This window comes from Tabrizicola sp., from assembly GCF_030373185.1.
Taxonomy (GTDB): Bacteria; Pseudomonadota; Alphaproteobacteria; order Rhodobacterales; family Rhodobacteraceae; genus Tabrizicola.
Genome location: NZ_JAUCZH010000006.1, coordinates 1 through 57,671, shown reverse-complemented (window position 1 = coordinate 57,671; position 57,671 = coordinate 1). Strand labels below are relative to the sequence as shown.

51 protein-coding genes and 1 tRNA gene (1 of these 52 running past the window's edge) are annotated in these 57,671 nt (G+C 63.4%); 29 read left to right on the top strand and 23 right to left on the bottom strand.

Annotated elements, in window-relative coordinates:
* The 4 genes from QUV21_RS12625 to QUV21_RS12610 all read right to left on the bottom strand — a co-directional run.
* Positions 1–513 carry the 5' end (the start) of a lipopolysaccharide biosynthesis protein gene (locus QUV21_RS12625; RefSeq protein WP_300855374.1) on the bottom strand. 999 nt of this gene lie to the left of the window's left edge, so only the first 513 of its 1,512 coding nucleotides appear in the window; it begins with the start codon at positions 511–513; the stop codon falls past the left edge of the window.
* Complete coding sequence (locus QUV21_RS12620; protein WP_300855372.1) at positions 510–1,772, bottom strand: polysaccharide biosynthesis/export family protein; 1,263 nt, start codon at positions 1,770–1,772, stop codon at positions 510–512. Before QUV21_RS12620 ends, QUV21_RS12625 begins: the two co-directional genes overlap by 4 nt.
* Positions 1,773–1,813: 41 nt before the next feature.
* Complete coding sequence (locus QUV21_RS12615) at positions 1,814–2,527, bottom strand: sugar transferase (RefSeq protein ID WP_300855369.1); 714 nt, start codon at positions 2,525–2,527, stop codon at positions 1,814–1,816.
* Positions 2,528–3,131: 604 nt separating this feature from the next.
* On the bottom strand, positions 3,132–4,274 hold the full coding sequence (locus tag QUV21_RS12610) for a GNAT family N-acetyltransferase (RefSeq protein WP_300855367.1): 1,143 nt from the start codon (positions 4,272–4,274) through the stop codon (positions 3,132–3,134).
* 372 nt (positions 4,275–4,646) lie between these two features.
* Between QUV21_RS12610 and QUV21_RS12605 the strand changes: the two genes are divergently transcribed.
* Entirely contained in the window at positions 4,647–5,330 is a 684-nt protein-coding gene (locus QUV21_RS12605; protein WP_300855365.1) for a GNAT family N-acetyltransferase, read from the top strand.
* A gap of 143 nt (positions 5,331–5,473) precedes the next feature.
* Here the strand turns inward: QUV21_RS12605 and QUV21_RS12600 are convergent, their stop codons facing one another.
* The 5 genes from QUV21_RS12600 to QUV21_RS12580 all read right to left on the bottom strand — a co-directional run bounded on the left by QUV21_RS12600 (position 5,474) and on the right by QUV21_RS12580 (position 10,227).
* Positions 5,474–7,108 (bottom strand): acyl-CoA synthetase, encoded by a 1,635-nt coding sequence (locus tag QUV21_RS12600; RefSeq protein WP_300855630.1) that lies wholly within the window; start codon positions 7,106–7,108, stop codon positions 5,474–5,476.
* Between the two features lie 5 nt (positions 7,109–7,113).
* A complete protein-coding gene (locus tag QUV21_RS12595) occupies positions 7,114–7,914 on the bottom strand; it encodes an enoyl-CoA hydratase (protein ID WP_300855363.1) in 801 nt (266 codons plus the stop codon).
* 19 nt (positions 7,915–7,933) lie between these two features.
* On the bottom strand, positions 7,934–8,383 hold the full coding sequence (locus tag QUV21_RS12590) for an OsmC family protein (protein WP_300855361.1): 450 nt from the start codon (positions 8,381–8,383) through the stop codon (positions 7,934–7,936).
* Between the two features lie 30 nt (positions 8,384–8,413).
* Positions 8,414–9,556, bottom strand: a complete 1,143-nt coding sequence (locus QUV21_RS12585; protein WP_300855359.1) for a glycine cleavage T C-terminal barrel domain-containing protein — start codon at positions 9,554–9,556, stop codon at positions 8,414–8,416.
* A gap of 164 nt (positions 9,557–9,720) precedes the next feature.
* Positions 9,721–10,227 (bottom strand): Lrp/AsnC family transcriptional regulator, encoded by a 507-nt coding sequence (locus QUV21_RS12580; RefSeq protein ID WP_300855357.1) that lies wholly within the window; start codon positions 10,225–10,227, stop codon positions 9,721–9,723.
* 552 nt (positions 10,228–10,779) lie between these two features.
* Between QUV21_RS12580 and QUV21_RS12575 the strand changes: the two genes are divergently transcribed.
* Together QUV21_RS12575 and QUV21_RS12570 are read left to right on the top strand one after the other, a co-directional pair.
* On the top strand, positions 10,780–11,652 hold the full coding sequence (locus tag QUV21_RS12575) for a hypothetical protein (protein ID WP_300855355.1): 873 nt from the start codon (positions 10,780–10,782) through the stop codon (positions 11,650–11,652).
* Positions 11,649–12,710, top strand: coding sequence for a hypothetical protein (locus QUV21_RS12570; protein WP_300855354.1), 1,062 nt, complete (start codon positions 11,649–11,651; stop codon positions 12,708–12,710). The genes QUV21_RS12575 and QUV21_RS12570 overlap by 4 nt, the downstream gene beginning before the upstream one ends.
* Here QUV21_RS12570 and QUV21_RS12565 read toward each other — a convergent pair.
* The 4 genes from QUV21_RS12565 to QUV21_RS12550 form a co-directional block, all read right to left on the bottom strand.
* Positions 12,679–14,616: a tripartite tricarboxylate transporter permease gene (locus QUV21_RS12565; RefSeq protein ID WP_300855353.1), complete on the bottom strand. Its 1,938-nt coding sequence runs from the start codon at positions 14,614–14,616 to the stop codon at positions 12,679–12,681. The two genes, QUV21_RS12570 and QUV21_RS12565, sit on opposite strands and share 32 nt — an antisense overlap.
* A gap of 18 nt (positions 14,617–14,634) precedes the next feature.
* A complete protein-coding gene (locus tag QUV21_RS12560; protein WP_300855351.1) occupies positions 14,635–15,711 on the bottom strand; it encodes a tripartite tricarboxylate transporter substrate-binding protein in 1,077 nt (358 codons plus the stop codon).
* A 262-nt stretch (positions 15,712–15,973) separates the two neighbouring features.
* The gene (locus QUV21_RS12555) at positions 15,974–16,096 is read right to left on the bottom strand and encodes a hypothetical protein (RefSeq protein ID WP_300855350.1); all 123 of its coding nucleotides are present in this window, start codon (positions 16,094–16,096) and stop codon (positions 15,974–15,976) included.
* A 9-nt stretch (positions 16,097–16,105) separates the two neighbouring features.
* A complete protein-coding gene (locus QUV21_RS12550; RefSeq protein ID WP_300855349.1) occupies positions 16,106–16,507 on the bottom strand; it encodes a DUF4345 domain-containing protein in 402 nt (133 codons plus the stop codon).
* Positions 16,508–16,606: 99 nt separating this feature from the next.
* Between QUV21_RS12550 and QUV21_RS12545 the strand changes: the two genes are divergently transcribed.
* A complete protein-coding gene (locus QUV21_RS12545; RefSeq protein WP_300855348.1) occupies positions 16,607–17,557 on the top strand; it encodes a LysR family transcriptional regulator in 951 nt (316 codons plus the stop codon).
* Positions 17,558–18,186: 629 nt separating this feature from the next.
* On the opposite strand, the gene QUV21_RS12540 is transcribed toward QUV21_RS12545, so the two are convergent.
* Positions 18,187–18,274: transfer RNA gene (locus QUV21_RS12540), tRNA-Ser, on the bottom strand.
* Positions 18,275–18,524: 250 nt separating this feature from the next.
* Entirely contained in the window at positions 18,525–19,622 is a 1,098-nt protein-coding gene (gene ychF / locus QUV21_RS12535; protein ID WP_300855347.1) for a redox-regulated ATPase YchF, read from the bottom strand.
* 108 nt (positions 19,623–19,730) lie between these two features.
* Between ychF and QUV21_RS12530 the strand changes: the two genes are divergently transcribed.
* Both QUV21_RS12530 and trpA read left to right on the top strand, forming a co-directional pair.
* Positions 19,731–20,144 (top strand): VOC family protein, encoded by a 414-nt coding sequence (locus tag QUV21_RS12530; protein ID WP_300855346.1) that lies wholly within the window; start codon positions 19,731–19,733, stop codon positions 20,142–20,144.
* An 88-nt stretch (positions 20,145–20,232) separates the two neighbouring features.
* Positions 20,233–21,024 carry a tryptophan synthase subunit alpha gene (gene trpA, locus QUV21_RS12525; protein ID WP_300855345.1) on the top strand — a complete coding sequence of 264 codons (792 nt, stop codon included), beginning with the start codon at positions 20,233–20,235 and terminating at the stop codon, positions 21,022–21,024.
* A 9-nt stretch (positions 21,025–21,033) separates the two neighbouring features.
* Here trpA and QUV21_RS12520 read toward each other — a convergent pair whose 3' ends face one another.
* Together QUV21_RS12520 and QUV21_RS12515 are read right to left on the bottom strand one after the other, a co-directional pair.
* Complete coding sequence (locus QUV21_RS12520) at positions 21,034–21,498, bottom strand: MarR family transcriptional regulator (RefSeq protein WP_300855343.1); 465 nt, start codon at positions 21,496–21,498, stop codon at positions 21,034–21,036.
* Positions 21,491–22,633: a twin-arginine translocation pathway signal protein gene (locus QUV21_RS12515; protein ID WP_300855342.1), complete on the bottom strand. Its 1,143-nt coding sequence runs from the start codon at positions 22,631–22,633 to the stop codon at positions 21,491–21,493. Before QUV21_RS12515 ends, QUV21_RS12520 begins: the two co-directional genes overlap by 8 nt.
* 126 nt (positions 22,634–22,759) lie before the next feature.
* On the opposite strand from QUV21_RS12515, the gene QUV21_RS12510 reads away from it, so the two are divergent.
* From QUV21_RS12510 to QUV21_RS12500, 3 genes are all read left to right on the top strand, one after another.
* On the top strand, positions 22,760–23,923 hold the full coding sequence (locus QUV21_RS12510; protein ID WP_300855341.1) for an alpha-hydroxy acid oxidase: 1,164 nt from the start codon (positions 22,760–22,762) through the stop codon (positions 23,921–23,923).
* Between the two features lie 163 nt (positions 23,924–24,086).
* Positions 24,087–25,463 (top strand): aspartate aminotransferase family protein, encoded by a 1,377-nt coding sequence (locus tag QUV21_RS12505; protein ID WP_300855629.1) that lies wholly within the window; start codon positions 24,087–24,089, stop codon positions 25,461–25,463.
* Position 25,464: 1 nt separating this feature from the next.
* Entirely contained in the window at positions 25,465–26,856 is a 1,392-nt protein-coding gene (locus QUV21_RS12500; RefSeq protein ID WP_300855340.1) for a glutamine synthetase family protein, read from the top strand.
* A 26-nt stretch (positions 26,857–26,882) separates the two neighbouring features.
* Here QUV21_RS12500 and QUV21_RS12495 read toward each other — a convergent pair whose 3' ends face one another.
* From QUV21_RS12495 to QUV21_RS12480, 4 genes are all read right to left on the bottom strand, one after another.
* Positions 26,883–27,590, bottom strand: a complete 708-nt coding sequence (locus QUV21_RS12495; protein WP_300855339.1) for a CbiX/SirB N-terminal domain-containing protein — start codon at positions 27,588–27,590, stop codon at positions 26,883–26,885.
* Between the two features lie 30 nt (positions 27,591–27,620).
* Positions 27,621–28,481, bottom strand: a complete 861-nt coding sequence (locus QUV21_RS12490) for a LysR family transcriptional regulator (protein WP_366907988.1) — start codon at positions 28,479–28,481, stop codon at positions 27,621–27,623.
* A gap of 168 nt (positions 28,482–28,649) precedes the next feature.
* Complete coding sequence (locus tag QUV21_RS12485; RefSeq protein WP_300855338.1) at positions 28,650–29,798, bottom strand: SRPBCC family protein; 1,149 nt, start codon at positions 29,796–29,798, stop codon at positions 28,650–28,652.
* 105 nt (positions 29,799–29,903) lie between these two features.
* Positions 29,904–30,545 carry an SGNH/GDSL hydrolase family protein gene (locus QUV21_RS12480; RefSeq protein WP_300855337.1) on the bottom strand — a complete coding sequence of 214 codons (642 nt, stop codon included), beginning with the start codon at positions 30,543–30,545 and terminating at the stop codon, positions 29,904–29,906.
* A gap of 154 nt (positions 30,546–30,699) precedes the next feature.
* On the opposite strand from QUV21_RS12480, the gene QUV21_RS12475 reads away from it, so the two are divergent.
* The 8 genes from QUV21_RS12475 (at position 30,700) to QUV21_RS12440 (ending at position 39,431) form a co-directional block, all read left to right on the top strand.
* Entirely contained in the window at positions 30,700–31,797 is a 1,098-nt protein-coding gene (locus tag QUV21_RS12475) for a LacI family DNA-binding transcriptional regulator (RefSeq protein ID WP_300855336.1), read from the top strand.
* A 181-nt stretch (positions 31,798–31,978) separates the two neighbouring features.
* Positions 31,979–33,295: an extracellular solute-binding protein gene (locus tag QUV21_RS12470; RefSeq protein ID WP_300855335.1), complete on the top strand. Its 1,317-nt coding sequence runs from the start codon at positions 31,979–31,981 to the stop codon at positions 33,293–33,295.
* Positions 33,296–33,424: 129 nt separating this feature from the next.
* Positions 33,425–34,369, top strand: coding sequence for a sugar ABC transporter permease (locus tag QUV21_RS12465; protein ID WP_300855334.1), 945 nt, complete (start codon positions 33,425–33,427; stop codon positions 34,367–34,369).
* Positions 34,370–34,415: 46 nt separating this feature from the next.
* Complete coding sequence (locus tag QUV21_RS12460; RefSeq protein WP_300855332.1) at positions 34,416–35,357, top strand: carbohydrate ABC transporter permease; 942 nt, start codon at positions 34,416–34,418, stop codon at positions 35,355–35,357.
* A gap of 82 nt (positions 35,358–35,439) precedes the next feature.
* Positions 35,440–35,625: a hypothetical protein gene (locus tag QUV21_RS12455; protein ID WP_300855331.1), complete on the top strand. Its 186-nt coding sequence runs from the start codon at positions 35,440–35,442 to the stop codon at positions 35,623–35,625.
* Positions 35,626–35,717: 92 nt separating this feature from the next.
* Positions 35,718–36,812 carry an ABC transporter ATP-binding protein gene (locus QUV21_RS12450; RefSeq protein ID WP_300855330.1) on the top strand — a complete coding sequence of 365 codons (1,095 nt, stop codon included), beginning with the start codon at positions 35,718–35,720 and terminating at the stop codon, positions 36,810–36,812.
* A complete protein-coding gene (locus QUV21_RS12445) occupies positions 36,805–37,797 on the top strand; it encodes an ABC transporter ATP-binding protein (protein WP_300855329.1) in 993 nt (330 codons plus the stop codon). Before QUV21_RS12450 ends, QUV21_RS12445 begins: the two co-directional genes overlap by 8 nt.
* Before the next feature lie 11 nt (positions 37,798–37,808).
* On the top strand, positions 37,809–39,431 hold the full coding sequence (locus tag QUV21_RS12440) for a dihydroxyacetone kinase subunit DhaK (RefSeq protein ID WP_300855328.1): 1,623 nt from the start codon (positions 37,809–37,811) through the stop codon (positions 39,429–39,431).
* Between the two features lie 364 nt (positions 39,432–39,795).
* Here the strand turns inward: QUV21_RS12440 and ade are convergent, their stop codons facing one another.
* Positions 39,796–41,496, bottom strand: coding sequence for an adenine deaminase (gene ade, locus QUV21_RS12435; protein WP_300855326.1), 1,701 nt, complete (start codon positions 41,494–41,496; stop codon positions 39,796–39,798).
* A gap of 73 nt (positions 41,497–41,569) precedes the next feature.
* Here ade and QUV21_RS12430 point away from each other — a divergent pair, with 73 nt between their 5' ends.
* Positions 41,570–42,490, top strand: a complete 921-nt coding sequence (locus QUV21_RS12430; protein WP_300855325.1) for a DMT family transporter — start codon at positions 41,570–41,572, stop codon at positions 42,488–42,490.
* Between the two features lie 110 nt (positions 42,491–42,600).
* Here QUV21_RS12430 and QUV21_RS12425 read toward each other — a convergent pair whose 3' ends face one another.
* Complete coding sequence (locus QUV21_RS12425) at positions 42,601–43,749, bottom strand: ROK family transcriptional regulator (protein WP_300855628.1); 1,149 nt, start codon at positions 43,747–43,749, stop codon at positions 42,601–42,603.
* 335 nt (positions 43,750–44,084) lie between these two features.
* Between QUV21_RS12425 and QUV21_RS12420 the strand changes: the two genes are divergently transcribed.
* From QUV21_RS12420 to QUV21_RS12370, 11 genes are all read left to right on the top strand, one after another.
* The gene (locus tag QUV21_RS12420; RefSeq protein WP_300855627.1) at positions 44,085–45,062 is read left to right on the top strand and encodes a sugar ABC transporter substrate-binding protein; all 978 of its coding nucleotides are present in this window, start codon (positions 44,085–44,087) and stop codon (positions 45,060–45,062) included.
* A gap of 138 nt (positions 45,063–45,200) precedes the next feature.
* Positions 45,201–46,277 (top strand): ABC transporter permease, encoded by a 1,077-nt coding sequence (locus tag QUV21_RS12415; protein ID WP_300855324.1) that lies wholly within the window; start codon positions 45,201–45,203, stop codon positions 46,275–46,277.
* Entirely contained in the window at positions 46,277–47,053 is a 777-nt protein-coding gene (locus tag QUV21_RS12410) for an ATP-binding cassette domain-containing protein (protein ID WP_300855323.1), read from the top strand. Before QUV21_RS12415 ends, QUV21_RS12410 begins: the two co-directional genes overlap by 1 nt.
* Before the next feature lie 602 nt (positions 47,054–47,655).
* Positions 47,656–50,493, top strand: coding sequence for a monovalent cation/H+ antiporter subunit A (locus QUV21_RS12405; RefSeq protein WP_300855321.1), 2,838 nt, complete (start codon positions 47,656–47,658; stop codon positions 50,491–50,493).
* Positions 50,493–50,843: a Na+/H+ antiporter subunit C gene (locus tag QUV21_RS12400; RefSeq protein WP_300855320.1), complete on the top strand. Its 351-nt coding sequence runs from the start codon at positions 50,493–50,495 to the stop codon at positions 50,841–50,843. Before QUV21_RS12405 ends, QUV21_RS12400 begins: the two co-directional genes overlap by 1 nt.
* A complete protein-coding gene (locus tag QUV21_RS12395; protein ID WP_300855319.1) occupies positions 50,840–52,345 on the top strand; it encodes a monovalent cation/H+ antiporter subunit D in 1,506 nt (501 codons plus the stop codon). Before QUV21_RS12400 ends, QUV21_RS12395 begins: the two co-directional genes overlap by 4 nt.
* 3 nt (positions 52,346–52,348) lie before the next feature.
* Complete coding sequence (locus tag QUV21_RS12390) at positions 52,349–52,840, top strand: Na+/H+ antiporter subunit E (RefSeq protein WP_300855318.1); 492 nt, start codon at positions 52,349–52,351, stop codon at positions 52,838–52,840.
* A complete protein-coding gene (locus tag QUV21_RS12385; protein WP_300855626.1) occupies positions 52,840–53,109 on the top strand; it encodes a K+/H+ antiporter subunit F in 270 nt (89 codons plus the stop codon). Before QUV21_RS12390 ends, QUV21_RS12385 begins: the two co-directional genes overlap by 1 nt.
* Positions 53,106–53,483 (top strand): monovalent cation/H(+) antiporter subunit G, encoded by a 378-nt coding sequence (gene mnhG / locus QUV21_RS12380; RefSeq protein WP_300855317.1) that lies wholly within the window; start codon positions 53,106–53,108, stop codon positions 53,481–53,483. Before QUV21_RS12385 ends, mnhG begins: the two co-directional genes overlap by 4 nt.
* A 103-nt stretch (positions 53,484–53,586) precedes the next feature.
* Positions 53,587–54,576 carry a deoxyribose-phosphate aldolase gene (gene deoC / locus QUV21_RS12375; RefSeq protein WP_300855316.1) on the top strand — a complete coding sequence of 330 codons (990 nt, stop codon included), beginning with the start codon at positions 53,587–53,589 and terminating at the stop codon, positions 54,574–54,576.
* 163 nt (positions 54,577–54,739) lie between these two features.
* Positions 54,740–57,079 carry an aldehyde dehydrogenase family protein gene (locus tag QUV21_RS12370; protein ID WP_300855315.1) on the top strand — a complete coding sequence of 780 codons (2,340 nt, stop codon included), beginning with the start codon at positions 54,740–54,742 and terminating at the stop codon, positions 57,077–57,079.
* Positions 57,080–57,671 lie beyond the last annotated feature (592 nt).

Genomic DNA, 57,671 nt, shown 5'->3' with positions numbered 1-57,671 from the left:
GCGCGCCGCGACGTGCTTGAAACGCATTGCACGGATGACCAGCGCCTGTGGCACCACCGCCGCCAGATCAAGAACCAGCTTCACGCCAAAGAACGGCAGCAGCAGGGCCATCACCGGCTCACCGGAGATTTCCGCTACGGTACCGGCCAGCAGCAGGATCAGCACGAACATCACCAGTCCGGAAATGATGCACAGCCAGAACACGGTATCGAGATGATCATCGGCAATCTCGGTACGCTGGATGATGGCTTCACCGAATCCACCCGGTGTGGCGCAGCCGACGATGGCAATGATCGAAAGCGCAAATGCCACGATGCCGAATTCGTCCGGACCCAGAAGCCGCGAGGTTATGACGAAGACGATCATCGCGATCAGCATCGCCGAGCCGGTGTTCAGCGCCGACCAGCCGACGCCAAGCACGGCCCTGCGACCGCGCCCTTCGGAGACGTGCTGATGCATGCGCGGCACCGCTGCGGCCGGATCCGACCGCGTATCACCGACGTCAGCGCTCATTGGTTTGCGATGCCGCGCTGGTCATCAAACCAGCGCCCCCAGTTCCGCGGCATCGCGACGGTTACCACGTCTCCGGGGGCAAGTAGCGTCTCCAGCCCGGACAACCTGACAGCGTCTTCGCCCTGACCGCGCAGGATTGTAACAACGGGTTCCGGCAGCGCCGTATCTTCTTCCGCCATGCCGCCGCGCAACACCAACCCGGTTTCCGCAATGGCAAGGCCTTGCTGGGTGTCAAGGGTGGCCAGAACACGCTCCAGTTCCTCCTCCACCCGCTGCAACTCCTGCATGTCTGCAATCAATTCCCGGTCACGCAGTGCCAGCTTCTCCGATTCAGCCAGCGTTATCCCCTGCCGGGCGCGCAGTATGGCGGTGGAGACGTCCAGAAGCTGCGCCTCGACCAGCGCGACAGTGCGCTCGGTCTCGGACACGCGCGCGGTTGCGGCCAGCCCGCGCTCGGCGAGGGACTGGGCGTTTTCATTCTCGCGCCGGGCGCTTTCGATCAAGGACTCCAGTGCTTCGGATCGCCCGGTCAGTGACTCGATCTCGTTGTTCAGAAGAACGATCTGGTTGTCGAGCGCCGCCAGTTCCCGTGTGCGGCGCTCCTTGCGCAGCCGAAGCACCTCGTTTTCGCTTGTCACCAGACCAAGTGGCCAGCTTGCGCCCCCTTGACGTGGCGGCACCACCAGAGTGTCCAGACCCTCGATGGCGGCTTGCAGCATGGCGCGCCGGATCGCCAGCCTCTCACCCTCAAGGTTCAGAAGACGCATGGTGCCTTCACGCGAGAGGATGTCGCGCGGGTCAATCGCCCCGGCCCCCTGCCCAAGAGCGCCCCCCCCGGCCTGTGCAACAAGCTGCGCCGCAGTCAACCCCGGCCGGAACTGAAACTCTCCCGGGGTGCGCACCGCACCGGACACATACACTGGCCGGTAGGTTGCCACCTGCACGATGGCATCCAGTGACGCCGAAATAGCGAGTCTTTGCTGCAAGCCGTCGGCAATCAGCACCGACAAATCCGCAGGGGTCAATGTGTCGGCCTTGACCGGCCCGAGGAATGGCACGCTGACCATTCCATCGGAATCCACCCGAAGCTCAGCCCGCATCGCCTCCCACTCCTGGGCGCGATTTTCAAGCGGCTGCCATTCGAGAACACGCAGGCTCAGAACATCTCCCGGGCCGATCCGGTAACTGTCGGCAAGCACGACCGCAGGCAGCAGACAAAGCTGCAACAGCATGCCCCAGAACCACTTACCAAACCACATCCGTCTATTCCTTCAATTGCCGGCCAGGGATCGAAGGGCCTTCAGTAAGAACCGCGTCCATTGATTGCGACTGGTACCGTTTTCAGAACAAGCGACAAATCAAGAAGCAGTGAAGAATGGATCGCATAATAACGGTCAAGTGCAACGCGGCGATCATAAGACGTGTCGCTGCGGCCGCTTACCTGCCACATGCCCGTAAGGCCCGGGCGGCAGCGAAGGTAATGACGCAAGGAATGGCCAAATCGGACGCATTCGGATTGGTCAATTGGGCGCGGTCCAACAAAACTCATGTCACCCACAAGAATATTGAACAGCTGAGGCAATTCGTCGATGCTGTACTTTCGCAGAACCCTGCCCAATGACGTAATCCGCGGATCAAACTTGAGTTTGCGGGTCTTCTGCCACTCCAATTCAGCCTGTGGATTACGTTCCAGATGGTCCCGAAGCATTGCAGCCGCATTCGGCACCATGCTGCGGAACTTCCAGATCCTGAACTCTTTGCCTTGGCACCCGATTCGCGTCTGGCCGAACAACGCCGGTCCACCGTCCGACAGCCGGATCGCAAGCGCGAGGCCGATAAGCAACGGAGAAAGAAGGATAATTGCCAGTAGAGCCAGAACGATGTCGAACGCCCGCTTCACCTGCCCGCCACATGGCGCCTCACCGTGGTGTGCGGATTGTTGCGCAGATGGAAGCAGAATCGCATCTTGTTGTGTTGTCTGCAGGTAATTGTGTTTCATTTCAAAAAAATCCACCACTCTTCGTATGCACGCCGCGGACGGATGAAGCTGCGTTCCGTTTCAGACAGAGGCTGCTACGTCCACAACGTTAGAATAAGGCCGAACTGTGTCACAATGCTAGCGCCTCTTGATCAGGAATGCAGAAGTTTGAACGAAACGCACTAGTTATGCGGGTATTTTCGATGGCGAAATACATCCTGTGATTGCAATACGCCACAGGAATGACACATTAGCAAACGCCTGTTTCGGAATGGGCAACTTGCCCCAGGACCGATTCGATGGTGCGGTGGCTTCTCTAGCTTCCGTATTGGTCGGCGAAGGCGGCCAGGGTTCGATGTTTTGCCGCCCGGCAACCTATAGTGTGGGCTTTTGATTGTTTCCAAATTGGCAAAAATAGCAGTCATACAATGCCGGGTTGACTGGCCTGATATCACGCAAGCCTTGCCCGACACCGCCGCCTGACTCGGGTCAACCCGCCTGATCGGCAGAGATCTGCGCGGGGCTAACCTGCCTGACGGAAGGCCTTCGTCGCAAGACTCCGGGCTTGGGGCCGGGCTTGGGATTGGTCGGGACAGCCAACACTGAGGTCAGCGGCGCTGCGGCAAGGAGCGGGTCCGCACTACTCGTTGCCTTCGGCGCCTTTGGTCGGGCGATGGCGCCGTGCAGCCTTTGCGCGCCAGTACAGGAAGGCGAGCGCGCCCTTGAGGCTTCGGGGGGACATGCATTCCATCAAGGGCTGGCCAATGGCGCCGAAGCGCTGCTTGTAGGGCTCGTCCCCGATCGTGAAATCGAAATAGCCTTCAAAGCCCATTCGCGGGCCGTATTCTTCCAGCATCGCGTCAAACATCAGCATTCCGGGCCGGTAGGCTTCCCATTCCTCGGCGGCGAACGTCGGCATGACAGAGTGATACGCCTTTCCCCGCGTCAGGCCAAAGGACACGGCGACAGGCGTATCCGCGACCCGCATTGTCGTCACGCAGACATCCAGAGTTCTTTCCGGATTCCGGGCTACGTCGCTATAGAAACTGCGCCAGACCTCGGGCGTGTCGGGGCGGCCAATTCGTTCGAATCTGCCACGCCGCATCTTGAACAGCGCATCCATTGCCGACCCGATGGACTGGGGATCCGAGACATGCTCGAGGCTGATCGGCCCGATTGCCGCGATCTTTTTCTTTTGCTGCCGGATGGTCGACCGCAGACGCGATTGCATGATTTCCTTGGACAATTCTCCCCAAGGCCGCCGCACGTCGATCCCATAGCAGCTTTCGCGCATGGCGACGACATGACCAACCTGCAACAGCGGGTTGGGCTTGCCTTCGATCTGCTGTTGCAGCTTCTGAAAATGCACCATGTCACACCGCGGCAGCGCCCGCAGGATGTCCGACATGACACCCGGCACCTCTGCCGAGCTGATCCGGTCGTCCCGGGCCATGACAACTCCGCCGTAATCGCTGACCCCAAGGTCAGCAAGCGAGATGAAATTCATCCCCTTCCAGCGGTGGCGGCAAAGCGGAAGGATCCAGACAATGCCACCCGCGTCGGCCACAGTGACGATCAGGGGCTTGGCGAGGCCATGTTTGCTTGTGTTGGCATACCAGGCCGAAGCCCAGTCATATGTCTGAAAGACAGTGGCATGGCCGTCTTCCTCCAGCTTGCGCCAGTCCGGCTCCAGGGCCTTCCAGTCATGGTGAACCGCGATGGTCCTTGCCTGGCCGCCGGGCGCACCGCCACGAACCCCAGTGTCAGCGAGCGAGTCCGTCATGTCTGCCTTCCTACTCACAGTGGCCCGGCAAGAGCGCGCCAGGAACCAGCACATTTAAACCCGGCATGTATCCAGGGCGCGAAAGACACGCGGGCAAGAGAAACCAAATGTCCCAGCCAAGCGCAAGCGCCCATTCCGGCGAAGGGTGACCAGCGTCAAAACGCCGGACACACGCCACTTGACGCCGATCAAGGGAAAACTTGCCTTGTAGGCTTCCATCTTGGCAAGGCCTTTTCTGGCACCCTGAATTGTGGACAATTCAGCGACGGCGGCCCCGTCAAATGCAGCCTTTCAGGGCAAGGCGATATCCGCAGTTGCCTGATGCCCTGGTTCACATCACAATTGCCGAAGGTAACTTGGGGGGTAGGTGCAATGTCGGAAGCAGACACGGTTGTCGTTGAACGCACGTTGGGTGACAGGATCGCCTGGCGTCTTCGGAAAGGCCCGTACAGCTATTCCTGGCGGTTCGGGCTGCGCCGGACCCTGAGTGAACCGGTCGAACCGCCAAAAGCAAAGATCCCGCTGCATGTCCGGCCCTTCGCGCCCGGCGATGAAGCGGCCCTGTTCGGGCATCGGCTGACAGGCACCGATCCGGCGGATGCGATCGAGGTCCGTTACCGGATGGAACATCTGGAGGCAGACATTCCGACACCCTACGTCGCGATCGACGAAACCAACGGGACGCCTTGCTATATGCAATGGTTGATGGGTGCGGACCAGAACGACAAGATCCAGGCAAAGCCCTGGGGCTTTCCGGTGCTGGCGCGCAATGAGGCGATCCTTGAGAACGCCTATACCCCACCAGCCTATCGTGGGCAGCGCATCATGGCCGAGGCGATGTTTCTGATCGCCGAACAGGCGCGCAATATCAATTGCGACTATGCAATGACCTTCGTTGCCGGCGACAACATGGCCTCACTGAAAGGCTGCAAACGTGCGGGCTTCGATATCTATATGGTCCACGAACGCCGGGACTACGCTTTCGGGTCGTTTACCCGCAACAGCTTTACGGTGCTGCCCAAGGGTGACCCCCGCCTGTCATTGCTGAATGGCTGAGCCGACCAGCCGGCAAGTGCAGCCTACCGGGCCATCAGACTGCCAGCGCCGCGCGGCAACAAAGGGCCGCGCGACCCCCCCGGCGCGCCGTGCGACAATGCGACCGCGTCTGCCAACGGGTTTCCAGTGACATGGCAAAGGAGTCAGCCTGCAATCTTTCGCGCTTCCGCGCGCAGGTTGAATTTCTGGATCTTGCCCGTCGAAGTCCGGGGGATCGGCATGAAGACGAACGCCGCCGGCACCTTGTAGGCAGCCAGATGTTCGCGGCACCAGCTGCGCAGTTCCTCGGCATCTGCCGTCTTGCCGTCGGTCAGTTCGACGAAAGCGCAGGGCGTCTCGCCCCACTTGTCATGCGGCATCGCCACCACGGCGGCGACGGCAACGGCGGGATGCCGGTAAAGCGCCTCTTCCACTTCGATTGACGAGATGTTCTCGCCGCCAGAAATGATGATGTCCTTGGACCGGTCCTTCAATTGCAGATAGCCGTCGGGATGCATCACGCCAAGGTCGCCGGAATGGAACCATCCCCCGGCAAACGCCTCGGCCGTGGCCTTGGGGTTGCGGAAATAGCCCTTCATCACGACATTTCCGCGAAACATAACTTCGCCCATCGTCTGGCCATCACGCGGGACGGGGCGCATGGTTTCGGGGTCCAGCACGTCCACCTTCTCCAGCGGCAAGTAACGCACGCCCTGACGCGCCTTGAGTGCGGCCTGCCGATCCGGCGGCAGGGCCGACCAGTCCGCGTGCCAGTCATTCACCACAGCCGGGCCATAGGTTTCGGTCAGGCCGTATAGATGGGTCACTTCAAAGCCCGCCTCCCGCATGTCGGCCAGCAGCTTTTCAGGCGGCGGCGCGGCGGCGGTGTAGAACTGCACGGTCCGGCCAAGGTCGCGCTTCACAGCGTCCGGGGCCGAGATCATCAGCGACATCACGATGGGCGCGCCGCACAGGTGGGTCACGCCGTCTTCGGCCAGCGCCCGCCAGATCGGCTCGGCACGGACCTGCCGCAGGCAGACATGGGTGCCGACAATGGCCGACAGGGTCCATGGGAAACACCAGCCGTTGCAGTGAAACATGGGAAGGGTCCACAGATAGACCGCGTGTTTCTGCATCGAGGTGGTCAGGGCATTGCCCTGCGCCAGAAGATAGGCCCCCCGATGATGCGACACGACACCTTTGGGATCACCCGTGGTGCCGGAAGTATAGTTGATCGAGATCGCGTCCCATTCATCCTTGGGCATCAGCCAGTCAAATTCCGGGTCACCCGAGGAAAGAAAGGCTTCATAATCCTGCACATCGGGGCCTTGGGTCGCACCGGTGAATTCCGGATCGTCATAGCGGATCACGATCGGGCGGACAGTGGCGCAGGCCATAGCCTCTTGCAGGAGGGGCATGAATTCGCTGTCGACGATCACGACCTTTGCCATCGCGTGATCCAGTTGAAAACCGATTGTCGCCGCATCGAGCCGCGTGTTGATCGAATGCAGCACCGCGCCGCACATCGGCACCCCATAGTGGCATTCCAGCATCGCCGGAGTATTCGCAAGCAGGGCCGAAACGGTGTCTCCCCTGCCGATGCCGACCTGCGCAAGTGCCGAGGCCAGACGCCGAGAGCGGGCGTAGAACGCGGCATAGCTACGCCGCAAGTCCCCGTGGATGATTGCGGTGTGATCGGGAAAGACGCTGGCCGCGCGTTCCAGAAAGGTAAGCGGTGTCAGGGGCTGATGGTTTGCGGGGTTGCGGTCCAGCCCGGAGTCAAAGGGGTTTTCCACCATCGCCCTCATGCGTCCTGCCAACGCGGCGCGCGCTTCTCGATGAAGGCGCCGATGCCTTCATCTGCGTCGCGGGCCAGCATGTTTTCAACCATGACGCCCGAAGCGTAGTCGTAAGCCTCGGCCAAGGACATTTCGCGTTGGGCGTAAAAGGCGCGTTTTCCGGTGGCCAGCGTCATGGCGGATCGGGACGCGATCTTGCGCGCCAATCCCATCGTCGCGGCCTGCAACTCATCAGCGGCGACGACCTTGTTGACCAGTCCGATCTCGGCAGCGCGGGTGGCGGGTGTCATGTCACCGGTCAAAAGCATCTCCATCGCGTGCTTGGCGCTGACGTTGCGTGAAAGGGCCACCATCGGGGTGGAACAGAACAAGCCGATATGCACGCCCGGCGTGCTGAACTGCGCTGTGTCTGCCGCCACGGCAAGATCGCAACTTGCGACCAGCTGGCACCCTGCCGCAGTGGCGATGCCTGCGACTTCTGCAATGACCGGCTTCGGGCAGGTCACAATCGCCTGCATCACGCCGGAACACGTTGCCATGACATGCGCGAAGTATGCCCGGCCGCGATCTGGTGCTGCGCGACCTGCGGTCAGTTCCTTCAAATCATGGCCTGCGCAAAAGGCTGGCCCGGTTGCCGCAAGTACAACCACCCGCACCGAAGGGTTGGCCCCCGCTTCGGCAAAGGCGCTGGCCAACCGTGCCAGCATCGCCTCGGAAAGGGCGTTTCGGCGGCGGGTGTCGTTCAGGTTCAGGCGCAGGATGCCGTCACCGTCAATGTCTTGCAGCAGGATCTGATCGTCTTGCATGGCTGTCCCCCCGTGAACCCTAAAGGATATTTACCTCCACGCTATCCGCCAGCGTGTTCGCGATAAAGCAGTAGCGATGCGCACGGTCCTGCATCTGGGCAAGGGCCGGGTCATCGATGGCAAAGCCCGAGTCGAACCGCACCACCGGATGCAGGTCAATCCGGGTGACCGACATCTGCCCCCGGGGGTTCTTGCCCAGATGGGCCACCGCGTGATCATGATAGCTGGCCACCGGCCATCCGGCCTTGGCTGCCAGCGCAAGGAACGTCATCATGTGACAACTGGACAAAGCCGATGCCAGTGCCTGTTCGGGGTTTGTGCTGGCCGCATCACCGCCCCAGTCAGGGGCCGCATCGACCGGCAGCTCCAACGCGTCGCTAAACTGCACGACATGCGCGTTCGAATAGGCACCGGTCTTCAGCGCGGGCTCTGTACGCTGCCAATGCAAGCGGATCGAAAGTTCGGTCATGGCTTCGCAATCCCTTTCCAACGGCAGCGATCAGGCGGCGGCAAGCGTCTTCTTCGGGTCGTAGAACGGACGGTCCACGACCGTGGCACGGGTCGCCCCGCCGGCCGTTACAACTTCGACCACCGTGCCGACCGCCGCATGCTGAACCGAGACCATGGCAAGGGCAATGTTCTGCCGCAGCCGGGGCGAATGGATTGCGGAAGTCACCTTGCCGATGGCGGCCCCATCCTTCAGCACAGGCCAGAAGGTTGTGTTCGGCCCTGTGAGCGGCGCGCCCTCGATCAGCAGGCCAACCTGTTTGCGGCTGACGCCCGTTGCGCTGATCCGACGCAGCGCTGCCTTGCCGATGAAATCGGCCTCCGCCTCAAGGTTCACCAGCCGGTCAAGGCCCAACTCATAGGGGTTGGTGTTGATATCGGCATCGGCGTGGTAGGACAGCATCCCGCCCTCGATCCGCCGGATTGACGAGGTGTGGCCGGGCTTCAGCCCAAAGGGCTGTCCGGCCGCCATGATCTTTTCCCAAAGCTCGTCGCCCCGCGCGGCGTCCTGCAGGTAAAGCTCGTAACCAAGTTCGCTGGACCATCCGGTCCGCGACACGATCAGCGGAATGCCGTCCAGTTCAACCCGCCGCAGCCAGTAGTATTTCAGATCCATGATGCCGTCACCAAACAGGGCGCGCATCACCTCACCCGATTTCGGCCCCTGCAACTGCAACGGCGAGACATCAGGCTCGCGGATCGTCACATCCAGCCCGCTATGCACCGCAACGCCTTGCGCCCACAAAAGGATGTCGCTGTCGGCCAGGGACAGCCAGAAATGGTTTTCCGCCAGTCGCAGCAGGATCGGGTCATTCAGGATTCCACCATCTGCGTTGGTGATCAGCACATACTTGCACTGCCCGACCGCCAGCTTCGACAGATCGCGCGGCGTCAGCATCTGCACGAATCTGGCAGCGTCCGGCCCCGTGATCTCCACCTGACGCTCGACGGCCACGTCGCACAGGATCGCATCATTGATCAGGTTCCAGAAATTCTGTTCGGGGTCACCGAAATCGCGCGGAATATACATGTGGTTATAGACCGAGAACGCCTTGGCCCCCCAACGAACCGTTGCCTCGAAATAGGGGGATTTGCGGATCTGGGTTCCGAAACCGAAATCTTCTGCCTTTGCCATCATGCTTGCCCCTGCTGGTCGGTCTGTCACAGACCGCGCTTCCTTGACCATGTCGCAGGACTTTAGGCAACTTCGGCCGGACAATCGGGCCAAAGACAAGGCAGGCCCGGACCGTTTGGACCAACGTTCCGATCACAACGGACCATTCAGTCTTTCGCGCTTGCTCAGCTGGTCTCAGACCTTCCGGCAAGTCCTGCAACAAGGCGCCCAAGGTCAGGCTGCGCCGCCTTGATCTCGCGCGTCACGATATAGGTCATGTAGCGGTCGATCCCCAGTTCCGCGATCAGCATCCCCTCCATCACGGCCTGGAACGACGACAAACTGGTGGTGACAACCGTCAGCACATAGTCCATCCCTCCCCCGGTCGAAACGCAATCTGTCACCTCGGGGCATTGCAGGACGTGTCTCTCAAAACGGTCGAAATCGAATTTTCGGTGGCTTTTCAAGGACACGGTAACCACCACCTTGGTCAAACCAACGATCCGTGCCAACACGATATCCGCATGATAGCCCCGGATCAGCCCCGCCTTCTTCAACCGCGCCAGCCGCGACCAGCACGGCGTCGCCGACAGGCCTACCAGCTCGGCCAGCCGCGATTTGCTGAGCTGCCCATGCTGTTGCAGCGCGCACAGGATCCGGACATCTGCGGGGTCAAGGTCTACAGGTTTCATGGTGTTGCAGGCTGCATGCGGGGTGCTACTTTCACAAAACCACGGTCATGATCGGGCTTGGTCCCCATTACCTACGCGCTGAAATGCGTGATTTCCATCCTTCGCAGAGGCTTCGCCTGCACCCCCAGGGCATTTTTGCCTGCGCGGCCTGCGAAAGTACAAACCCGCCCGGCATCAGCCTGACAACACCCATTCGGTTTCAGGTTGAAGCAATTTGCTTGGCGCCAAGCCTTGGTTAACACTAGCGCAGAGCGGTCCGATCTTTTCCGAGTTCGGGGGGCAAGCGAACCGGCTTCCTGCTTGAAGAACCTGAAGGGTTCTTTTGTCGTCAAGCACAAGGCAGGCCACTCTGGCAGGTGTCCGGAATTCTTCCTCTCCGCCTTCGCTATCGCTGCCACCAAGGGCCGGGTTTGACGCGGGGGCCACTCTGGCCTGATCCAATCCGCGCTGAGCAGATCGGGTGTCATTCACGCCCACACTGGAAAATCCGTCACTGAACGCGCTACAAGTCAAGAGAGCGGTCTCGGGCCGGGGCCGATCAACAGTGCAGCTTTGACAGAAATTCAGATCACCGTGCAGGACTGGCGCTCAGAACATCCGTCGGCAACGCGATCCGAACCCGCTGCTCAGCTGGCCTATGCTTTGTCGGCCGTCCATTGCCAGGGCTGTCGGGGCTATCATGCCATCTGGCCTTATCTGCGTCTGATCGACCCGCCGCGCGGCGTGGATGCCGACCGTGACCTGTTGCTGAAGACGCTCGCCCCTTTGCTTGATACCGGATCGACCGTCCTGCTTGCGGGGAGTGCCGATGCAGGGCTGGCGGAATGCGTCCTTGATGCCGCCGCAGACCAGCCGGTCGACCTGACGGTGGTTGATTTGTGCGACACTCCGCTGCGGCAATGCGCAGGGCTTCTGGGCAGCCGGGCCGCGGGCAGGCTTTTCACAAAGCGCGCCTCGATCACGGGGCAGGCTGTCGCGCCACCTGTCGATCTGATCGTAGCGCATTCCGTGCTGTCATTCCTGTCGGCGGACAACCTTGTCAAAGCCGCCGCCTTCATCGACCGCAGCCTGCGTCCAGCAGGACGGCTTGTCATGACGACGGCAATCGGCCGACGCACGCCCACGACCAACAGGGCATTCTTTCGACGCCACGTCCTGACTGAGCTTGCTGCCCGCTCTGTGGCGCTTCCTGATGATGAACTGGCCTTCACCACGCTGCTGGATGCTTATGCCCTTGGACGTGAACAAAGGGCCAGCCCTTTTGCCGACCGGGACGCACTTCTTCAATGGCTGAACGCAGCGGGACTGTCTGTGGAAACCATTCAGGAACTGCGCCGGGGAACGGGTTTCGATTCCCGGGGTGATCCAATCTTGCGTCCATCGGAAGGGGTGCTTGTCGTGGCCAGGAAGGATCTCGCAGGATGATCCTCTATGTCTGCCGCGCCCGCCACAGATACACACTCGACAGATTCCTGCCCGCCGTGCCAACCGAACGGCGGGGGATGTTGGGCGTCCTGACCTATGAGGACATGTTTGCGACCCTGCGCATCCCGCCCGCCAACCTGATCTTCACCGATTTCGACCGCCTCTCCCAATACGAACTCGAAATCGCGGCCAGCGCGGCCGAGCAGATGCGCAGGGCCTGTCCCGAGGCCCGCATCCTCAACCACCCGGCCAGGTTTCTCCAGCGCCACGAATTGCTGATGCAGCTTTGGCACAGGGGAATAAATCCGTTCCGTTCGGCCCGGCTGGAACTTCCGCTGCCGGACCTAAGCTATCCAGTGTTCCTGCGGCGCGAGGCAGATGCGAAGGGGCCTGAGACCGGTCTTTTGCCCGACCGCGCCGCGCTTGAGCGCGCGCTTGACGACATGCGGGTGCGGGGCGTTCCGTTGCGCGGTCGGCTGGCAGTCGAGTTCTGCAATCGCGCCGATGCAGACGGCCTGTTCCGCAAGTATGGAGCTTTCCGGGTGGGTGAGCGGATCCTTCCACAGCATCTTCAGATTTCGGAAGACTGGGTGGTCAAGAGCAATTCCAGCCGGCTGACCGAGGCGCATGTCACCGAGGAAATGGACTATATCCTGACCAATCCCCATAGCGACGCCATCAAGCAGATCATGGACTTGGCCGGCGCAGACTTCGGTCGTATCGATTATACGGTCGTGGACGGTCGGATCATCGTCTTCGAGATCAACTCGAACCCGACCTTTCCCGGCATCGACAAGGACGATCCACGCCAGGAACGGCGCAGGATCGTCCGGGACCGCCTTCTGGATGCCTTTTCGCAAGTCGACACGCCGATCCCGGACCGCAAGCCCGTCAAACTGAAGTTGCCCTATCCCCGAAGCCACGATCTGCCACGGTCGGTTGCACTATGGCTCGTGCCAGGCTTGCGCACGGCAGTCACGCTCTGGCACCGGCTGACCCGAAAGATCAGGCGAAGTCTGGACCAGCTCAAAGACCCCGGATCGGGACAAGGTCGCTGAACGCGGTCAAGGGCCGCACAAGGCCGATCGTCTCGCCCGCAAGGATCCATGCAACGGCCGCAAAGCCAAGTGCGACTGGCACCAGCCAACGACGGGACAAGCGGGTGAACTGCGCGTAATAGACCAGGGCAAAGGCGGCCGAGGCAAGCGGCGGCCCCACAAGCCAGATCGTCACAAGCAGCCCCAGAAACAGGATCAGGACGGACGGCGTCACCAAGTTGGCGCAGCGACGCGGCGGACCAAGGGTAGCCAAGGCGGCCAACGTTGCCGCGATTCCCCATGTTCCTGCCAGAATTGGCAAGACCGATGCCTGTCCCGGCAGGGACCATGCCAAAGCTATGGCAAGGCCAAAAATGGCCAGAAGCATGATCGAGAAGGCCGTATTCGACGCAGGTTCGGCCCCTTCGGCCGCCTCTGGCAGGGTTGCGCCCTTGCGCCTTGTTCCGCCCTTCCACCAGAACAGTACCGTCGCCAGCGCCAACCCGATGATCACAAGAACCATCGGGCGCTGCAATGCGCCGATACCGACGGTCAGCATCGTTCGCGTCAACGCACCTTCAAGAATCGGCCCGATCACGAAACCAAGGACGAATGGCGCCCTTGGCCAGTCCAGATGCGCCAGCATCGTACCCAGGGCTCCGAAAACCACGATCTGTGCCAGCGTTTCGACACTGGGCGAAATCGCAAGCGCGGCCACCGTCGATGCCATGAGCGCGAAGGGGACCACCATGCCGCGGTGCAGCGCGGCCAGCCGGGTCAGGAGTGGCGCAACCGCCAAACAGATCGGAAAGGCCAGAAGATTGGCGACAAGGATCACCCAGCCCGCCATCTGGATGATCCATGGATCGCGGGCGGCCATGCCCGGCCCCACCTCGATCCCAAGAAGGGCGAAGGCACCAAGCAGGATGCCCATGCTTGTCGTTCCCGGAACCGCGAAAAGCAGGGTCGGCAGCATTGCCCCGCCCTCCTTTGAATTATTGGCTGCTTCCGGGGCGATGACACCCTCGATAGCTCCCTGACCAAAGGGGACATTCGGACGGGTCGAGGTGCTGGCATGGCCATAAGCCAGCCAGACGGCAATGCTCGCCCCCAGCCCGGGAATGAAGCCGACCACGATCCCAAGGACAGAGGAACGCAGAACCAGCCAACCGTTTCGTACCGTCTGCCAACACCCGGCCAGAACATCGGCGTAACGGACGCGAGGTGGTGAAAGCACTGGCAATGCCGGACCGTTCAACTCACCTTCCCGCTGGTCGCGCAGCAACCCGGGTATGACGAAAAGGCCGGCAACGAGCGCTCCGATGTTCAGGCCATCCCAAAGCTCAAGTCGCCCCAAGGTGAACCGCTGCGCCGCCGAATGCGCGTCCACGCCCACTGTCGCCGCCAGAACCCCCAGCGCTGCAACCAAAAGGCCAAGTGCCAGGCTTTTGCCCGACAGCGCCGCGATTGCCAGCAGCCCCGTTGCCGACAAGGCTGCCACCTCGGCTGACGTGAACTGCCGCGCAATCGATCCACCGAGCGGCGCCAGCAAGAGGAGCGCCACAGCCCCCAGAACGCCACCTGCCACCGAGGCGGCAAGAATCGCGCCCACCGCTTCGCCGCCCCTGCCCGCCTGCATCATCGGCCAGCCGTCCACCACCGTGGCCGCCTCGGAGCTTGATGTCGGAAGGCCGAGGACCACTGCCGGGACGGAACCGGAGGTATGCACAACAGCATGCATGGCGATCAGAAACACCGCCGCGCCCACAGGATCGAACCACAAGGCGACGGGCAATGCGATCAAAAGCCCGATGCGCCCGCTGATGCCCGGCGCAAGACCAGCGGCCAAACCGAAAATCAGCCCCGCGACAAGGACCGGGCCGAACTCGATCACAGAAGCGATGGTCTGCGGCAGGGAAACCGTCATCTGCCGATCACGGTCGGGTCAGCCACAACGGCTGCCGGGGCCGGACGCCAGCAGTTGCCCGCAAGCCAACAGATCGCCGACACCATCCCGCAGGCCATCCCCCCTGGACGCCAGGTCCGCCAGCAGGGCCTCTATCTCATCGGCAGGAGAAGGGTCGATCACCAGCCCATCCTCGGCAAGCGAGCTATTCCGGAAAGCGACATCGTCCACGACGGCATCGAAAAGCGTCTTCCAATGCGCTGTCGCCACCGGCTCCATGTCAGGCGGTCCCGCGAAGGGGCGTCCCAGCCTTGCAGCTGCATCGATGATCGCCACCGCCCATTTCTGCGCAGGATCCCGCAGATGATCGGCAAGACGAGGCACATCAGCCATGCCAACTGGCAGCGGGTCGGAGGTAAGGCGAAAGACGACCCGACCGGCGCCAGATTCAATGATGGGCTGGACCGCCTCGATCGAACCGATCTGGCAATCCACCTCGCCGCTGATCACGGCCATGTTGCGCGCGCCACCTGAATATCCCGGCACGGGCGAGATCCGCGACCCGGTAAGCGCGTTCATCAAAAGCGCTTCGTAATAGTGACTTGAATTGACCGCATCAGCCGCCGCCAGAACGGTGCTTTCACCCGAAAGGATCTGGTCAATGCTGTCGAGGCGGCTTTCCGTCCCAAGAACCAGAACCTTGTTCCCCCGGTTGGTCGATCCAATGAACGTGAAGCCGGTAAAGGTGAAATCCAGCGTCGCCTGCTCCATCAGATCAGCGTAGAACAGGTTATTGCGCGGGAAGCCAACGACCGAACCGTCGGCCTGGGCGCGCCACAGTTCCGAAGCGGCGATCTGGCCCCCGGCGCGGTCCAGATTTTCTATGCGCAGCCGGGTGTCGGGCAAGAACCGACGCAGCGCGCCAAGAAACTGACGCGAACTGCGATCCGTTCCCGACCCGGCCGCCGCAGAGATAATGACACGCACCGACTTGCCAGCGAAGTGGTCCCTTGCGGCCAGAAGCCCTGCACCTCCGGCGCTCTCCTGCGCCGTGGCAAACGACACGGGAGCAAGTGAGGCCGCGCCAGCCAATGCCAGCAACTGCCGTCTATTCACCGATCCACCCCGCTTCGAAGGCTCTGCATTTTTTGCCCCAAGTGATCACACGGGTCAAGCACCGTTGGAAATGGTGGCAGGACACAGGCGCACGCAGCAGGGTTTTCTGCGGCTCTTGGTCATGAAGGTCAGAGAACGAAAAATGTTCCGTACGCCTTTTGACAAGCCGGACATAGAGAGGCTCGAATGCAGGCATCGTCTCGGATACCTCGTTGGCACGGTTTTTCTGATCAGCTCTCTGGTTGTCGTCGTCAGGCCGATTTCACCAACGCGTCATGTAGTCAGGAGGCGTGTCCTTTGACTTTGGCAGGATCTCGACAACGAAGCTCTGCGAGGGCAAGTGGCGGAGGGTATGGGCCGAGAAGACAAGCTCTTCAGCGGCCATGATTGGCGTTCACCGATGAGACGTTTCGGCTTCCTGGCTGTTCGCCACGAATGCGAGGATCGCGAACGTCAGTTCGAAAGCCAGCACGCCTAGGTAGAGGCCGACCGGCAGGCCATCTACCACAATGCTGACCAGCCGCCCGAAAGCGAAGCCCGCGAAGAGCACGCTTACAGCCAACAAGGCGAAGGCGCGCCGGGCCCGGCTCACGAGGCCGAGGAGAAAGAGCGCAGCAATCCCGAGATAAGCCCCGCCATATGCAGCACGGATGACGTGGTGGTGGTTGGCACTTGTGAGCTCGATCGCGGGCGCCTCCATCATCATCTGCGGCGCAACGAGATGCAGCCCGCCGACAACGAGCATCATGGCGCCCGCACCGCCAAGCGCGATGGTGCCAAGTTTTCCTGAGGTCATGATCGTGGTCCCCGTGAGTGTCCTGTCGGCTCTGGAGTCTAGCAGCCGTGGCGATTGCGTATAGACGCATGTTGTCAATTATCATTATAAGTACTGATTATGGATTTGCGCCGCGTCGACCTGAACCTGCTCCGCCTTGTCGAGGCCGTTCTCCGTGAGGGGTCTGCCTCACGGGCGGCGCAAACCCTGGGGTTGTCGCAGCCTGCAGTGTCGCAGGGGCTGCGCCGCGCGCGCGATTTGTTCGGCGACCCGCTGCTGGCGCGCCACGGAAATCGCCTGATGCCAACACCCCGCGGCAGTCTGCTGCTTCCCGAACTGCGCGCTATTCTGGATCGGGTGGAGGCCGTGCTGTCACCCGCGCTGTTCGATCCGTCCCGGGCGGCACGCGACTTCGTTCTGGGATCAAGCGACCTTGGGCAGGTGTTGATATTGCCAGGTCTGATCGCTCAGGTGACCCGCGAAGCGCCGCATTGCCGGATCAAGGTGGTGCCACCGCCGCGAGATGCTGTAGCGGCAGGAGGAATGGACCTTGCGCTGATGGGCGCACCGGAGACGTCGGGGCCGCTCCGCTGGCAGGTGCTGTTCCAAGACCGCTTCGTTTTGATGGCGCGGCACGATCACCCGGCGCTGTCGCGGCCAATGCCAATGGAGGATTTTCTGAAGCTTCCGCAGGCGCTGGTGTCGCCGCGGGCGGAAGGGTTCGCGGGGCCGGTGGATGCGGCGCTGGCGCGTCAGGGCCTGCGCAGGCGCGTGGCTGTCATGGTTACGAACTTCATGTCTTTGCTTCCGATCCTGGCAGAAAGCGACCTCGTTGCCGCCGTGCCGCAGCGCTTTGCGGAACTTGCTATGGTACGGGCCCTGTGCAGGTACCAGGCGCTGCCTGTCGAGGTGCCCAGTTACGCGATGAAAGCCGTCTGGCCCATGGCACATGAAGCCGATGCGGCCAGCCTTTGGCTGCGCCGGATTCTAAGGGACACGATCAGCAAGTTGCCCGAACCCGCCCGCGAAGGCACGGACCAAGACATGGCCGCATCGCCCGCCGCGCGTTGACAACGCAAAGGGCCAACATGCGCGCGCGGCTGCCCTCGCCGCCCGGCAAGCCAGATCAGGACGCCGATCGCGCCCATCGCCGGCACGCCGAGCGCCATGAGCCCAAGCACGAGGCCGAGCGTCGCCGCCCCCTGTCCGTTGTGGAGCATGTAGACGGTTTCCGAGATGCGCTCCCAGGCGAGGCTCTTCCAGATCGGGTGACACCGGGCTAGTTTTGCACCATCCTTGAAGGTGCCAAGTCCTCCTGCCGACCGTGCATCGCCTCAAACCAGCGCTTCCCTGTTCTTCCCAATTCTTTCCCTGTTCGGCGGAATTTAATTCCTTGTTCCGCTGATTTAAATTCCCTGTTCCTGAGGAGCAGGGAATTCGGCCGTAACCCACGGAAAACGCGCGAGGATTCAGGGTGGAAAATCCCGAGAATGGCTCTGGAAAACCGAAATTCCCTGATAATTCCCTGTTCTTCGTGCGCGGGCAAACCGAACGGGACCCGCAGCCCGCGGAGACGCGAGGCGGATTTGCAGGGAATGGAGAGGGGTCGGAGCGTCTCCGTCGGGGAACTGCCCGCCTAACCCCCGGAAACGCGGGAAAAAAAGGCGTGATCGGAAAAATCGTGCGATATTAAGATGTTATGGCGGAGTGGAAGGGATTCGAACCCTCGAGACGTTGCCGTCTGCACCCTTAGCAGGGGTGTGCCTTCGACCACTCGGCCACCACTCCGCTGGCTTGTTTATTGAGGATGCCGGGCGGGGGCAAGGGGAAACCTAGGCCCCTCACGGCGTATCACTGAAAACAGGAAGTTGCAGGTTTTGGCGCTGCGAAGGGCCGATTGCCACGCCGTCCGGCCTTCGGCGCGGGCAACATGCTGGCTCTGGCCTTGTGTCAGCACGGGTCGCGGAGTTACCTGCATGGTCGCGCCGGGCCGGACCGGATAGAGGCGCAAAGTTCTTGCGGTGATGCCGGGACTAGCTCAGCCGCTGAACAGGAAATGCAGGACGTCGCCGTCCTTGACCTCATAGGTCTTGCCTTCGACCCGGAACTTTCCGGCCTCTTTGGCGCCGGCCTCGCCCTTCCCGGCGATGTAGTCGTCATAGGCAACCGTTTCGGCGCGGATGAAGCCCTTTTCGAAATCACCGTGGATCACCCCGGCCGCCTGCGGGGCAAGTGTGCCTTTCAGGATCGTCCAGGCCCGGGCCTCTTTCGGGCCAACCGTGAAATAGGTCTGCAAACCCAGAAGTGCGTAGCCCGCCTTGATCAGCCGGTCGAGCCCGGCCTCGTGCAGGCCCATCTCTTCAAGGAACATCGCGGCCTCATCCTCGGCCAACTGGCTGATCTCTTCCTCGATCCGCGCGCTGATCACCACCGATGCCGCACCTTGCCGTGCCGCCATCTCGGCCACCCGGGCCGATTGGCTGTTGCCGCTGGCAGCCGAGGCTTCCTCGACGTTGCAGACATAAAGCACCGGCTTTGAGGTCAGCAGTTGCAGCATCCGCCACGGCTTCTGATCATCGTCCGAGACTTCAACCGTGCGGGCGGGCTTGCCCGCCTCCAGCGCCACTTGCGCCAGCGCCAGCAGCCGGTCCTGATCGGCAGATTCCTTGTCGCCGCCCTTCATCTTGCGCGCCAGGTTGGCGCGGCGGCGTTCAACGCTGTCCAGATCGGCCAGCATAAGTTCTGTCTCGATCGTTTCGGCATCAGCGACCGGGTCGATCCTGCCTTCGACATGGGTGATGTCGCCATCTTCAAAACAGCGCAGCACATGGGCGATGGCGTCACATTCACGGATGTTGGCAAGGAACTGGTTGCCCAGCCCCTCCCCTTTCGATGCGCCGCGCACCAGGCCCGCGATATCGACAAAGGTCATCCGGGTCGGGATGATCTGCTTTGACCCCGCAATCGCCGCCAGCTTGTCCAGCCGCGGATCCGGCACCGCCACCTCGCCCACGTTCGGCTCGATCGTGCAGAACGGGAAATTGGCCGCCTGCGCCGCCGCCGTCCGCGTCAGCGCATTGAAGAGCGTGGACTTGCCCACATTCGGCAGCCCGACGATGCCCATCTTGAAACCCATGATGCCCTCCAGTTGGCGACCGGGCGCTTCTACGGGCCGCGCGGCAAAGGATCAAGGTTCCCCGACTCGGGCCATGGGCGTAACCTTGGCAAAACAGAGGAGGTGGCGATGAGTTTTGATCCCTACATCCATTTTCAGGGCAATTGCCGTACGGCGATGGAGGCCTACCAACAGGTGTTTGGCGGCGAGCTTGAGGTCATGGGCTATGGCGACATGCCGGACGCCCCGCCTGAGTTGCGGGCCTCTCCGCTTGTCATGCATTCGACGCTGCGGCTGGGTGGGCGCAGCCTGATGGCATCGGACTTTCCGCCGGGTGAGGGCGGCGATCCGCAGGCCGCGGTGTCAATCAGCCATGAGGCAGGGACAGATGCCGAAGCGCGGCGGGTTTTTGCAGTGCTGGCTGATGGTGGCGCGGTGGTCATGCCCTACCAACCGACCTTCTTTTCGGACGGGTTCGGCATGGTGAAAGACAAGTTCGGAACCCACTGGATGATTTCGGCCCCGTGGCACCCGCCGGCGTGAAATCGAACGCTGTCAGCTTGCTCTGCAGCCCCCATTGATTTTCCCATGTTCGCCGTGGCACATGGGGGCGGATCTGCAGGGGGCCTTCATGACACGCATCGACACCACCTTCGCGCGGCTGAAGGCCGAGGGGAAGAAGGCCTTCGTCGCCTATATCATGGGCGGCGACCCGGATGAGGCGACCAGCCTGGCCGTGATGCAGGGCCTGCCCACAGCAGGGGTGGATGTCATCGAACTTGGCATGCCCTTCACCGATCCGATGGCAGATGGCCCGACCATTCAGGCCGCAGGCCAGCGCGCGCTGGAAGCGGGCATGACGATGGACAAGGTTCTTGCCATGGTCCGCGCCTTCCGCGCTGGCGACAACAGCACGCCGATCGTGCTGATGGGCTATTACAACCCGATCTATTCGCGCGGCGTGGACCGGTTCCTGAAAGACGCGATTGCTGCCGGGATCGACGGGCTGATCGTGGTGGACCTGCCGCCGGAAGAGGATGACGAGCTGTGCATCCCCGCCCAGAAGGCCGGGCTCAACTTCATCCGCCTTGCCACGCCCACGACCGATGACAAGCGTCTGCCGAAGGTGCTGCAAAATACCTCGGGCTTTGTCTACTATGTCTCGATCACCGGGATCACCGGGGCGGCGGTCGCGCAGGCCACCGATGTGGGGCCAGAAGTGGCGCGGATCAAGCGGTCCACCGACCTGCCGGTGATCGTCGGCTTCGGCATCAACACCCCCGAGGCCGCGCGCACGATTGCATCGGTCGCGGATGGTTGCGTGGTGGGGTCGGCAATCGTCAAGGATATCGGCGCCGGCGTGCCGGTGGCAGAGGTGCTGGCCAAGGTTGCGGCCCTTGCCGCAGGCGCCCATTCGGCGTGAAGCCCGGCCTCACTCCACCGGGTCGCGCATCGCATCCATGATCTGACGCAGCCCGGTCAATGCGGGCAAGGCCTCCGCCAGCCGATCCGCAGGAAAGCGGGTGGCAAGTGTGGCCATGTCCGGGGTTACCGCGGCCAGAGCCTGCTGCCGGAAGGCGCGGCCCGCGTCGGTGATGAAGACGCATTTTGACCGCCCGTCGCGCGGGTTTGGCCGCATCTCGATCAGGCTGTGCCGCTCCAGCACCGCAAGACTGTGCGTCATCGAGGTTTTCGGCACCTGAAACGCCCGGGCAAGCTCCAGCGGGGTGCGGCCATCCTTCACGCGGACCAGATGGTTCAGGACTGAAAACTGCGGCAGGGTAAAGCCGGGGGGCAGTCGGGTCTCGAACAAGGCCCGGCTCAGCTGCGCAAGGATGCCCACCTCCAGAAAAAAGGCATAGAACGTGTCTTCCGGGGTGGGCAGTCGGTCAGGCATCCAGGATCTTCGCCTCCAATGGCCAGCGCGGGCTTGGGGCCACCTCGGGACCGTAGCCGATGCGGGCCAACATCTGAACCGTCCCACCGCCCGGCGCAAGCCTTGCGTGCAGATCGGCGTACAGCTCGGCCATCTCGGGGTATTCCTGCAATGCTTGCGACAAGGGCTGAAACGCCACCCCGGCCCCGGTGGCCGCAAGGTTCACCCGCAGCCAGTCGGCCCCGGCGGCAATCTGGTCGGGGCGGGAATTTCCCGGCGTGACCAGCCAGACATGGCCCATGGCCGTATCCGTATTGGCGTAGACGGCATCAAGCCCCGCCTTGTAGGCCTGCGACGTGGTATCCAGCGCCGCTTCACGGGTGAAGAGACCCGTCGCCGCCATCACTTCGAACAATGGACCGCCGAAGTCGATCCCGTCCGGGTTTGCATCCACCTCGTCCCGGCCGATGCGGAACAGATCCACCGATTCCCGATAGGTATGCGGGGTCTCGATCTCGATCCGCAGCGCTTCCCGGCTAAAGCTGCGCCAGCGGGCAACCTCGTCTTCCGCAATGGTGCCGCCAAAGAGGCCATGCTGCGCTACGGCCAGCCGCGCCAGCGTGTCGTCTGGCAGCGGGCGGGCCGTGTCATAGGGCTCCTTGTTGGAACGGCGCTGCATCACATGCGCGAACAACGGGTCAGGCGTCACCGAAGGGTCAGCCGAGAAGACCGCCCGCGCGACCGGGCGGGCATCCAGCGCGTTGTCGTCATGGCCTTCCGGGAACGGGGTGATCGTCACCCGCTGGCCGTCATGGCTGGCTGCCATGCGCAGCAGTTCCAGAAAGCAGCCCAGCCCGATGGTGATCTGGCGGCTGAACGGATCGGTGTGGGGCAACAGCCTTGCCGTATCGACATACAGCATCACCTCGCCCGGGCTGCGCAGATCCACCAGCCAAGGCTGCCGGTTGTGCGGGTTCGGCGCCAGAAGCGCATAGGACAGCGCGCGGTGGCGGGCATCCTCGCCCTGCCCGGCCACGGTCCATGGCAGGCCCGCAGTCCGGGTCTTGCGGGTGGCGATCGTGCCAAGGCTCGCGGTGGCGGCAAGGATCACGCCACCTCCGACAAGGGCAAGGGTCTTGCGGCGGGAAAAGGTCATCTCGGGCTCCATTTGATTTGATATGGTACTATCTAGTTCCATATCGTATCATATTCAAGCGCAATCCGGCATTGCGCCAAGCCTAGCGTATCGGTAAACAAAGATGACCAATCCGGGAGGCAACCCATGCCCGTCATCACCTGCATCGAGGATCTGAAGCAGCTTTATCGCCGCAGGGTGCCGCGGATGTTCTACGACTATGCGGAAAGCGGCAGCTATACCGAGCAGACCTTTCGCGAGAACAGCTCGGACTTTGCCGCGCTGCGCCTGCGCCAGCGGGTGGCGGTCGACATGTCGGGCCGCAGCACCGCCAGCACGATGATCGGAGAGCCGGTGACGATGCCCGTCGCCCTTGCCCCGGTGGGCCTGACCGGCATGCAGAGCGCCGATGGCGAGATCAAGGCCGCACGAGCGGCCGCTGAATTCGGCGTGCCATACACCCTGTCCACCATGTCGATCTGCTCGATCGAGGATGTGGCCGCGCACAGCTCCAAGCCCTTCTGGTTCCAGGTCTATACCCTGAAGGACGAGGACTTCATGAGCCGCCTTTTTGACCGGGCTCGTGCGGCGAATTGTTCGGCCATCGTGATCACGGTCGATCTTCAGATCCTTGGACAGCGGCACAAGGATCTGAAGAACGGCCTCTCGGCCCCACCGAAACTGACACCCGCCTCGATTGCCAACATGATGACGAAAGTTCCGTGGGGGCTGGAGATGCTCGGCACCAAGCGGCGCTTTTTCGGCAATATTGTCGGCCATGCCAAGGGGGTGACCGACCCCTCATCGTTGTCGTCCTGGACGGCCGAGGCTTTCGACATGACGCTTGACTGGAACCGCATCGCGAAATTCCGGAAGATGTGGGGGGGCAAGGTCATCCTGAAAGGCATCCTCGATGCCGAGGACGCCAAGGCCGCCCTGTCGGTGGGCGCTGATGCCATCATCGTTTCAAACCACGGCGGGCGGCAGCAGGACGGTGCGCTCTCCGCGATCCGCGCGCTGCCGGGGATCGTCGACGCGGTCGGAGACAAGGTCGAGGTCTGGATGGACAGCGGCATCCGCTCTGGCCAGGATGTGCTCAAGGCGCTGGCCCTTGGGGCCAAAGGCACGATGATCGGACGCTCTTATATCTATGGGCTGGGCGCGATGGGCCAGGCCGGAGTGACCAAGGCGCTTCAGGTGATCCAGAAGGAACTCGACACCTCGATGGCACTGTGCGGCGAACGCAAGGTGACCGATCTGGGCCGTCACGACCTTCTTGTCCCTCAGGATTTCGAGGGCCGCTGGGCCTGACCCTCCCTCCGCGTTGTCGGGCCGACCCTCGAAGCTTTGCTCTCAGCCGTCGTGGGCCGAGGGACGAACACAGACATGAGTGCTGGAAGCAGGCGCTTGCCTTTTGATCAAATTATTGCGCATATACCGGGACGCTTCCCGGGGCACACTCATGACAGACAACATGACCTCTGACACCCTGATTGCCGGCATCGACAAGAGCCGGCTTGAGGCTTTCGCAAAGCATGAGGCGGCGCACTATGCCAAGTCCCGCCCAAAGGCTGCCAAGGCATTGGCGGAAGGGGCCGGTGCCTTTCTGAACGGCGTGCCGATGCACTGGATGGCGGACTGGCCGATGCCGCATCTGCCGCTGGTCGCCAAGGCCGAAGGCGCAAGGCTGACCGATATCGACGGGGTGACGCTGGACGATTTCTGCCTTGGCGACACCGGCAGCATGTTCGGCCACTCTCCGCCGCCAGTGGCAAAGGCCATCCGTCGTCAGGCCAGCCACGGCCTGACCTACATGCTCCCCACCGAAGCCGCGCTTGAGGCCGGGCGCCTTCTGACCGGCCGTTTCGGCACCTACCGCTGGCAGATCGCCACCACCGCAACCGACGCCAACCGCTTTGCCATCCGCGTCGCCCGCGCCGTGACCGGGCGGCCAAAGATCCTTGTGTTCAACGGCTGCTATCATGGCACCGTGGATGACACCTTCGTATCGCTGGAAAATGGCGCCACCGTCACCAGCCCCGGCCTTCTGGGTCAGGTCAACGATCTGACCGCCACCGCCGTCTGCTGCGAATTCAACGACCTTGCCGGGGTCGAGGCGGCCCTTGCCAAGGGCGATGTCGCGGCGATCCTGACCGAACCCGTCATGACCAATTCCTGCATGGTCCTGCCCGAAGCCGGGTTCCACGACGGCTTGCGCCAGCTGTCGCTGCGCTATGGCGCGCTTTTGATCATGGACGAGACGCATACGATCTCCTCGGGCCTTGGCGGCTACACCCGGGTCCATTCGCTGCGCCCCGACATCTTTGTCGTCGGCAAATGTGTGGCAGGCGGCATGCCGACGGCCGTCTGGGGGCTTAGCCCCGCGACCGCCGACCGCTATAACGAGGTCAACGCCCAGCGTCCCGATGGCCGCTCGGGGATGGGAACGACGCTGTCGGCCAACCCGATGCAATTCGCCTGTCTGGTGGCCACGCTGGACAAGGTGATGACCCCGGAGAACTACGCCCGTATGGAAGCCGGGGCCGAACGGCTGTCGAAGGGCCTGCGCAAGGCCATCGACCGGCATCGCGCGCCCTGGCATGTGGTCCGCGTCGGCGCGCGGGTGGAATTCATCTGCGCCCCCGGCCCCCTGCGCAACGGCACCGAAGCCGCCGCCGCCCACCAGCCACAGGTCGAGGCCGCCATCCACACCGGCCTTCTGAACCGGGGCTCGCTTATCGCACCGTTCCACAACATGATGCTGGTCAGCCCTGCGACGCAGAAACGCCAGATCGACCGCCTGATCGCCCGTTTCGACTCTGTCCTGACCGCCCTTTTCGAAGAAGCCTGACATGACCCAGACCAGCCCCTCCGGTTCCACGCCTGCGGAAGCCGAAGCCTTCCTTGCCGCCCACCCGGAAATCGAGGCGTTTGACATTATCCTGCATGATGCCAACGGCATTGGCCGGGGAAAGATCATCCGTCGGCATGAGCTTTTGTCCTTTTTCAACAATGGCCGGCATTTGCCGATTTCGATCCTTGGCCTCGATATCTGTGGCGAGGATGTGCATGAAACCGGCCTGATCTGGGATCAGGGCGATGGTGATCTGCGCGCCTGGCCCGTTCCCGGCACCCTGAAACCGCTGCACAACACCCAGCCGCCGCGCGGCGAGGTGTTCATGTCGATGTATACGCTTGATGGCGCGCCGATGTCGTCGGACCCGCGCCACGCGCTGGCGCGGCAGGTGGATGCGCTGTCCGCCGAGGGCCTGCATCCGGCCGGGGCGTTCGAGCTGGAATTCTTCCTGCTCGATCCCGAACGTGGCTCCGACGGCAAGATGCAGCCCGCCCGCGATGTGCTGGACCGCCGCAAGTCGAACAAGACCGAGGTCTATTCGGTCGATCACCTGCACGGGATGCTGCCGCTTTTCAGTGACATCTACGCCGGGGCAAAGCTGGCCGGGATCACCGCCGAGACGCTGATCTCGGAATATGCCCCCGGCCAGTATGAACTCACCCTGCACTACCGGACTGACGTGATGCAGGCCGCCGACGACCTGATGCGCCTGAAGCGCATTGTCCGGGCGCAAGCCCGCGCGCATGGCGTCGTTGCCTGCTTCATGGCCAAGCCGAACGAAAACTACGCCGGGTCAGGCATGCATTTCCACGTCTCGATGCTGGATGGTGCCGGCAAGAACGTCTTTATCGAGGATCACGAGGGTCAGTGGAACCCGCTGATCCTGCACGCCCTTGGTGGCCTCAAGGCCACGATGGCGGAATCGATGCTGGTCTTTGCCCCTCACGCCAACAGCTGGCGCCGGTTTGCCAGCCAGTCCTACGCCCCGGTGTCGCCATCATGGGGCGTCAACAACCGGTCCGTCGCGCTGCGCATTCCCGCTGGTGACATCAAGGCCCGCCGGATCGAACACCGGCCTGCGGGCGTGGATGCCAACCCCTATCTGGTCGCAGCCACGGTGCTGGCGGGTATCCGTCACGGCATGAAACACCAGATCGACCCGGGGCCGGAAACCACCGGCAACGCCTATGCCGAAACCGGCGAAGAGGCGGCAATTCCAACCGATTGGCGGTCTGCTATCGACGCGGCAAGACGTTCGGCCTTCCTGAAGGACGCATTGGGCGAAGACATGCACCGCACCTTCACCGCCATCAAGGCGGCCGAATATGCCCGGGTGATGCGCACGGTCAGCGAGGTTGATTTCGACCTTTACCTGCACACGGTCTGACGGCCGATTTCCGCACGGAATTCGGTTCACCTACGCCAGCGGCACTCAGCCTCGCAGACGCCCTGCCCCCGCGCAAGCGCCGCCGCGATCAGCGCAGGCACCCGTGCATCCACCCCCACGGGCGGCAGGACGCGGCCCTGAAACCCGGCCTCGGCCAGTGCCTTGGGGATGTCCTCGGCCACATGCCCGCCTTCGGCGGCAAAGAACGGCAGGCAGACCGCCCCGGCGTCAAAACCGTGAAGCGTTGACAGTTGTGGCGACTGGTCGATGAACCCGGCCTCGATCCGCGCGACCCCGGCTTCGGCGGCAATCCGGCCAGCCACATGCCGCGCGATATCGGACGGCACCGGGGATTTGAACGACCCATGCGCCGCAAGGACCATCTGATCCGTCCCCGCCTCACGCGCCAGCGTCACGCACAGGTCATGCACGCCCGGATCACAGCCGAAAGGCTCCAGCACCTGCCAGCCTGCGGCCCCTGCCTCGGCCAGTTTTGCCGGGATCTGAACCTTGCTGAACCAGCCCCCGGCCATGAACATCGGGAACACGACGCCCGGCCCCCGGCCTGCAACCGCGCGCGGCAATGCCCCGGCTTCGGCAAGAGTCGCTGCGGCCACGTGCCAGCCGGGCATCAGGTCCGCCACCCGCGCGGCCAGCACCGTCAGCGCCGCCGCCGCAGGGCCGGGGGCCGAGGGCTGGCCATGGGCCACGATCAGGGCATTGCGTTCGCTCATTGCGCTAAGGTGACGCGCCGGGCGGCAGGGTCAACCCCCGCAATCATCCCGACCAATCACCAGGCCGGGCAATGACGCCTCGGTCACCTCGGCGCGGGCATGGTCGATGAAGGCCCGCACCGTCAGCGCCGCCTTTGCGCCTTCGCTGCACACCAATCCCAAGGCCAGGGGCGGCGGGCCGGTCAGCGGCACATAGGCCAGGGGCCGCCCGTCCGGTGCCAGGGTCGTTGCCGGGCGGATATTGGCGATGGAATAGCCAAAGCCGTTCGCCACCATCGCCCGCATCACGCCCAGATCGCGCGTCCGTTCCACTACCTTCGGCCGCCGCCCGATCTCGCGGAAGATGTTCAGGAAATAGTCTGTCGAGAACGGCAGATCGAGCAGCACCATCGGCAGATCGACCAGTTCCGCAACGGTCAGAACCTTCCGCCCGGCCAGCGGATGCCCTGCCGGCAGGATCACATGCGGGCGCAAGGCCAGAAGCGGGGTAAAGCTCAGATCCGGCGGGATATCCAGCTCATAGGTCAGCGCCACATCCAGCCGGGCGGCCCGCAGCCCTTCAAAGATCGCGGCCTGATCAAGCTCGAACTGGGTCACCTCGACCTCTGGAAAGAGGTCGCAGAAACTGCGGCGCAGGCCGGGCAGGATCATCTGGGCAAAGGTCACCAGACAGCCCACCGCCAAGGGTCCGCGCACCAGCCCGGTGATTTCCGCCGCCAGATCGTTCAGCCGCCCGGCAGCCGCCAGCACCGCCCGCGCCTCGTCCACGAACCGCCGCCCGCCGGGTGTCAAGGACAGCCCCTGCGCATGGCGGCGGACGAAAAGCTGCAACCCGAATTCGGCCTCCAACTGCGCGATCGCAGCCGAGATCGACGGCGATGAGACATTCACCCGTTCCGCCGCAAGCGCGATTGACCCGGTTCGCCCACCGCGACAAGGTATTCCAATTGGCGAAGGGTAAAGCGAAGCGGCATCCACCAAGGCTACCGCACCTGGCCCGCCCGGCACAAATTCCTTCGAACGATTTTCGAAGGAATTTCGAAAACCCTTCCCCGCACCCTAGGGCATCCGCCCGGCGATATACTTGGCGAATTCATAGTTCGGCCGTTCCAGATGGCTCAGCTGCCCCGGCCCCGACATCCTGGCGCAAAGGCCTTTCCAGACCCGTTCCACGCAACCCTTGTCCTCGACGTTAACGTCATCCAGAAGCGCCTTTACGGCCGCCAGATGCCGCTCTGCCTCGGGATCCGCCATCCACTCTGCACTCATGCCACCGCCGAACAGGACATTCACGGTCCCCGGGCCATCCGGCGTCAGGCTGAGGTACCAGAAATACCCCGGCGTCAGCGTGATCAGCAACGCCGGATAGATCGCCAGAAGCCATGTTATCCGCCGGTCATCGCCTTGCAGCGTGGTGTTCGACGGATGCGCCAGCGCCAGCGGCACCTGATCGTTCTTGACGATCCAGTGATAGTTGAACGCCGCTTCACCTTCCGGACACTCCATCTTGTTGAGGTCACTTGATCCCCCGATCGTGCCGGCGTGGCAGACCGGGAGGTGGTAGCTCTCCATGAAATTCTCGGCCAGCACCTTCCAGTTGGTATTCCAGCGGAACTCCTCGCGGAACACCTCGCGGTAGCCTTGCATCGGCAAGTGGCCGACCAGCCGCTCCACCCCTGCCAGCGTTTCCGACGGTGGCGGCGCGTCAGGGTTCAGCGTGACCATGATCCAGCCCAGCCAATCCTCCACCCGCACCGGGGGCAGCTTGATGTCGTCCTTGCAAAAGCCCTCGTTGCGCGTCATCGCGGGGGCGCCCCGCAAGGTGCCGTCCAGATTGTAGGTCCAGGCGTGATAGGGGCAGACGATGGACCGCACATTGCCGCGGCCTTCCAGCAGCATGCTCATCCGGTGGCGGCAGACATTCGACATGCCGCGCAAGACGCCGTCCCGGTCGCGCAGGATGATGATCGGTTCCCCGGCGATCTGCATGGTCAGGTAATCGCCGGGGGTGGCCAGCGCATCGGCCCGACCTGCGCAAAGCCAGTCGGCCGCGAAGATGTGGCGTTCCTCGGCGGCCGCGAATTCGGGCGAGGTATAGACCGATTTCGGCATCGCCCGCGCCCGCTCGAACGGCAGGGCGACATTGGCGCGCAGTTCCGCGATTGCCGAAAGGGCCGGGGCCGAAAGCTGAGGATCGTGGCGGGTCATGGGCGTGCCTTGCTGTTCAGGTATCAATGCCAGTTTGCGCCAAACCGGCCCGTCCTGCAAAGCAGGATCAGGCCAAGCCGCGCTTAGGCCCCGCCTATCTTGCACTTATCCGGGGAAATCCTGACGGATCGCGACGGCAAAAGCCTCGGCCAGCGCGGGGTTGGCCTCTGGCCCGTAGTGGATGCCGTCGATGGGCGACACCTGCACCACCGCCCCCGCATCCATGAACGCCACCCCGACCCGCGCGGCAGCCGACTGGACCTCGGCCGCCAGCGCGCGCGACTTTGCTGCCCCGCCCGCGAACATGCCCGCCAGACACCCCACCTCTTGAATGGGTGGCGGCGCGACCAGAAGCACCCCCGGCGCGGCCCCATCCGGCCCGGCCTCCGAGGCACGGATCACCCGCACCAGCCGCTCCAGCGACAGGGCAATATCGCCGGCGTTGACCGAGAACCGTTCCTTCAGGTCATTGGTCCCCAGCATCACCAGAACCACATCCACCGGCTTGTGGCTTTCCAGCAGGGCAGGCAGCACCGTCAAACCGTTCCGATGCGCGCCCTCCACCGGGTCATCATGCAGCGTCGTGCGACCCGGGTGGCCTTCGGCGATCACCTCCCAATCGGGCAAAAGCCGTGCCAGCCGCCCCGCCCAGCGCTCATCCCGCCCATAGCGGGCCGACTGGCCAAAATCCGGCAACGGCACCGTGCCATGGGTGTTGCTGTCACCGAAAAGCAGAAGCGTCCTCATGTGCGTTCTCCCGTCATATCGCTACAGGATGCACCGCTTTGCCGGTCAAGGTGAAGCGGCATCATCGAAGGTATCGAACCGGCAGGCGCCGGAATCGTGATTGACGTACCTCAATCCGGTGCCGATATTCGACCAAGGACAAGGGAGCGGTCAGGTGCGGCCAACCGTGAACGACATCGCGCGTGAGGCTGGCGTCAGCCTTGCCACCGTGGACCGGGTGCTGAACGCCCGTCCCGGGGTGCGGGAAAAGACCATCCGCGCGGTGAATGACGCCATCACCAAGCTGGGCTATGTGCGTGACCTGACGGCGGCAAATCTTGCCCGCAGCCGGAATTACCGCATGGCGGTGGTGCTGCCCGATACGGAAAGCCAGTTTGTTCAGACACTTGCGGAGGCGCTGTCCGATGCGGGCTCTATCGCTGCGACCGCAAGAATGGAACTGAAGCTGCACCGCTTTCCCGCCGAAGATCCGCATGCGCTTGCCGCCTTGCTGACCAGCCTTCCCGGGCGCGGCTATGCCGGGGTGGCCCTGATGGCCCCCGAAACCCCGATCCTGCGCGATGCGATCCGGGGGCTGCGGGCAAAGGGGTTGCCGGTGGTGGCGCTGGTGTCGGACCTGCCGAACACCGACCGAGACCATTTCATCGGCATCGACAACCGAGCCGCCGGGCGCACGGCCGGAATGCTGATGGGCCGCTTTCTTGGCGGGGGCCGACAGTCCGACACCGACCGTGGCGAGGTGCTGGTCCTTGGCCAATCGCTGCTGGCCCGTGACATGATCGAACGCCGTCGCGGGTTCGATGAGGTCATGCTGCGCGATTTTCCGGGGCTGGAGGTCTTGCCGTCTCTGGAGACTCACGGCTCGGGCCAGACATTGCGTCAGGTGGTGGCGGAACGGCTGGCCAATGCCCCGGGTGTCAGGGGCATCTACGCCATGGGTGACGGGCATCGTGCGTTGACGCAAGTGCTTGCTGATATGGGACTTTCCGGAAAATTGATCGTGATCTGCCATGAGTTGACCCCCCATGCCCGGCATGCGCTGGAGGCCGGAGAGATCACCGCCGTGATTACCCAGAATCTTGGCCACCTTGCCCGAAGCACCCTGCGTGTCTTGCGCGCCAAGGCCGACAATCAGCCGTTGGACCAAGGTCAGGAACAGATTCGAATCGAGATCGTGCTGCGTGAAAACCTGCCCCCCAGCCCCGATTCGACCAGCACTGCCACCAGCGAGGCCAACAAGGCCGCAGCCTGAAAAACGCCGCTCCATCTGCCCGGACTGGTCTCCAAATCGCTTTGAATGAAGCCCGTCGCGCTAAATGAGGAACGTACCTCAAAAATGCTTTACAGCCCCGCTCTCCTGCGCCTATCGTCACGTCAATTCAAGAAGGCCCGGCATCCGCACGGGCCCACCACAACCAAATCGGGAGGAATGCATGAAACGGACGACACTCGCCGCATCGGCGGCGCTTGCGCTGGTCTGGTCTGCTCAGGCCAATGCGCAGGCCAATGAACTCACGCTTTGCTGGGCCGCATGGGATCCGGCAAACGCGCTTGTCGAACTGTCCAAGGATTTTGAGGCGCAGTCCGGCATCAAGATGAACTTCGAATTCATCCCATGGCCCAATTTCGCCGACCGGATGCTGAACGAACTCAACTCCGGCGGCCAGCTTTGCGACCTTCTGATCGGTGACAGCCAGTGGATCGGCGGCGGGGCCGAGAACGGCCATTACATCAAGCTGAACGATTTCTTCGACGCCGAAGGCATCAGCATGGACGACTTCGCCCCGGCGACCGTCTATGCCTATTCCACCTGGCCCAAAGGCACGCCGAACTACTATGCGCTGCCCGCCATGGGCGATGCGAACGGCTGGTTCTACCGCAAGGACTGGTTCGGTCGTGAAGACATTCAGGCCGCCTACAAGGAAGCCACCGGCCAAGACCTGCGCGAACCGCAAAGCCAGAAGGAACTGCTGCAGATCGCGCAGTTCTTCCAGGGCCGCGAGATTGACGGCCAGACCGTCTACGGTGCCTCGATCTTCACCGAACGCGGGTCAGAAGGCATCACCATGGGTGCCACCGGCGCGATGTATGCCTGGGGCTTCAAGTATGAAAACACCCCCGGCCAATATGACATGGAAGGCGCCGTGAACTCATCCGCGGCGGTGGAAGGCCTTGAATTCTACAAGGAGCTTTACAAGACCGGCACGCCTCCCGGCTATGACAACGCCTATATGGAACAGTCGCTGGATGCGTTCAAATCCGGTCAGGTGGCGATGGCGATGAACTGGTTCGCCTTCTTCCCGGGCCTCTATGCTGACCCGACGGTCGGCGGCGACAAGATCGACTTCTTCGTGAACCCGGCGCAGAACGTCGCGGCCTCCACGCTTGGGGGACAAGGGATCTCGGTCGTGTCCTACACCGACAACATGGACGGCGCGCTGGCCTACATCAAATGGTTCGCCCAGCCGGACGTGCAGCAAAAATGGTGGGCCTCGGGCGGCTATTCCTGCCACAAGGCCGTGCTGGAAGACCCGAACTTCGTGAACTCGGCCCCATTCGCCGGTGATTTCCTTGAAGCCATGGGCGGCGTGCAGGACTTCTGGCAGGAACCGGCCTATGCCTCGCTTCTGATCGCGATGCAGGAACGACTGCACAACTATGTGGTGGCCGACCAAGGCACTGCACAAGAGGCGCTTGACGGCCTGATCGCCGACTGGACCGAAGTCTTCGAAGACGAAGGCAAGCTCTAAGGCCCTGCCCCCTCTTTCCTGACGGAAAGAGGGGAACCCTGAACCGAAGCAACACACCCCTTCCCCCAGACATGGGGGAAGGCAAGGCGAGGGGGCCGACCGCCCCCTCCCGCCGAACGGGATCACCGCATGACCAACCCCATCGACATCGCCGCCAAGGCCACGCCCGCGCCCGTAGCGCGCCGCGTTCGGGGCCTGTCCGACCGCGCCATCGCCTGGATCTTCGTGACCCCGACGATATTCCTTTTGCTGGCGATCAACATCTTCCCGCTGATCTGGACCGTGCGGTTGTCCTTCACCAACTACGCTGCCAATCGTCCGGGCCGTGAGGTCGAATGGGTGGGTCTGCGCAACTACACCCGCATCCTGACAGATGCCGGGACATGGGAAAACATGCAGACCACTGCACATTTCCTGATCTGGACAATCGTGCTGCAAGTGGTCATCGGCTTTACGCTTGCCTGGCTGATCAACCGGAAATTCAAGGGCAATGACCTGCTGACCACGCTGATCGTAATCCCGATGATGCTGTCGCCCGCAGTCGTGGGCAACTTCTGGACCTTTCTTTACCAACCGCAGATCGGGCTGTTCAATTACGTCGTCGAACTGGTCACCGGCACCCCGGCCTCGTCCTTTTCCATGCTTGGGCCGGGCGGGCTGGCGAAGTGGTCGATCATCATCGTCGACACCTGGATGTGGACGCCCTTTGTCATGCTGATCTGCCTTGCGGGCCTGCGTTCCATTCCCGACTACATCTATGAGGCCGCCGAAGTGGACCGCGCCTCGAAATGGCGGCAGTTCTGGACGATCACCGTGCCGATGGTGCTGCCGTTCCTGATGCTTGCCGTCCTCTTCCGCGGCATCGAGAATTTCAAGATGTTCGACATGGTGGTCCTGCTGACTGGCGGTGGCCCGGGCAATGAAACCCTGCTGGCCTCCATCGACCTCAAGCGCGAGGCGTTCGAGAAATGGCGCACCGGCTATTCCTCGGCCTATGCGATCATCCTGTTCGTCACGGTCTTCGGTCTGGCCTCGATCTACGTCAAGGCGCTGAACAAGGTGAAGGAACGGTGATGCAAACCCAAGCCCGCCCCTCTTCCGCCTGCACCGGAGGCCAGCCATGAGCGCCTATTCCGTCACCGAGCCGACAAGATCCTCCAAATGGTTCGCTGGCCTGCTTGTGGTGGCCTATACGATCATCACCCTGTTGCCCCTGGTCTGGATCATCGCCACTGGCTTCAAGTCAGGGCCGGACAGCATATCCTACCCGCCAAAGGTGGTGTTCGAGCCAAGCCTTGAAGGCTATGTCAACCTTTTCACCACCCGCACCCGCATCGCATCCGACGATTTCGCCGCGCTTCCCCCGCCAGAAACCTGGTATGATCAGATCGTGCGCGATACCGGAATGGTGATTGCCGGACAGTCGCGCTTCGGCGAGCGATTCATGAATTCGGTGATCATCGGTTTTGGGTCAACCTTCCTGTCGATCTTCCTTGGCACGCTGGCCGCCTACGCCTTTTCCCGCTTCAAGGTGCCACTCAAGGACGACCTTCTGTTCTTCATCCTCTCCACCCGGATGATGCCCCCCATCGCCGTCGCGATCCCGATTTACCTGATGTATCGGGAACTGGGCCTCTCTGACACGCATCTGGGGATGATCCTCCTTTACACCGCCGTGAACATCAGCCTTGCCGTCTGGCTTTTGAAAGGGTTCATCGACGAGATCCCCCGCGAATACGAAGAGGCGGCGCTGATCGACGGCTACACCCGGTTTCAGGCATTCCGGAAGGTCGTCCTGCCCCAGGCCGCCACCGGCATCGCCTCGACCGCGATCTTCTGCCTGATCTTCGCCTGGAACGAATACGCCTTCGCGGTCCTCCTCACCTCGGGCAACGCCCAGACCGCGCCGCCCTTCATCCCCACGATCATCGGGGTCGGCGGTCAGGACTGGCCCGCCGTGGCGGCCGGCGCGACGCTGTTCCTTCTGCCGGTGATGATCTTCACCATCCTCTTGCGCAAACACCTTCTGCGCGGGATCACATTCGGGGCCGTGCGCAAATGACCACACCCAGCCGTCACCACCGCTCAGCCACAGAGGTTTTCGCCGAAAATCTTTCGCCCCGTCCGCGCGACGGAGACCCGAAATGAGCTTCCTTTCCGGCCTTCTCCGCCTGCGTCGCGGTCCCTGGGAAAACCTTGCCACCGTCCTTATCGCGCTGGGCGTGGTTATGCTGATGCAGCCCTTCTTCCTCTGGGCCTACACATGGTCGTTCCTCGTGACCCTTTTGGGGACCGTGATGTTCATCATCACCAGCCATTTCCCGGAGTGACGCGCATGCACCGACCCTTCCACCTGACCCGACACCAGACGCGCGTCACCCCGGGCCTGATCCGCGGTTCCGACGGGCAAAGGACTTTCTGAATGGCTGAAATCATCATCCGCAACCTGCGCAAGGAATTCGGCGCCTTTACCGCCGTTCAGGGCTCGTCCTTCACGATCAAGGACGGGGAGTTCTTCATGCTTCTCGGCCCCTCGGGCTGCGGCAAGACCACCACCTTGCGCATGATTGCGGGCCTCGAACTGCCGACCTCGGGCGAGATCCTGATCGACGGCGAGGATGTAAGCCAAAAGCCCGCCAGCCAGCGCGACATCGCCATGGTGTTCCAGATGTTCGCGCTTTACCCGCATATGAACGTCAGGAAGAACATCTCCTACCCGCTTGTCAGCCAGGGCATGCCAAAGGCGCAGGTCCAGGCCAAGGTGGCCGAGGTTGCGCGCATCCTCGGCATTGCCGATATACTCGACAAACCCGTCGGCGGTCTGTCCGGCGGCGACCGCCAGCGCGTCGCCCTGGGCCGCGCCATCGTCCGCAGCCCCAAGGCCTTCATGATGGACGAACCACTTGGCGCGCTGGACGCCGAGTTTCGCGAGCATATGGCCGAGGAACTCCGCGCGCTTCATGACCGGATGAAGGCCACCACCGTTTACGTCACCCATGACCAGTTGGAGGCGATGCAGATGGGCGACAAGATCGTGGTGATGAACCACGGCGTCGTCGAGCAGTTCGGCACCCCGCAGGACATATACGACCACCCGGCCACCCTCTTTGTCGCCGATTTCATCGGCAGCCCGTCGATGAACTTCCTGCGTTTCGAAGGCTCCGCCCCGGCAGGTGCCACCAGCGTCCAGCTTGGCGACACCGCGATGGCCCTTCCCGAACTTCAGGAAGCCGCCACCGGCAAACTTGTCCTTGGCGTGCGCCCCGAACATGTCGCCCTGACCGACGCCAGCCCCTACCGTGGCCGGGTCGAGGCGACGGAATACCTTGGCACCACCCAGATCGTCACCCTTTCCACCCCGCACGGCCAGATCAAGGCCCGCACCCCAGCCGCCCAGATCGCAACCCCGGGTGAAACCGTGGGCCTCACCCTGAACGCCCGCACCCTCTCGCTGTTTGATGATACCACCGGCTGCGCGATCCGCACCGCCGCCAACGCGGGGGTCCAACATGGCTGACGTCACCCTTGCCGGCCTGACCAAATCCTACGGCGCCACCAAGGCGCTGAACGATGTCACGCTGACCATCCCCGACGGCTCTTTCGTCGTCCTTCTTGGCCCCACAGGTGCTGGCAAGACCACCACGCTCCGCCTGATCGCCGGCCTTGACCGCCCCGACCGGGGTGACATCGCCATCGGCGGCCATTCCGTCCTGAACGACACCCCGGCCCAGCGCGATGTGGCCATGGTCTTCCAGCAATACTCGCTCTACCCCCATCTCACCGTGCGCGACAACCTCGCCTTCCCGCTGCGTTCACCGATCATCGCCATGCCCGAAGACCAGATCGCGGCCGAGGTGCAGAAGGTCGCCGAGGTTCTTCACATCGCCCACAAGCTGGACAACAAGGCCACCAACCTTTCGGGCGGCGAGATGCAGCGCGTTTCCATCGGCCGCGCGCTGGTCCGCCAGCCCCGCATCTATCTGATGGACGAACCGCTCAGCAGCCTTGACGCCAAACTCCGTGCCGACCTGCGCATTGAACTCAAACGCATCCATGCCGAACTTGGCGCGACCTTCCTCTATGTCACACACGACCAGATCGAGGCGATGACCATGGCCACCCATGTCGGCGTCTTGGACCAAGGCCGCCTCGTCCAATACGGCACCCCGCGCGATATCTACGAAAACCCCGTCTCCGCCTATGTCGCCTCGCGCCTTGGCCAGCCGCGCATCAACCTTCTGCCCGCCGATGCCTTCTCCGGCGCACCGCCGAACGCAGCACAGATCGGCCTGCGCCCCGAACACATCACCCAGGGCGAGGGCCAGCCCGCCACCGTCCGCCGGGTGGAACACCTGGGCGACCAGACCCGACTGCACCTGACGCTCGGGCCCCATGATCTGATCACCCTGTCCGACGTCCACACCCCGCTTCGCCCCGGCGACACCCTGCCCATCCGCCCGCATAACCCGCTCTGGTTCGACGCCAACGGAAACCGTATCTGAGGATCATCCCCATGAAACAGTTCATGAATTCCAAGGACGCTCTGGTCACCGAGGCGATTGACGGCCTCCTCAGAACCAGTGCCGGGAAACTCGCGCGGCTTGACGGCTACCCGCATATCAAGGTCGTCACCCGCACTGACTGGGACCGCTCCAAGGTAGCGCTCGTCTCGGGCGGTGGCTCGGGCCACGAACCCTCCCACGCCGGTTTCGTCGGTCAGGGCATGCTGACGGCGGCGGTTTGCGGCGACGTCTTTGCCTCGCCATCGGTGGATGCGGTGCTGGCAGGAATACTGGCGGTAACCGGCAAACCCGGCTGCCTGCTGATCGTCAAGAACTACACCGGCGACCGCCTGAACTTCGGCCTTGCCGCCGAACGCGCCCGCGCCTTTGGCCTCAAGGTTTCCATGGTCATCGTCGACGACGACATCGCCCTGCCTGATCTGCCGCAGGCGCGGGGCGTCGCCGGCACCCTCTTCGTCCACAAGATCGCAGGCGCGATGGCCGAATCCGGTGCCGACCTCCACACCATCACCGCCGCCGCGCAAGGCGTCATCAAGGGCGCCATCTCCATCGGCATGTCGCTGGATACCTGCACCGTCCCCGGTTCCCCCAAGGAAGACCGGATCAGCGGCGGAAAGGCCGAGCTTGGCCTCGGCATCCATGGTGAGGCCGGGATCGAACAGGTCGATTTCAGCGGCGCCCGCTCCGCCATGCAGATGGTCGCCGACAAACTCCTGCCCCACATGGGCGCAGGCGACCATGTGGCGCTGCTGAACAACCTCGGCGGCACGACCCCCCTCGAAATGAGCATCCTGACCGAGGAACTCGCCCGCTCCCCCCTTGGCCAACGCACCAAGTGGATCATCGGCCCCGCGTCGATGATGACCTCGCTCGACATGCACGGCTTTTCCGTCTCGCTCCTGCCCGTCGACCACGCGCAGGTCACCAGCCTTGCCGCCCCCGTCGCCCCCCACGCCTGGCCCGGCCTCGCCCCCTTGGGCAGCGTTTCGGTAAAGCCCCTCCCCGACGGTCTCGCGCCCATCCAGCCGGTGCCAAGCGCCCACCCCGCCCGCCGCGCCCTGCTGGATCGCTGCTGCAAGGCCCTGATCGCCGCCGAGGCGGACCTGAACCTCCTCGACGCCAAGTCCGGCGACGGCGACACCGGCAGCACCCTCGCCGGCGCCGCCCGCGCGCTGCAATCCGCCCTCGACCGCCTCCCCCTTGCCGACCCGACCCAGCTTTACCGCGCCATCGGCATGGAACTGAGCCAGACAATGGGCGGCTCGTCGGGAGTCCTCCTCGCCATCTTCTTCGCCGCCGCCGGCGACGCGAGCGCCTCGGGCAAAACCTGGATCGGCGCCCTCGCCGCAGGCCTCGACCGCGTTTGCCAAGTCGGCGGAGCCGCCCCCGGCCACCGCACCATGATCGACGCCCTGGCCCCCGCCCTCGCCGCCCTCCCGAACGGAGTGTCAGCCGCCGCCAAAGCCGCCCGCGATGGCGCCAACGCCACCGCCGAAATGACCCGCGCCAAAGCAGGCCGCGCCACCTACCTCGCCGCCGACAAACTCAAGGGCCACAATGACCCGGGGGCAGAGGGGGTCGCGCGGTTGTTTGAGGATCTTGCTCGCAGTTAGCGTAGGGTGCGCTATAGCGCACTATTTTGTCGGATGCTTCCACCAAATATCGTTAGGTATTGACGGGTAGTGAAACTGAGTGATCCTATTATGAATGAAAATCAGCAACCTACCCGGCGTTGTTGCAGAACTCACGCTTGAGGCGTGACCTCCCCAAATATCCCACGGGGGTCCGGGGGTGTGAAACCCCGGGCCGCCAGCCAAGGCCACCACCCTTGCGGCCCCCACAGGAACCGCGAGCCCAAATCGCCTGCCTCCGTGGGAGAAGGCTGGGGTGGCAGGCACCCGTTAACAACAGGTAAACGCCCACACCCAACCCACTGGAATCAAACGCTGATCCAGACCCGTCCACCGTGGACACCCCTCAAGGCATCACCTCGAACCGGTCCACATCCACCATCCCCATATCGGTGATCTTCAGGTGCGGGATCACCGGCAGGCACAGGAAGGCCAGCTGCAGGAACGGCTCCTCCAGCACCACCCCCAGCGACCGCGCCGCCGCCCGCAAGGCAACCAGCTCCTCCCGCACCTCCTCGAAGGACAGCAGACTCATCAACCCCGCCACCGGCAGCGCGAGTTCCGCGAGCACCCGCCCCCCCTCGACCACGACAAACCCGCCCTCGATCTCCGACAGCCGCCCCACCGCCACCGCCATGTCCGCCGCATCCACCCCCACCACCGCGATGTTGTGGTGGTCGTGGCAGACGGTCGAGGCAATCGCCCCGCGTGCCAACCCGAACCCTTTCACAAACCCCGTGGCGATGTTCCCGTTCACCCCGTGCCGCTCCACCACCGCGATCTTCACCAGGTCGCGGGCCACATCCGGCCGCTTGTCCCCATCCAAGGGGGCGATATCAAAGGTCAGATGCTCGGTGATGATCTTGCCCGGCAATATCCCGATCACCGGCGTCTCCACTCGGTTCCCCCCGGTCCGGAACGACGCCGCCGTCACGACCGGCGCCGTCACGGACCGACGCGCCACCGGCTCCATCCGCCCCCGCACCGCAAAGGCCGCCTCATCAGCCACCACCCCGCGACACAGCACCAGCGAGGCATTGCACCCCTCCAAGCTGTCGATCACCGCGATATCCGCCCGCTTGCCCGGCGCGATCAGCCCCCGGTCCTTCAACCCGAACGCCTCCGCCGCACTCAACGACGCCGCGCGATAGACGGCCAAGGGCGCCGCCCCCAGACCAATCGCGGTGCGGATCATGTAATCCAGATGCCCATGCTCGCCGATATCCAGCGGGTTTCGGTCATCGGTGCAGAACGCAAGGTAAGGCGAGAACCTTTCTGTCAGCAGCCCAGCCAGCGCATGCAGATCCTTCGAAACCGACCCTTCCCGGATCAAGACCCGCATCCCCTTGCGCAGCTTTTCCAGACCCTCGTCGTAAGTCGTGGCCTCATGTTCAGTCCGGATCCCCGCCGAGATGTATCCGTTCAGGTCATTGCCCCGCAGCAAGGGCGCATGCCCGTCAATGTGGCGGCCCGCGAAGGCCTCCAGCTTGGCCATACAGCCGGGATCCTTCATCAAGACACCGGGGTAATTCATGAACTCGGCCAGCCCGATCACGCCGGGATGATCCATCAGCGGCACCAGATCCGCCGCCTCCAGCCGCGCCCCTGTTGTCTCCATATGCGTGGACGGCACGCAGGAGCTGAGATTCACCCGCAAGTCCATTACCAGCTGCGCGGCACTTTCCAGAAAGTAGCGGATGCCCGCCACGCCGCAGACATTGGCAATCTCATGCGGGTCGCAGATCGCCGTCGTCACCCCACGCGGAGTGACGCAACGGTCAAACTCATGCGGGGTCACCAGCGACGATTCCACATGCAGATGGGTGTCGATGAATCCCGGCGCCAGCACCTTGCCCGACACGTCAATCTCGTGCCTGCCCGTGTAGTGACCAAACACCCCGACAATCGTATCGCCGCAGATCGCAACGTCGGTTTCCACCAGATCACCGGTGATCAGATCAAAGACCCGGCCGCCTTTCAGCACCAGATCAGCTGGGGCAATCCCCCGGCCCTGATCAATTCTGTCCGACAAGTTGCGATGGGGCATGGCAATCTCCTTTCGGATAGGGAACCTTATGCGCGTCACCCCGTCCAGTCCGAAACCAAACCGGAACCCTCCAATGCGCCCCCTTCGCGGCATCGCCTTCAAGCTGGCGTCCGTCCTTGTGTTCATCGTCATGGCCTCGCTGATCAAGGCAACAGCGGCACATGTCCCGGCCGGTCAGGCTGTATTCTTCCGGTCGTTCTTCGCCATCCCCGTCATCGTGGTCTGGCTGATCTGGCGGCGCGAACTTGCGACCGGGCTGAAGGCAAATGCTCCGATGGGCCATGTCTGGCGCGGGGTCGTCGGCACGCTGGCCATGGGGCTTGGCTTTGCCGGTCTTGGCTACCTGCCCCTGCCCGAGGTCACGGCAATCGGCTACGCGGCCCCGCTTCTGACCGTCGTCTTCGCCGCGATGTTTCTGGGCGAGGACGTGCGCATCTTCCGGATCTCGGCCGTCATCCTTGGCATGGTCGGCGTGCTGATCGTCCTTGCCCCGCGCCTGTCGATCTCGCCCGATGCCGCAGGCACCGCCGAAGCCCTTGGCGCGATGCTGGTCCTTGGCGGCGCGGTCTTCGCGGCACTTGCGCAGGTTTTCGTCCGCAAACTGGTGAACACCGAAAAGACCGCCGCCATCGTCTTTTACTTCTCACTGACCGCCACCGTGCTGTCCTTGGTCACCCTGCCCTTCGGCTGGGTCTGGCCCACGCCCACGGAAACCGCCCTTCTGGTCACCGCCGGGCTGCTTGGCGGGCTTGGCCAGATCCTGCTCACCACCAGCTACCGCGAGGCCGATGCCTCGCTGGTAGCACCCTTCGACTATGCTTCCATGCTGTTTGCGCTGGGGATCGGCTACTTTGTCTTTGCCGAAGTGCCGACCCTGACAATGCTGGCCGGTGCTGCGCTGATCGTGGTGGCGGGCATCCTGATCATCTGGCGTGAACGCAAGCTGGGCATCGAGCGCGCCCGGCAACGCAAGGCCATGACTCCACAGGGCTAAGCCAGCGCCAAGCCCGGAATTCAAATCAGCTTGCGCTTCCTCTCTGCACAAATATCCCACGGGAGGTCCGGAGGGTGTGAAACCCTCCGGGGCCAGCCACAGGCGCGGCCTTACCCCTCGCGCGCTGCGGCGTTCTGGTCCATCAGATAGCGCTGCGACAAGGGAATCGCTGCCGCGCCCAAAGCGCGCGCTTCGGCACCCACGCTGCCCGCCCGGATTGCGGGCGGCTCAACCCCCGACAGATCCAGACGGTAAAGCGCGGCTTCAGTCCGCCGCACCACCTCGGCCCGCACCGTGGCAGGCATCCAGCCGTCGATCAGAACCGCCTCGATCTCCAGAAGCGCCGCCGCACTCAACGCGGCGCTGGCCAGACCTTCGGCGGCACTGTCCAGCCATGCCGACAGGATCGGTTCCGGCACATCCCAACGGTCCGGGCGTTCCCAAAGCTGGTCAGAGGACAGACCCGCCGCCTCCATCCGCGCCGCCAGCACAGACATCGAGGCCACCGAAAGCAGACGGTGCATCCGCCCGTCCGGCCCCGGGACCGGCATCGGGCCGACCCCCGCGGCATTGCCGCCGCGCCCGGTGAAAAGCTGGCCGTTCAGCACCAGCCCGCCGCCGATGAAATAGCCAAAGTAGAAATACAGGAAATCCTTCGGCCGCTCGCCGGTCCCGAACACCAGTTCGGCCCCGCAAGCGGCGGTCGCGTCGTTCTGGACATGTACTGGCATCCCCGCCAGCGCGGTCAGTTCGCCCTGAATGTCGCGGTCGCGCCAGGCGTCCATTTCCGATTGCGGGGCGCCAATGTCCTGCACCCACGCCCAAAGCTGAAACGGCATCGCCACGCCCATCCCGCCGATACGGTCGCGCTGGTTGGCGGGCAGTTGGGCCGCCAGAACCGGCAGCGCCTCGGCGACAAAATCCATCACCGCGTCCGGGGTCGGATAGCGGTAGACCCGCCGCCGCGCGCCCCGGACCCGGCCCAGAAAATCCACCAGCGCCAGATCCGCCGACCGCCGACCGATCTTCAGGCCAAAGAAGAATGCCCCCTCCGCGTCCAGCGACATCGGCACCGAAGGCTGACCGATCCGCCCCCGCACCGGTTCACCACGCAGCAAAAGCCCGTCCTGTTCAAGCGCGCGCATGATGACGCTGACGGTCTGCGCCGACAGCCCGGTCATCCGCGCGATGTCGGATTTCGCAAGCGCCCCGTTCTGGCGCACCAGACTAAGCACCAGCCGCTCATTATGCGCCCGCATCCCCGACTGATTGGACCCACGCAACCCAGCCGCATCGGGCGCGGCTCGGCTTTCGGGCAAGGGGTCCACAAACAATCTCAACGGTGCGGCCTTCAGGGTCATGGGCAGGAACTGACGGCAGAGTGCGTAACAAACGGGCGATCTGTCAATAATAAATCAGAGTGATTTAATTATCTTGACGTAGCAGAGGGAATCGGGTTTCTTCATCCCCGGCGCAGCGAAACTGCCAGACTGCGCGCAGTTTTACATACCGGGGCCAGGCTGCCCCGATCCTTGGGAGGACTACCATGAAATTCACCACCAAAGCCCTGCTCGGCGCGGCTTCTGTCGCCCTCATGTCCACCGCTCCGGTCTTTGCCGGCGGCCATGGCATCGCGGCCTGCCTGATCACCAAGACCGACACCAACCCCTTCTTCGTGAAGATGAAGGAAGGCGCCGAGGCCAAGGCCGCCGAACTGGGTGTGACCCTGAAATCCTACGCCGGCAAGATCGACGGCGACCACGAAAGCCAGGTTGCCGCGATCGAGGCCTGCGTGGCTGACGGTGCCAAGGGCATCCTGCTCACCGCCTCGGACACCAAGGCCATCGTCGACTCGGTCAAGGCCGCCCGCGACGCCGGTGTTCTGGTCATCGCGCTTGACACCCCGCTTGACCCGATCGACGCGGCTGACGCCACCTTCGCCACCGACAACTTCCGCGCCGGTCTTCTGATCGGCCAGTGGGCCTCGGCCACGCTGGGTGCAGAAGCCGCCAACGCCAGGATCGCCCTTCTCGACCTTGCCATCTCGCAGCCGTCGGTTGACGTCCTGCGCGACCAGGGCTTCCTGCAAGGCTTCGGCATCGATCTGGCCGACCCGAACAAGTGGGGCGACGAAACCGATCCGCGCATCGTCGGCAACGAAGTCACCGCCGGCAACGAAGAAGGCGGCCTGAAGGCGATGGAAGCCCTTCTGGCGAAAGATCCTGACATCAACGTCGTCTACACGATCAACGAACCTTCCGCCGCCGGTGCCTATGAGGCGCTGAAGGCCGCAGGCAAGGAAGGCGTGCTGATCGTTTCGGTCGACGGTGGCTGCCCGGGCGTGGCGGACGTGAAGGATGGCGTGATCGGAGCCACCTCGCAGCAGTATCCGCTGCTGATGGCCTCGCTTGGCATCGAAGCGATTGCGCAGTTCGCGGCGGATGGCACCATCCCGGCCCCGACCGAAGGCAAGGACTTCTTCGACACCGGCGTCGCCCTGATCACCGACAAGCCCGCAGCAGGCGTCGAGTCCATCGACACTGCCAAGGGCATGGAGCTGTGCTGGGGCTGATTAGCCCGACCCGGTGAAGGCCGCGGTTGATTTGCAGGCCAACACAGGCACAATCTGACAGGCAAGGGCGGCCATCGCGCCGCCCTTGGCATAAAGGCTCACCCAAAGGGCGGGCCGCTTTCCGGGGGGAATTGTCGCATGACCAATGACGCAAAGTCGGTTTCAAGCACCTATGAGGCGGGCCTGAAGGGCGCGACCGAAGCGGTAGCCGAGTTCCACGAGGACACAGGCGCGCTCAAGAAGCTGCAACACTGGCTGCACCAGACCCCCTCGGCGGTGCCGCTGATCGTCCTGATCGTCGCATTGGTCATCTTCGGCTTCCTGTCCGAGAATTTCTTCAAGGCCACGACGCTTTCGACGATCCTGCAACAGATCGCCATCGTCGGCATCCTTGGCTGCGCCCAGTCTCTTGTGATCCTGACAGCGGGCATCGACCTTTCGGTCGGGGCCATCGCGGTCTTTTCGTCGGTTCTGATGGGGCAGGCCACCTTCCGCTACGGTGTTCCGGCGGAACTGGCCATTGCCATCGGCCTTGCCCTTGGCACAGCGATGGGGGCGGTGAACGGCGTGCTGATCGCCAAGCTGAAACTGCCGCCCTTCATCGTCACGCTGGGGACATGGCAGATCCTTCTGGCATCGAACTTCATTTTCTCACGCAATGAAACCATCCGGTCATCCGACATTTCAGCCCAAGCCCCCGCGCTTCAGCTTTGGGGCGGGTCGATCCAGCCTGGCGGGGTGAAGATTCTCTACGCGGTCTTCCTGATGATCGCGCTGGTCGCCGTCATGGCCTACGTCCTGCGCCATACGGCATGGGGCAGGCATGTCTATGCTACCGGGGATGATCCGCAAGCCGCCGAACTGGCCGGGGTGCCGACGCAAAAGGTGCTGATCCAGGTCTATGCGCTGGCTGGCCTCTTTTGCGCCATCGCGGGCTGGGTAATGATCGGCCGCTTCGGTTCGGTATCGCCCACCGCATCGACCGGCCAGCTTGGCAACATCCAGTCGATCACCGCCGTGGTGATCGGGGGGATCTCGCTCTTCGGCGGGCGCGGCTCGATTGTCGGCATGTTCTTCGGGGCGCTGATCGTCGGCGTCTTCGAGATGGGTCTGCGCCTTGTCGGCACCGACCCGCAATGGACCTTCTTCCTTATCGGCGCGCTGATCATCTTTGCCGTGGCCGTGGACCAGTGGATCAGAAAGGTGTCTGGCTGATGGAACCCATTCTCAAGGCGCGCGGGCTTTACAAGCGCTACGGCAAGGTTACCGCGCTCAACAACTGCGACTTCGAGCTTTATCCCGGCGAGATCCTTGCCGTGATCGGCGACAACGGCGCGGGGAAATCGACGCTGATCAAGGCCATCTCGGGCGCCGTGCAACCCGATGAGGGGCATATCTGGCTGGAAGGCAACGAGATCGCCTTCAAGACCCCGATCGAAGCCCGCGCGGCCGGGATCGAGACGGTGTACCAGACCCTTGCCATGTCGCCCGCGCTGTCCATCGCTGACAACATGTTCATGGGGCGGGAGTTGCGCAAACCCGGGATCATGGGGTCGGTTTTCCGCAAGCTGGACCGCGCGCGGATGGAAGCTTTCGCGCGCCAGAAGCTGAACGATCTTGGCCTGATGACGATCCAGAACATCAACCAGGCGGTGGAAACCCTGTCGGGCGGACAACGGCAAGGCGTGGCCGTGGCCCGCGCTGCCGCCTTCGGATCGAAGGTGGTGATCCTTGACGAGCCGACAGCAGCGCTCGGCGTCAAGGAAAGCCGCCGCGTGCTGGAACTGATCCGCGATGTCCGGTCCCGCGGCATCCCGATCATCCTGATCAGCCACAACATGCCGCATGTCTTCGAGGTGGCCGACCGCATCCATATCCACCGCCTCGGGTCGCGCCTTTGCGTCATCAAGCCGCAAGACTATTCGATGTCGGACGCGGTGGCCTTCATGACCGGGGCAAAACTGCCCGAAGGCGTGACCGAAGCCGCCTGACACCAAGCGGAGCCGCGTTCCGCGGCAAAGTCTTCAGGTCGCCTGCGCGGGCAAAGCCCGCTTGGCTCCAGTGGGCCAGGCGGCAAGGGCGCGTTGCGCCGCCCGCGCCTTGTGCGGGTGGTGGCGTCGGAAGCCTCCGGCGGGAGTATTTGAAAAGAGAGCAGCCGCCGCCTGGCCGGAACCTGCCCGGATGACTTGCTCTTTTCAAAAATACTCCCCGCGGAGCGTCCGACAGCGCCCCTGATCGACGCGGGCTGGTTGCCTATCCCCTGCAGGTCTCGCTACAGTGCGGCATTGCAGATCGGGATGTCTGGCCTTGTCCAGGGGGGTGGTTGAAGCCGATGAAGACTATCCGCGCACATCGGGAGGGAAGCCATTGGCCTGGCGACCGGAACCTGCCCCCTTCTGGCGGCGGTGCCGTGGCAACGCCGGACGCGGGGGCTCGATGCCCCCGTGGGCGGCACAGCCTTGCGAAATCCGGGCGCGAGGGGCTTGAAAGGCTTGACTGAAACCCCACATCGCCGGAAACCCGCCGCGACGCAAGCCCGCGCCACAGAGCGCATCGCCCAAGATCGCAACGCCACGACGAGGAACGCCTTCCCATGTCTTTAGCCCTGATCGCGGCCCTGCCATTCCTGGGCGCGCTTTTGCCCGGCCTGATGATCCGCGCCGGGCGGGATGCCTGCGCTGCCGTGACCGGGTCCGTCACTCTGCTGGCGCTGGTCCTTCTGGCGCTGAACGCGCCCACGGTGCTGGCGGGTGATGTGGTCCAGACCCGGATCGAATGGCTCCCGGCGCTTGGCCTGAACGCAACGTTCTTTCTTGACGGCCTTGGTCTGCTCTTTGCCGGAATGATCCTTGGCATCGGCCTTCTGATCATCATCTACGCCCGCTTCTATCTGGCGAAATCCGACCCGATGGGCCAGTTCTACACCTACCTCATGCTCTTTCAGGGCGCGATGGTGGGGATTGTCCTTTCCGACAACATCCTGCTTTTGCTGATCTTCTGGGAACTGACCTCGCTGTCGTCTTTCCTTCTCATCGGCTACTGGAAGCACCTGCCCGAGGGGCGGCAGGGCGCGCGGATGGCCCTGGCCGTCACCGGGGGCGGCGGGCTGGCGCTGATTGCCGGGATGCTGATCCTTGGCGGCATCGTCGGCAGCTATGACCTGACCGTGATCCTTGACAACAAGGAGCTGATCCAGGCCTCCGACTGGTATCTGCCTGCGCTGATCCTGATCCTGCTGGGCGCTTTCACCAAGTCGGCGCAGTTCCCGTTCCACTTCTGGCTGCCGCATGCGATGGCCGCGCCGACGCCGGTTTCGGCCTACCTCCACTCCGCCACCATGGTGAAGGCGGGGCTGTTTCTGATGGCGCGGCTCTGGCCGGTGCTGGCGGGAACGCCGGAATGGTTCTGGATCGTCTCGACCGCCGGCCTGATCACCATGGTCATGGCCGCCAAGATCGCCTTCTTCAAGGATGACCTGAAGGCGCTTCTGGCCTTTTCCACCGTCAGCCACCTTGGCCTGATCACCATGCTTCTGGGCTTTGGCACCAAGGCCGCCGCGACCGTTGCCGTCTTCCACATCATCAACCATGCCACCTTCAAGGCAGCCCTCTTCATGACCGCCGGGATCGTCGACCATGAGGCGCATACCCGCGACCTTCGCCGCCTTGGAGGTCTGCGCCACCTGATGCCGATCACCTTCGGCGTAGCACTTCTGGCCTCGCTTTCGATGGCGGGGATCCCGCCGCTGAACGGGTTCCTGTCCAAGGAACTCATGCTGGAGGAAGCCGCGCATACCGTCTGGATCACCCCTTGGGCCATGGGCGTTCTGGCCACGATCGGCGCGCTGTTTTCGGTCGCCTACAGCTTTCGCTTCCTTGCGCATGGCTTTCTTGGCCCGGTGCGCGACGATTATCCCCATACCCCGCATGACCCCGGCCCCGGCCTTTGGGGCGCGCCAGCCTTCCTTGTGGTGCTGGTCTTGCTGATCGGCCTCTTTCCCATGGTCACCGCCGCCTGGCTGGTTGACGCGGCGGCCAGCGCTGTCACCGGCGAGGCGGTGCAGTCAAAGATCACCCATTGGCACGGGCTTGAAGCGGCAGCGCTCTGGATGTCGCTCGCGGCGGTTGGCGGTGGCCTGATGGCGCTTGGCGCCTACCCGCGCCTGCGCGCCTTGTGGGACGCCGCCCCCCGCCCGGAAGCAAAGCGCATCTTCGACGGCGTGATCGAACCCTTGGCCGCCCTTGCCCGTGGGTTGACCGGACTGGTCCACAACGGCTCGTTTTCCCGCGCAGTAGGGGTGGCGGTGGTCGCCATCGCGGCGGCGTCGCTTTGGGCCTTCCGGGGCGGCGACCATCTGGCGGGAACGCGTGATCTCTTGCCGGTGGAACCTGTGGTCCTTGCGGTCTGGTTCGTGATGATGGTTGCGGCCCTTGCCGCCCCGTTCTTCCACCGCGACCGGGTGGTCGCGCTGGTGCTGATCGGTGTGGTCGGCCTTCTGATCGCGCCGATGTTTGCGCTTTTGTCGGCCCCGGACCTTGCGCTGACCCAGATCTCGGTCGAGGTGGTGACGATCCTCTTGATGCTGCTTGCGCTGAACTTCCTGCCCAAGGTCACTCCGGTCGAAAGCGCTCCGGCCCACCGGCTTGGTCATGCCGCGATTGCCGGGGTTGCCGGGGTCGGGGTTGGCTGGCTTGCATGGTCGATGATGATCCGCGCCCCGGCCTTCGACCCGATTTCCGCTTTCCACCTCGCCCAGTCCAAGCCGGGGGCGGGCGGGACCAACGCTGTCAACACCATCATCGTGGACTTCCGCGGCTATGATACCTTTGGTGAGATCATCGTCCTCGGGATCGCCGCGCTGGTGATCTATGCCCTTTCGGAAACCGTGCTGCGCAGCCCGTCCGTGACGCGCCGCCTTGCCACCTTCGTTCCCGAAAAAGAGGCTGGGGACCGCCACCCGATGATGCTGGTCGTATCCACCCGCCTTCTGTTGCCGATGGCGATGATGGTGGGTGTCTACATCTACCTGCGCGGCCACAACATGCCCGGCGGCGGGTTTGTGTCCGGCCTTGTCTTCGCCATCGCCTACCTCATGCAATACATGGCCTCGGGCTATGTCTGGAGCCATGCGCGCCAGCGCTATGACCACCATGCCCTGATTGGCTGGGGCGTGCTGATCGCCTCGCTGGCGGGGGTGGGGTCATGGGCCTTCGGTGCGCCGTTCCTGACCTCGGCTTTTGAATACGTCCATCTCTGGCCGCTGGAGGAATTCGAGCTTGCGACTGCCGTGATCTTTGATCTGGGCGTTTTCCTTTGCGTGCTGGGCGCGATCCTGCTGGCGCTGGCATCGTTGTCGCGTCTGGCGCTGCGCACCGGGGAATCGGCGAACACCCGCGCCTTCGACATTGACCCAAGCGAAGGAGGCCGCTGATGGAAGCGCTGGTTGCATCGGCCATCGGCATGTTCACTGCCGTCGGCATCTATCTGATCCTGCGGCTTCGCACCTTTCCGGTGATCCTTGGGCTGACCTTCCTCAGCTACGGGGTCAACGTGTTCCTGTTCACTGCGGGCAGGCTGGCCACGAACCGCGCGCCGATCATCGGCACCGGTGAGGTTTACGCCGACCCCTTGCCGCAGGCGCTGGTCCTGACGGCGATCGTGATTTCCTTCGGGATGACGGCTGTCGTCATGATGATGGCCATCGGCGGCCATCTGGAGGCCGGGCATGACCGGGTGAACATGGCCGCCGGTGATACCGACACGGCGGAGGACAAGGCATGAACCACTGGATCATTGCCCCGGTCGTGCTGCCCTCGCTGGTTGGCGCCCTGATGATCATCACGATGCGCGGCGACCTTCTGCTGCAACGCGTCGCCAATGTGGCCGCCATTCTGGCGCTGAACGCCATCGCGCTGGCGCTGCTGTGGTCGGCCACTACCCATGGCCCCGAGGCTTACTTCCTTGGCGACTGGCCCGCCCCGTTCGGGATCGCGCTGGTTCTGGACCGGCTCTCGGCGATGATGGTCGCCCTGCTGGCGGTGCTGGCGCTGGCGGTGGTGCTTTACGCCATCGGATCAGGCTGGGACAGAAAAGGCGCGCATTTCCACCCGCTTCTGCAATTTCTGCTGATGGGGATCGCCGGGGCCTTCCTGACCGGCGACGCCTTCAACCTGTTCGTCTTCTTCGAGGTGCTGCTGATCGCCTCATACGGCCTGATGATCCACGGCGGCGGGGCAACCCGCACCCGGGCGGGCATTCAGTATGTGGCCTTCAACCTGTTCGGCTCCTCTCTGTTCCTGATCGCGCTCGCGCTGATCTACGGGGTGACCGGCACGCTCAACATGGCCGATCTTGCGGCAAAACTGCCTGACCTGCCCGAAGGCGATACCGCCCTTCTGCGCGTGGCGGCGGTGATGCTGATCATGGTCTTCGCGATCAAGGGCGCGCTGGTGCCGCTCCAGTTCTGGTTGCCCGGCACCTATGCCAACGCACCCGGCGTGGTCGCGGCGATGTTTGCTGTAATGACCAAGGTCGGCGCCTATGCTGCGCTGCGCTTTGGCACGCTGGTCTTCCCACCCGACCTGCCCGCAACCGGAGACCTTCTGTCCAGCCTGATCCTGCCTGCGGGCCTTGTGACGCTGGTGGTGGGCGCAGTCGGCGTGCTTGGCGCGACCACCCTGCCCCGGCTGGTGGCCTTTGGCGGCATCGCCTCGATGGGGACTGCCTTTGTTGCGATTGGCGCCTTCACCCCGCAAACCACGGCGGCGGCGCTTTACTACATGGTCCATTCGACCCTTGCGACGGCCATTCTGTTTCTGGTGGCCGATCTGGTCACCCGCCGCCGCACCCATGCCCGGCTGGACGACACCGCCCCCCCCATTGCGCAAGCCGGGCTGATCTCGGCGCTGTTTCTGGCCGGAGCCGTCGCCATGGCCGGCATGCCGCCCCTGTCAGGCTTCATCGGCAAGCTGCTGATCCTTGACGCCTTCCGCGCCCAGACCGCGCTGGTCTGGTCGGTGGTGCTTGGGTCGTCCTTCCTGATGATCCTCGGCTATGCCCGCGCCGGGTCGCGCCTGTTCTGGAAGGCCAGCGCCCTTGAAGCCCAGCCAGAAGACCCGCGCGCAGACGGGCTGGCCTTCACCGCCACCTTCGGCCTTCTGGCCGCACTCGTCGCGCTGACGGTCCTTGCCGGGCCGATCACCGACTGGATGGCCGAAACCGCCCGAACCTTGCACGCCCCCGAAAGCTATATCGCCGCCGCGCGCCTCGGACAGGAGGGTTAAGCCATGCTCAGACGCCTCTTCCCCCACCCCTACCTGACGCTGACGCTGATTGTGCTGTGGTTCCTTCTGGTCAACCAGATCAAGGTCGGCAGTCTGGTGATGGCAGTGTTCCTTGGCACCATCCTGCCGCACCTCACCTCGGCATGGTGGCCCGACCGGCCCATCATCCGCCGCCCGCTCGGCCTTCTGGCCTATACGGCGCTGGTGATGTGGGATGTGATCGTGGCCAATTTTCAGGTCGCACGGATCGTGCTTTTCATGCCCAAGGCCAAGATCCGGTCGGCTTGGGTGACGATCCCCCTCGACCTGCGCTCACCCGAGGCGATCTCGCTTCTCGCCGGCACCATCACCATGACCCCCGGCACCGTCAGTTCCGACATGTCGGCCTGTGGCAAGGCGCTTCTGGTCCATTCCCTGCATGCCCCCGACCCCGACGAGGTGCGCGACACCATCAAGGCCCGCTACGAGGCCCGTTTGAAAAGGATTTTCGAATGATCCTGACTTATGCCCTGATCTTCATGCTGGGCTGCATCGGCCTTGCCCTGCTCCTCAATCTGGTGCGGCTCTTCAACGCCCCCACGATCACCGACCGCATCCTGACGCTTGACACCATCACGGTAAACGCCATCGCACTGGTGGTGCTTTACGGGGTCTGGTCCGGCACCGGCCTTTACCTTGAGGCGGCGGTGCTGCTGGCGCTGACCGGCTTTGTCGGCACCGTGGCCTATTGCAAATACATCCTGCGGGGGAGCATCATCGAATGACCCAGACCTTTGAACTGGCGGTAGAGCTTTTCCTTGCGGCAATCCTTGTCGGCGGCGGCATCTTCGCGCTCGTTGGCAGCTACGGCCTGCTACGCCTGCCCGAACCGATGCAGCGCCTGCATGCGCCCACCAAGGCCACCACGATCGGGGTTGGCGCGGCCCTTCTGGTATCGGCGCTGGACATGCTGCCCCAAGGCGGCGGCATCAGCTGGCAGGAACTTCTGATCACCATCTTCCTGCTCTTGACCGCGCCGATCACGGCGCTGTTTCTGGCAAAGACCCTGCTTTTGCGCCACGAAGACCCCGCCACCCTGCCAGAGACCGGCACCGGCCACCCCTGGGCCACCTTGGGTGAGGAACGCCCCGATCCATGAAATTTGACCACACGGTCAATTTTCGCCAAGCCCACCCCTTGCCCGCCCGCGCCGCGCATGGCATCGTCGCCGGGATCACTTGGCTGGGCGGAGGGGGATCCCGATGGAAACGCTGACACCACCCGCACAGGGCCTTCTGCCGCAGGTTACCCATGCCCGCAATCCCGGCATGGCACTGGATCTGGACTGGGTGGCCGCCGTCCAGGCCAACACCTCCGCCATCGAACGCCGCGCCGCCTCCTTGCCCGGCCGACGCTCGGTGAAAAAGGAATTTCAGGCCGCCTGGCTTTTGAAGGCGATCAGCCTCATCGACCTCACCACCCTTTCGGGCGACGACACGACCGGTCGCGTCCAGCGTCTGTGTGCCAAGGCCCGCCAGCCCGTCGCACCCTGGATGCTGGAAAAGCTGGGGATGCAGGGCCTCACCACCGGCGCAGTCTGCGTCTACCACGAGATGGTCGAAACCGCCGTCCGTGCTTTGGAGGGGACCAGCATCCCCGTCGCCGCCGTCTCCACCGGCTTTCCCGCAGGCCTGTCGCCCTACAAACTCCGCATCATGGAAATCGGCGAAAGCGTCCGCGCCGGGGCGCGTGAGATTGACATCGTCATCTCCCGCCGCCACGTCCTGACACAAGACTGGCAGGCCCTTTACGACGAAATGGCGGAAATGCGCGCAGCCTGCGGCGATGCGCATGTGAAAGCCATCCTCGCCACCGGCGAACTTGGCACCCTCAGGAACGTCGCCCGCGCCAGCCTCATCTGCATGATGGCCGGGGCCGATTTCATCAAGACCTCGACCGGGAAAGAGGGCGTCAACGCGACGCTCCCCGTCAGCCTCACCATGATCCGTTGCATCCGCGACTATGAGGCGCGCACCGGCTTCAAGGTCGGCTACAAGCCCGCAGGCGGCATCGCCAAGGCCAAGGATGCGCTGGTCTACCTTGCCTTGATGAAAGACGAACTCGGCCACGCCTGGCTGCAACCCGATCTCTTCCGCTTCGGCGCCTCCAGCCTCCTCGGCGACATCGAACGCCAACTCGAACACCACCTCACCGGCAACTACTCGGCCGGCTTCCGTCACGCGATGGGCTAACCCCCATGCCCCCATTTGCTCTTTTAAAAAATACTCCCGCCGGAGGCATCCCGAGCCGTTGCGCGTCCTTCACGCGCAAAAGGCGAGACAAATGGTTTGCGGCGCAGCCGCTCAATCTGAAAACCGCCCCCACCCGCGCGACGGCCAGTCAGGACAAACGCCCATGACCATAAAGGAAATCTTCGACAGCATGGCCTACGGCCCCGCCCCCGAATCCGCGTCCGAGGCGCTGGCATGGATCGCCAAGCACAACGGCACGTTCGGCCACTTCATCGACGGCGGCTTCACCAAACCCGGTGCCAGCTTCACCACCACCAACCCCGCCACAGGAAAACCCCTCGCGCAGATCGCCCAAGGCACCCCCGACGACGTTGCAACGGCCGTCCAGTCCGCCCGCCGCGCCCAACCGAAATGGGCCAAACTCCCCGCCCACAAGCGCGCGCAATACCTTTATGCGCTGGCCAGACTCACCCAGAAACACGCCCGCCTCCTCGCCGTGCTGGAAACCCTCGACAACGGCAAACCGATCCGCGAGTCGCGCGACATCGACATCCCCCTCGTTGCCCGCCACTTCTCCTACCACGCAGGCCTCGCCCAGCTCCTTCCCTCCGAACACCCCGACCTGACACCGCTGGGCGTCTGCGGAGCCATCATCCCCTGGAACTTTCCGCTCCTGATGCTCGCCTGGAAGGTCGCCCCGGCGCTGGCCGCTGGCAACACCATCGTCCTCAAACCCGCCGAATACACCCCCCTCACCGCCCTCCTCTTCGCTGAAATCTCGCGCGAGGCGGGCCTGCCCAAGGGTGTGCTCAACATCATCACGGGCGACGGCAGCACTGGTGCCGCGCTGGTAGACGCCGAAGTCGACAAGATCGCCTTCACCGGCTCCACCTCCGTCGGCAAGCGCATCCGTCAGGCCACCGCAGGCACCGGCAAGGCCCTCACCCTCGAACTCGGCGGCAAATCCCCCTACATCGTCTTCGACGACGCCGACCTCGACAGCGCGGTCGAGGGCCTCGTCGATGCGATCTGGTTCAACCAGGGCCAGGTCTGCTGCGCCGGCTCCCGCCTGCTGGTGCAAGAAGGCATCGCCCCCCGCTTCTACGCCAAACTGAAACACCGGATGGACGGCCTCCGCGTCGGAGACCCCCTCGACAAGGCCATCGACATCGGCGCCATCGTCGACCCGATCCAACTCGACACCATCACTCGCCTCGTGCGCGAAAACCCCGAGGGCGACCATTACCAGGCCCCCTGCCCCCTTCCCGCGCACGGCTCCTTCTACCCCCCCACCCTCATCACCGGCCTCGGCACCGCCTCCCCCCTGATGCAGGAAGAAATCTTCGGCCCCGTCCTCGTCGCCATGACCTTCCGCACGCCCGAGGAAGCCGTCGCCCTCGCCAACAACACGAAATACGGCCTCGCCGCGACCCTCTGGACCGAGAACATCAACCTCGCCCTCGACATCGCCCCCAAACTCAAGGCCGGAGTCGTCTGGGTCAACGCCACCAACCTCTTCGACGCAGCCGCAGGCTTCGGGGGCGTCCGCGAATCCGGCTTCGGGCGTGAGGGCGGATGGGAGGGCCTGATGGCCTACCTCAAGCCCGCCGCCAAACCCGCGACCCTCAAACCCGTCACCACCCCAGCGGCCCCGCAAGACCCACAAGTCGACACAATCGACCGCACCGCCAAGATGTACATCGGCGGCAAACAGGCCCGCCCCGACTCGGGCTACTCGCAGCCCGTCTTCAGCCCCAAGGGCAAACTCCTCGGCCATGTCGGCATCGGCAACCGCAAGGACATAAGGAACGCGGTCGAGGCCGCCCACGCCGCCAAAGGCTGGGCCAAAACCACCGCCTACAACCGCGCCCAGGTTCTCTACTTCATCGCCGAAAACCTCTCCGCCCGCGCCGCCGAGTTCGCCAACCGCCTCCAGGACCTCACCGGCAAACCCGGCGCAGCCGAGGTTGACGCAAGCATCCAGCGCCTCTTCACCTACGCCGCCTGGGCCGACAAATACGACGGCCACGCCAAATCCGTCCCGATCCGCGGTATCGCCCTTGCGATGAACGAACCCACCGGCGTGATCGGCGCGCTCTGCCCCGATGAGGCCCCCCTCCTCGGCCTCATCTCCCTCATGGCCCCCGCCATCGCGATGGGCAACACCGTGGTCCTCGTCCCCGGCACCGCCCCCCTGTCAGCCACCGACTTCTACCAGATTCTCGACACCTCAGACGTCCCCCCCGGAGTCGTCAACATCGTCACCGGCCCGGCGCAAGACCTCGCCAAATCCCTCGCCGGCCACATGGACGTCGACGCGGTGTGGAGCTTCTCCTCCCACCCCCTCTCCGCCCTCATCGAGCGCGAGGCCGCCGGAAACCTCAAACGCACCTGGGTCAACCACGGCAAGGCGCGGAACTGGATGGGCCCCGAGGGCGAAGGCCGGACGTTCCTGTCCCACGCCACCGAGGTCAAGACCGTCTGGGTGCCGTATGGGGAGTGACCAGTGGGTCGGGTTTCCTTCGGGCTCGTCAATTTCTGTGCTTTGAGCATGTAGTCTATCGCTCTTGATAGAAGAGTCGTTCTTCTCCACACTGCTGCCAAGACGTTTTTTGGAGCAGTGACATCTTATGAGCGATTCAGCCGACCAAGCAGTTATCGCGACACCACATGCAATTACTGTTGATTTCTACTCAAGGAAGGGGAATCGAGAAGAAATTCTCATTAATTCAACGGACCCGACACAGCAACTAGAGGGCAAGTCGCGTTGGTTCACTTACGTTTTCGTTCGGCCTGTTTATCTAACAGAGATCGAAGTTAAAACGGACGGATACAGTAGCTATGATAAATTTGAGATCATTGTCGATCATGTCGATGGCACAACCCACGATGAGAAACTTCAATTAAACGTTGGCTCAGTTTCTCTCCGCCTTGCAAAAATGTGCAACGGGTTTCGGTTCAAACCTCCAAGCAAAATAATAGCGGACACAAAACTACTAAGTGTAGTAACAACCGGGTTCACTGAGGAAGAATTCCATAGACTAGGGTCAGGACTCGTTCTTGTTTCATAGCCAGAACATGACGGTTGCGGCGAG

Excerpts from the sequence above, each read along its gene's own strand:
- QUV21_RS12420 (WP_300855627.1), top strand. The coding sequence starts at position 44,085 with ATGTCCACCGCTCCGGTCTTTGCCGGCGGCCATGGCATCGCGGCCTGC.
- QUV21_RS12405 (WP_300855321.1), top strand. The coding sequence starts at position 47,656 with ATGTCTTTAGCCCTGATCGCGGCCCTGCCATTCCTGGGCGCGCTTTTG.
- QUV21_RS12515 (WP_300855342.1), bottom strand. The coding sequence starts at position 22,633 with ATGACCTTTTCCCGCCGCAAGACCCTTGCCCTTGTCGGAGGTGGCGTG.
- QUV21_RS12390 (WP_300855318.1), top strand. The coding sequence starts at position 52,349 with ATGCTCAGACGCCTCTTCCCCCACCCCTACCTGACGCTGACGCTGATT.
- QUV21_RS12545 (WP_300855348.1), top strand. The coding sequence starts at position 16,607 with ATGGATTTGCGCCGCGTCGACCTGAACCTGCTCCGCCTTGTCGAGGCC.
- QUV21_RS12595 (WP_300855363.1), bottom strand. The coding sequence starts at position 7,914 with ATGCAAGACGATCAGATCCTGCTGCAAGACATTGACGGTGACGGCATC.
- QUV21_RS12395 (WP_300855319.1), top strand. The coding sequence starts at position 50,840 with ATGAACCACTGGATCATTGCCCCGGTCGTGCTGCCCTCGCTGGTTGGC.
- mnhG (WP_300855317.1), top strand. The coding sequence starts at position 53,106 with ATGACCCAGACCTTTGAACTGGCGGTAGAGCTTTTCCTTGCGGCAATC.
- QUV21_RS12585 (WP_300855359.1), bottom strand. The coding sequence starts at position 9,556 with ATGGCAAAGGCAGAAGATTTCGGTTTCGGAACCCAGATCCGCAAATCC.
- QUV21_RS12505 (WP_300855629.1), top strand. The coding sequence starts at position 24,087 with ATGACCTCTGACACCCTGATTGCCGGCATCGACAAGAGCCGGCTTGAG.
- QUV21_RS12570 (WP_300855354.1), top strand. The coding sequence starts at position 11,649 with ATGATCCTCTATGTCTGCCGCGCCCGCCACAGATACACACTCGACAGA.
- QUV21_RS12520 (WP_300855343.1), bottom strand. The coding sequence starts at position 21,498 with ATGCCTGACCGACTGCCCACCCCGGAAGACACGTTCTATGCCTTTTTT.
- QUV21_RS12510 (WP_300855341.1), top strand. The coding sequence starts at position 22,760 with ATGCCCGTCATCACCTGCATCGAGGATCTGAAGCAGCTTTATCGCCGC.
- QUV21_RS12495 (WP_300855339.1), bottom strand. The coding sequence starts at position 27,590 with ATGAGCGAACGCAATGCCCTGATCGTGGCCCATGGCCAGCCCTCGGCC.
- QUV21_RS12480 (WP_300855337.1), bottom strand. The coding sequence starts at position 30,545 with ATGAGGACGCTTCTGCTTTTCGGTGACAGCAACACCCATGGCACGGTG.
- QUV21_RS12530 (WP_300855346.1), top strand. The coding sequence starts at position 19,731 with ATGAGTTTTGATCCCTACATCCATTTTCAGGGCAATTGCCGTACGGCG.
- QUV21_RS12580 (WP_300855357.1), bottom strand. The coding sequence starts at position 10,227 with ATGAAACCTGTAGACCTTGACCCCGCAGATGTCCGGATCCTGTGCGCG.
- QUV21_RS12465 (WP_300855334.1), top strand. The coding sequence starts at position 33,425 with ATGACCAACCCCATCGACATCGCCGCCAAGGCCACGCCCGCGCCCGTA.
- QUV21_RS12455 (WP_300855331.1), top strand. The coding sequence starts at position 35,440 with ATGAGCTTCCTTTCCGGCCTTCTCCGCCTGCGTCGCGGTCCCTGGGAA.
- QUV21_RS12370 (WP_300855315.1), top strand. The coding sequence starts at position 54,740 with ATGACCATAAAGGAAATCTTCGACAGCATGGCCTACGGCCCCGCCCCC.
- QUV21_RS12425 (WP_300855628.1), bottom strand. The coding sequence starts at position 43,749 with ATGCGGGCGCATAATGAGCGGCTGGTGCTTAGTCTGGTGCGCCAGAAC.
- trpA (WP_300855345.1), top strand. The coding sequence starts at position 20,233 with ATGACACGCATCGACACCACCTTCGCGCGGCTGAAGGCCGAGGGGAAG.
- deoC (WP_300855316.1), top strand. The coding sequence starts at position 53,587 with ATGGAAACGCTGACACCACCCGCACAGGGCCTTCTGCCGCAGGTTACC.
- QUV21_RS12610 (WP_300855367.1), bottom strand. The coding sequence starts at position 4,274 with ATGACGGACTCGCTCGCTGACACTGGGGTTCGTGGCGGTGCGCCCGGC.
- QUV21_RS12620 (WP_300855372.1), bottom strand. The coding sequence starts at position 1,772 with ATGTGGTTTGGTAAGTGGTTCTGGGGCATGCTGTTGCAGCTTTGTCTG.
- QUV21_RS12600 (WP_300855630.1), bottom strand. The coding sequence starts at position 7,108 with ATGGTGGAAAACCCCTTTGACTCCGGGCTGGACCGCAACCCCGCAAAC.
- QUV21_RS12485 (WP_300855338.1), bottom strand. The coding sequence starts at position 29,798 with ATGACCCGCCACGATCCTCAGCTTTCGGCCCCGGCCCTTTCGGCAATC.
- QUV21_RS12430 (WP_300855325.1), top strand. The coding sequence starts at position 41,570 with ATGCGCCCCCTTCGCGGCATCGCCTTCAAGCTGGCGTCCGTCCTTGTG.
- QUV21_RS12605 (WP_300855365.1), top strand. The coding sequence starts at position 4,647 with ATGTCGGAAGCAGACACGGTTGTCGTTGAACGCACGTTGGGTGACAGG.
- QUV21_RS12555 (WP_300855350.1), bottom strand. The coding sequence starts at position 16,096 with ATGGCCGCTGAAGAGCTTGTCTTCTCGGCCCATACCCTCCGCCACTTG.
- ychF (WP_300855347.1), bottom strand. The coding sequence starts at position 19,622 with ATGGGTTTCAAGATGGGCATCGTCGGGCTGCCGAATGTGGGCAAGTCC.
- QUV21_RS12470 (WP_300855335.1), top strand. The coding sequence starts at position 31,979 with ATGAAACGGACGACACTCGCCGCATCGGCGGCGCTTGCGCTGGTCTGG.
- ade (WP_300855326.1), bottom strand. The coding sequence starts at position 41,496 with ATGCCCCATCGCAACTTGTCGGACAGAATTGATCAGGGCCGGGGGATT.
- QUV21_RS12415 (WP_300855324.1), top strand. The coding sequence starts at position 45,201 with ATGACCAATGACGCAAAGTCGGTTTCAAGCACCTATGAGGCGGGCCTG.
- QUV21_RS12590 (WP_300855361.1), bottom strand. The coding sequence starts at position 8,383 with ATGACCGAACTTTCGATCCGCTTGCATTGGCAGCGTACAGAGCCCGCG.
- QUV21_RS12400 (WP_300855320.1), top strand. The coding sequence starts at position 50,493 with ATGGAAGCGCTGGTTGCATCGGCCATCGGCATGTTCACTGCCGTCGGC.
- QUV21_RS12500 (WP_300855340.1), top strand. The coding sequence starts at position 25,465 with ATGACCCAGACCAGCCCCTCCGGTTCCACGCCTGCGGAAGCCGAAGCC.
- QUV21_RS12565 (WP_300855353.1), bottom strand. The coding sequence starts at position 14,616 with ATGACGGTTTCCCTGCCGCAGACCATCGCTTCTGTGATCGAGTTCGGC.
- QUV21_RS12550 (WP_300855349.1), bottom strand. The coding sequence starts at position 16,507 with ATGACCTCAGGAAAACTTGGCACCATCGCGCTTGGCGGTGCGGGCGCC.
- QUV21_RS12450 (WP_300855330.1), top strand. The coding sequence starts at position 35,718 with ATGGCTGAAATCATCATCCGCAACCTGCGCAAGGAATTCGGCGCCTTT.
- QUV21_RS12445 (WP_300855329.1), top strand. The coding sequence starts at position 36,805 with ATGGCTGACGTCACCCTTGCCGGCCTGACCAAATCCTACGGCGCCACC.
- QUV21_RS12440 (WP_300855328.1), top strand. The coding sequence starts at position 37,809 with ATGAAACAGTTCATGAATTCCAAGGACGCTCTGGTCACCGAGGCGATT.
- QUV21_RS12410 (WP_300855323.1), top strand. The coding sequence starts at position 46,277 with ATGGAACCCATTCTCAAGGCGCGCGGGCTTTACAAGCGCTACGGCAAG.
- QUV21_RS12460 (WP_300855332.1), top strand. The coding sequence starts at position 34,416 with ATGAGCGCCTATTCCGTCACCGAGCCGACAAGATCCTCCAAATGGTTC.